Here is a 57,671-nt window from a genome sequence, read left to right as displayed (position 1 = left end):
ATGGCAATCACTTCCACTATATTCCTAAGAGTGATTTGTCTGCCAGTGAATTAGCTGCTGCTCAAGCCTTCTTATCTGGTAAAGGTAGTCAATTAAGTACCGTTGAATATCGTTCAAGCAGAGGAGAAACAAGATCTAGTGTGAGAACTAGTCCATCTGAAACTCCTCAAAATCCTGCAACAGCTCCGGAAAGCCAAAATGAGGATTTAGCTAGTCTCCTTCAAGAATTGTACGCTTTGCCACTTAGCCAACGTCATGTGGAGTCTGATGGATTAGTATTTGACCCAGCACAGATTACAAAACGTACTGCAAATGGTGTGGCAGTTCCTCACGGGGATCATTTCCATTTCATTCCGTATTCGCAAATGTCTGCTTTGGAAGAAAAATTGGCTCGAAATCTGCCAATTGGAGGTCAGCCAATTCAAAGTCATGCTGATAATCCGAAACCAAGCAGTTCTGAGAAACCAAGTTCAACCATTAAACCAAACTTTAATCTCAATACGCCGGCACCGAATCGAGGAACTGGAGGAGCCTATACAACGGATGATGGGTATGTCTTTAGTCCGACAGATGTGATTGAAGATACAGGAGACGCTTTTGTTGTACCGCACGGCAATCATTTCCACTATATCCCTAAGAGTGATTTGTCAGCAGGAGAATTGGCTGCTGCCCAAGCTTATTGGAATGGTAAACAAGGCGCACATTCCTCTACAAGTTCAAGTAAACCAAGTAGTAACAATGTTAAACCAGCTCAACCAAGTCTGACAGAGACTCCTAATCTGACTGTCACACCAACTTATCATCAAGACCAAGGGGAAGATATTCCAACACTTTTACGTGAATTGTATGCAAAATCTTTATCAGAACGCCATGTGGAATCGGATGGTTTGATTTTTGACCCTGCTCAAATCACGAAAAGAACAGCTAACGGTGTAGCAGTGCCTCACGGAGACCATTATCACTTTATTCCTTATTCACAAATGTCTGATTTAGAGCAGAAGATTGCAAGAATGATTCCGTTAAAAGGGCAAAATGGATTAAACGAAATTGTTACAGATATTAAACCTTTAGCATCAAAAGAAGTAGTTCATAAGTTCTTAGGACAACCAATCAAAGCTTATGGAAAAGGTTTAGATGGCAAACCTTATGATACGAGCGATGGATATATATTTACCAAAGATTCAATCGATTCTGTTGATAAATCAGGTGTTATTGCCAAACACGGAGATCATTTCCATTATATGGGATATGGTGAATTAGAACAATTCGAATTGGATGAAGTTGCTAAATGGATTCAAGAAACTGGTAAAAATCCAGATTCCATCTTTTCTTCAGTTCACTCAGATGAGAAGGAAAAACCAAAATTTGATTCAAAAAAAGTAACTAGCAAAGTTACCAAAGATGGTAAAGTTGGTTATGTTCTTAAAGAAGACGGGAAAGAATACTTCTATTCTCGAGACGAACTTGATCTTACTCAAATTGCTTTTTCTGAACAAGAACTCATGCTTAAGGATCGAGACCATTATCGTTATGATATAGTAGACACAGGGATTAAACCAAGATTAGCTGTAGATGTCTCAAGTTTGCCGATGCATGCAGCCAATACTACCTATGATACTGGAAGTTCATTCATTATTCCACACATTGATCATATTCACGTTGTGCCTTATTCTTGGTTAAATAGTGAGCAAATAGCAACTATAAAATATGTAATGCAACATCCTGATGTGCGTCCTGAAGTTTGGTCAAAACCAGGTCATGATGATGCTGGATCTGCTATTGCTAATGTGACTCCTCTTGAAAAACGCGCTGGAATGCAGAATTGGCAAATTATCCATTCTGCTGAAGAAGTTCAGAAAGCTCTTGCAGAAGGTCGATTTGCAACTCCAGATGGTTATATTTTTGATCCGAAAGATGTATTGGCAAAAGAAACTTTTGTATGGGAAGACAAATCATTTAGTATTCCAAGAGCGGGAGGTGGTTCATTGAGAAGTATCACTAAATCCGACTTATCAGAAGTAGAATGGAAACAAGCGCAAGACTTAATTGCCAAAAGAATGAAAGAAAAAGAATCCAAAACTGAAACGTCTACACATCCTAATAAAGAATTAAAAGCTGATTCAAACAATACTGAAAATAGTGATAAGAATAAGACTGCTGTAGATAAAACTGAGGAGCAACCGAAGAATAATAATATAGGCGTAAATGAGACTGGTACAACCAACGAAATTCCTTCAGAAAACAAGGTTGAAGATAAAGAAAACTCCAAAGAAGAAAGTGACGATGATTTACCAGACTACGGATTGGATAAAGTAACTTTAAATGAACATATAGAGAAGTTAGCAAAAATTGCCCAAATCGATCCTAAGTTTCTAATTTTTCAGCCAGAAGGGGTTCAGTTTTACAATAAAAACGGTGAATTAGTGATGTATGACATTAAGACACTAAAACAAATAAAACCTTAAAAGATATTTATTAGTTATAATCTATTCGAAAGGATATTGTTCGATTTTTGATTGAATAATGTCCTTTTCTTTGTTAAAAAACTGAAATTTGCTGTCTTAAAAAATGAATCAAGGAGTTCTAAAACAATTAAAAGTCAAATGTTAAAAATAAGCAGTGAGAACAGAGAATGAAATCTAGTTCTCACTTTTTTCATGAAAATGCAAAAAAATATTGACATTTTAAATTTTTAGGAGTAAAATGTTTACTAGTTAATTAAACGGTTAAATACTAGTTAAGGAGTTGTTATGAAAAAAAGAACTATCCTATGGCTCATGATTGCCTTCTTTGCTCTCGTTTTAGGAGCTTGTGGACAAAAGACCAGTCAAGACAAGAGTGATGAAACTAAGGGGATGAAGATTGTGACCAGTTTTTATCCTGTCTATGCTATGGTCAAAGAGGTTTCAGGTGATCTAAATGATGTTCGGATGATTCAGTCTAGTTCTGGTATCCATTCCTTCGAACCTTCTGCAAATGATATTGCAGCCATCTATGATGCAGATGTTTTTGTTTATCATTCTCATACATTAGAATCATGGGCGGGAAGTTTGGATCCAAGCCTACAAAAGTCCAAGGTAAAGGTGTTGGAAGCATCAGAAGGTATGACCTTAGAGCGCGTGCCTGGCTTAGAAGATATGCAGGCAGGAGATGGGATTGATGAGAAGACCTTGTACGATCCTCACACATGGTTAGATCCTGAAAAGGTTGCAGAAGAAGCACAAATAATTGCTGATAAGTTATCCGAACTGGACAGTGCCAACAAGGATACCTATCAGAAAAATGCACAGATCCTTAGTGCCAAGGCTCATGAATTAACTAAGAAATACCAACCCATCTTTGAAAAAGCAAATCAAAAGACATTTGTGACCCAACACACAGCCTTTTCATATTTGGCAAAACGATTTGGACTCAATCAGCTTGGGATTGCAGGAATATCTCCTGATCAAGAACCAAGTCCAAGACAATTGACTGAAATTCAGGAATTTGTAAAGACTTATAAGGTCAAAACCATCTTTACAGAGAGTAACGCTTCATCAAAGGTAGCTGATACACTTGTCAAATCAACAGGTGTGAGTCTGAAAACCCTCAATCCTTTAGAGGCAGACCCACAAAATGACAAGTCCTACTTAGAAAACCTAGAAGAAAATATGGCTATCTTAGCTGAAGAATTGAAATGAGGAGATTATGAAGATTAATAAAAAATATCTAGCAGGATCTGCAGTGGTCCTTGCTTTAAGTGTCTGCGCTTACGCTTTAAATCAACATCAAGCACCTGAGAAAAAAGATGATAATCGTGTATCCTATGTTGACGGTAAAGGATCTGAAGCTAAGAAGAATGAATCTCTGACACCAGACCAAGTTAGCAAGAAGGAAGGAATAGAAGCTGAACAGATTGTTACCAAGATCACTGATCAAGGTTATGTGACTTCCCACGGTGACCATTTCCATTACTATAATGGTAAGGTGCCTTATGATGCTATCTTTAGCGAAGAACTGGTCATGAAAGATCCGAACTATCAGTTGCGTGATCAAGATATTGTCAATGAGATTAAAGGTGGCTATATCATCAAAGTGGACGGTAAATACTATGTCTATCTAAAAGATGCGAGTCACGCTGATAATATTCGCACCAAAGAACAAATCGAGCAGCAAAAACAAGAACACATATCAGATAGTGGTAGTGCAAGTGAGGAAGTTCTTACTGCCAGAGCACAAGGTCGATATACAACGGATGATGGTTATGTCTTTAATGCTGCAGATATTATTGAAGATACAGGGGATGCTTATATCGTTCCTCACGGTGGGCATTATCACTACGTTCCAAAGAGTGCCCTATCTTCAAGTGAATTAGCAGCAGCTCAAGCCTATCTAGCTGGAAGAGGAAGTCAACCAAGCCTGACGGATTATAAACCAAATCCAAGTGTTACACCAAGTTCTCAAGCCGATAGCCCAGCAACAAGCATCCCAGTAGATCAGGAGGATAGCCTCCAAAGTCTTCTTGCTCAGTTATATGCTTTACCAGTTAGTCAACGCTATCAAGAATCTGATGGTTTGGTATTTGACCCAGCTAAAATTACCAGTCGAACACCATCAGGAGTTGCGATTCCACACGGCAATCACTACCATTTCATTCCTTATAGTAGTATGTCTGCTTTGGAGCAAAAAATTGCTCGTTTGATACCACTTGGCGGTGCCCTAACACTAACAAAGCCGTTAGAAAATCAAAATAAACCAACAGTTCAGCGTGATCATGAAAATGTAACTCATAAGAACCATCATGAGGATGAACATGATCATGGCTTTGCCGCTGGGTGTGTGATTAGAGAAGATGAGCAAGGTTTTGTAGTTTCACATGGGGACCATGCCCACTATTTCTTCAAAAAAGATTTGACAGCAGAACAGATTAAGGCGGCGCAAGAGCATTTGCATGGTCATGGCCGAACAGAAGTTCCAAAAGATAATCAAAACACTCCTAAAGAGAATGAAGTGAAACACGAGCATCATGAAGATGAACATGATCATGGCTTTTCAGCTGAGCGTGTGATTAGAGAAGATGAGCAAGGTTTTGTGGTTTCACATGGAGACCATGCACATTATTTCTTTAAAAAAGATTTGTCAGCAGAGCAGATAAAGGCAGCGCAAGAACATTTACATGGGCATAGCCAAACAGAAGTTCCAAAAGATAATCATAACACTCCTAAAGAGAATGAAGTGAAACACGAGCATCATGAAGATGAACATGATCATGGCTTTGCAGCTGAGCGAGTGATTAGTGAGGATGAGCAAGGTTTTGTGGTTTCACATGGAGATCATGCCCACTATTTCTTTAAAAAAGATTTGTCAGCAGAGCAGATAAAGGCAGCTCAAGAGCATTTGCATGGTCAACATCAGGCAGAACCTATTAAACCTCTTGCCAAGACTGTAGAAAGTTTCTCTCGAGATGCCAGCGATGAAGAAAAGATAGCTTATATCTCTAAAACCTATGGTGTTCCGCTTGAAGCTATCCGAATTTCAAATGGATTCTTTGTATTTGGAAATCCAGACCAGGCTTACGACCCAACTCACATTCACCCTTACGCAGTTCGAAAAGAACACGTTCGTATTCCGCTTCAAACAGGAGATGCAGAGCTTGATTTCCTAAACGAACTCTATACAACTGCACTTCGTGATGGTGTCTCTCCATATAGTTTGCAGGTGGAAAATGGTAGCTTTGTCATTCCTCACGGTGACCATAACCACTACATTAAAGTACAAACTAAAGGTTATGAAGTGGCTTTGAAACATAAGATTCCTGCCTTGCAATCTAACTACCAACCAGGAGCCTTTGATGAAGCTACTGTTCAAAATAAGGTTGATCAACTTCTAGCAGAAAGTCGTGAAGTTTACAAGGATAAACCAATTCAACAAAGACAAATTGAGCTTGCCTTGGGACAATTCTCTGAAAATATGAAGAAGCTCTCAACAAACTCTACAGCTGGTTATCTGGCTGCTTTAGATCTCTTTGACAAGCAGTATATCCACGTTGACTCTAGCGTAAAACCAACAGAAATCAGTCCTTTAGATAAGAAATATCAAGCTTTAGTAGATAAGATTAATACCTTGGATACGGATGCTTATGGACTTCCTAAAAAGAATCTCTTGGCTCAACTCCAAGAAAATAAATTGGCTCAAGATGAAGCTGGTTTAGATGCTGTTGAAGCTAAACTAGAAGCTCTTCAAGACTTTAATGATCGTACTGGAGTTACAACAGTCGAGTACATTAAGTATTTCTATCAACATCTGTCAGATGGTCGTTTAAATGACACTCTTAGAAATAAGGTTGCCAACTTAACTTGGACCCTTTATCAGTCGCAATCCTTCCTTAAGGCGACTGACTTGAACAAACTATTCCCAGAAATCTATCAAACAAAACTGGAAGTTGAAGAAGCTCTGAAGAATGAATCTGTTACAAGTAAGCCTTCTGAAACGATCCTAGATACTGAAAAAGTGGATGGTCACAGTGCTAAAACGGCAGTCTATGAATTTTTGAAAGGTTTGTATGATGATATTAAGCCTGAGGAACAAAGCAATCATGTTCGAAAAGGTCAAGTAGAAGAACTTTTAACAAAAGCTGAAGAGTTAGTGGCTCAAGTCAAAGAAGAGGGAGTTAAAGCTTCACTTGCTGACGAAGTTAAAAATCTGAAAGCTGCTCTAGATAAAGATGATGCAGACCTTGATGAATTAAACACGCAAGTCCAAGATCTTCTGAAGCGTATTTCACTAACCATTCAGAATGAACGTGAGAATGTCAAACAAGACCCAGAAGTTTTAGTTCTCTACCAAAAACTTTATAATGGTGTCATTGCCCTTCATACTTATTTAGAAATGAATAATGGTTCTGATGCTGATTTTGAAAAAGTGGACGCCTTATTTGATAAGCTTAGTGCAGCAAGCAAAGACAAGCAAGCTCTTTTAGCTCTTGCTCAAGAAATCGTTTTGTTAAACCAAGAATTTCACTCCAAAGTCAAGCCAGCTGAAGCTAGCACAGAAACAGCCAATACAGAAACAAACGATAAACAAGCTGAGTCAAACTTAACTCCTGCAACTAGCTCTCCAGAAACGAGAGAAAAAGTAGCAGAATAATAAAAAGTTCAGACAGCTACCGTGTTAAAAGTAGGTTTCTGATAAAAAAGAGGTCGGGAATTCTTTCCCGATCTCTTTAGTCTTTATAAGCCACAATCCCAATAATGGTGTCGACTGCACGTTCCATTGTTTGTAGGCTAACGTATTCAAAACGACCATGCATGTTTTCGCCACCAGCGAAGATATTTGGCGTTGGAATTCCCATAAAGGAAATTTTAGAACCGTCCGTTCCTCCACGGATAGGTTCGATAATTGGTGTAATATCAAGACTTTCCATTACTGATTTAGCGATGGTGATTGGAGTCATATCCTTTTCAATGACTACCTTCATGTTGTAATACTGGTCTGTCAAAGTCAAGGTTACCCGATCGCTACCAAGTTCTTGATTCATCTTATCAGCAATAGCTTGCATGGCAACTTTACGCGCTTCGAAGTTTTCTTTTTCGAAGTCACGAATGATGTAGCTAGCACGCGCTTCCTCAACAGTTCCTGTTACATCCATGAGATGGTAGAATCCTTGGTAACCCTCAGTCAACTCAGGTCGGTCACCTGCTGGGAGTTGATTGTGGAAGTCAATGGCTAATTGAAGGGCGTTAACCATTTGTCCTTTAGCTGTTCCTGGGTGGACATTACGGCCTTGGAAGTGAAGTTCAGCACCTGCAGCAGAGAAGGTTTCGTATTGCAATTCTCCAAGAGGTCCACCGTCGACTGTATAAGCAAAGTCAACATTGAAGTCCTCTGCATCAAATTTATTGGCACCAACACCGATTTCTTCATCAGGTCCAAAGCCAACACGAATTTCACAGTGTTTAATCTCAGGATGAGCGTTCAAGTATTCGATAGCTGTCATGATTTCAGCGATACCAGATTTGTCATCAGCCCCGAGCAAAGTAGTTCCATCAGTAGTGATCAAGGTTTGCCCTGGATATTTCTCTAAGCTCTTAAAATCTGCTGGATCAAGCTTGAAACCAGAATTGCCAAGCTCGATAACACCACCGTCGTAGTTTTCAATAACTTGTGGATTGACACCTTCAGCATTAAAATCAGCTGTATCCATGTGGGAGATAAAACCGATCTTACGAGTCAAACTTGGGTCGTTGGCTGGTAAGGTTCCGATAGCAAAACCGTTTGGTAGATAGTAGACATTTTGCAAACCAACACGTTTCATCTCAGGGATGAGGACATTGGTTGCGAAGTCTACTTGACTTTGGGTACTTGGTGTAGTGGTTGAATGTTCGTCAGAACGTGTATTGACTTTGACATAAGTCAAAAAACGCTCCAACAATGTTGGATATTTCATCGTAACTCCTTTTTTCCTTCTTTTAAAACCATTGTATCATAGAAAGAAGAGAAAAACAAAAGTCAGAAGGGAGGTAACATTCTTATGTTAGCGTTTACTTATGGCTGTTTTAGTGATACAATAAAAAAGATAAAAATATCACAAGGATGCAGAGATGAAAAAAGCAATTTTAATGATGACATTTGGTTCACCAGAAGAGATTACCTTTGAAGGAGTAGCTGACTTTTTTACTAACATTCGTCGTGGAGTTCGACCTCAAGATCACGAGATTCAAACACTTTATGATAATTATGTTCGAATTGGAGGAACTCCGCTACAAAAAATTACCCGTGAAGAAGTTGCCTTAGTAGCTGCTAGATTGGGAAATGAATATAGTGTTTATTTTGCCAATAAATTTTCAACCCCTTTTATTCCAGATGTGATTCGGCAAATGGAAGCAGATGGAATTAAAAAGTGTATTTGCTTGATTTTGGAGCCACACTATTCCTTTTACTCTGTCATGGGGTACGAAAAGTTTCTGGAAAGCAAACAAATTCAGTTTTTAGTTATTAAGGACTGGTATCAAGAAGAAGCACTATTAAACTATTGGACAGCTGAAATTGCTAAAATTTTAAAAGAAAAGGTGAAACAGGATAGCTTTAAAGTCATCTTTTCTGCCCACAGTGTACCCATTTTTGCTTTGGATTTTGGTGATCCCTATATCGACCAGATTTTCGAAAATAGCAAGTTAATTGCTGAGAAATTAGGCTTGAAACCAGAGCAATATACCAACACTTGGCAGAGCGAAAGTGATATTGGTATTCCTTGGATTAAACCAGATGTATTGGAGTATCTTAGAGAACAGGAAGAACATCCAGAGCATTATATTTTTGTGCCTATTAGTTTTATCAGTGAGCATATTGAAGTCTTGTTTGACAACGATGTGGAATGTTATGACTTATGTCAGGAATTTGGGGTCAACTACCATCGTCCACCAATGCCAAATACAGATTCTCGTTTGATTGATGCCTTGGTCAATATTGTCCGAGCTAACGAACATAAAGAATTTAGAGAATTCCTCCCAGAAGAAGAAACCTTTGATGAATTAGTCCCTTCGGATGAAACTAAGAATATTTTAGATGAATCAAAAGACTTACAAATGCCAGAATTTGTTAAAAAATTAATTGAGAAAAAAGGTCGTGAAAATGTCAAGATGCCTTATTTAATCAAAAAAATGCTTGAAAAAGCTGGCAAATTACCTAAAGACTAAGTGAAAATAGAAAAGAACTGGTAATACTCTTCGAAAATCAAATTCAAACTGCGTCAACGTCGCCTTGCCGTACTCAAGTACAGCCTGCGGCTAGTTTCCTAGTTTGCTCTTTGATTTTCATTGAGTATAAGGTTTGTTTCAGATTTCTGCTAAGGTAGGTTATAACTTAGAAGGTGAAAGAAAAGGCGGTGGGACAGAAATCGATAGACAAAGTCTTGATTTCGTAGTCCCAGCCCCGCGAGGATGATTAGGAGCTTTTTGAAGTCTAAAAGACGAACAAAAAGTTCAATCAGCTACCGCGTCAAATTATAATTGATAATAAAAAGTGAGGTCGGGATCTTTTTGTCCCAACCTCTTTTTAGGTGACTAGCATTTTTTGACCTAGTTTTTTCTTATTTACCCAGACAAAATTGGCTGAACAACTGTGTAATGAGTTCATCTGGAGCAGCATCTCCTGTAATTTCTCCAAGAATTTCCCAGGTTCGAGTTAAATCAACTTGAAGCAGATCAACTGGCATGCCCAGCTCAAGACCTTCGTTAACTGCTTGTAAGCTTTCAACTGCTTTCTCAATCAAAGAAATGTGGCGAGCATTGGACAAGTAAGTAGCATCTTGTTCGACCAAGCCAGCATTTTCAAAGAAGAGGTTGTTAATCCGTTCTTCAATCTTATCAATGTTTTGATTTTTTAGGACTGAAATACGGATGACATCTTCAGGAAGTTCCTGAGTTTCAATAGCCTCAGGTAGGTCAGTTTTGTTAAGAAGAATGATTCGATTAGTATCTTGACTAATTTCAAGAAGTTGTCGGTCTTGAGCAGTCAGAGGTTCGCTGGCGTTTAAGACAAGTAAAACCAAATCAGCTTCCTTGAGAGCTTTTTTGGACCGCTCGACACCGATTTGTTCGACGATGTCATCTGTTTCACGGATACCTGCAGTATCAATCAATTTCAGTGGAACACCGTTGATGTTGACGTATTCTTCGATGACATCTCGAGTAGTTCCTGCAATATCCGTTACAATGGCTTTATCTTCGCGCAGGAGGTTATTGAGAAGGCTAGACTTCCCAACGTTGGGACGACCAATGATAGCTGTTGAAATCCCTTCACGTAGGATTTTACCGCGACGTGCCGTTTTTAAGAGATTGGTTAAGAGTTGCTCAAACTCCAAGGTCTTTTCACGGACAACAGCAGTAGTGGCTTCTTCAACATCGTCGTATTCAGGATAGTCGATATTAACCTCTACTTGTGCTAGTGTATTGAGGATCTCCTGACGAGTATTATTAATCAAGTCTGATAGAGAACCGTCTAGTTGCTTGACTGCAATATTCATGGCCTTGTCTGTCTTGGCACGGATGATATCCATAACAGCCTCGGCCTGAGTCAAGTCTACACGACCGTTAAGGAAGGCACGCTTAGTAAATTCACCAGGCTCTGCCATACGAGCCCCTTCACGGATAGCCAGTTGAAGAATTTCATTGGTTACGGCGATTCCACCGTGGGTATTGATCTCGATGATATCCTCACGAGTGAAGGTCTTTGGAGACTTCATAGCTCCAACCATGACCTCATCCATGACCTTGCCTGACTGAGGATCAACAATGTGGCCGTAGTTAAGTGTATGGCTGTCAACCTTACTCAAGTCCTTGCCTTTAAAGATTTTCTGGGCGATAGCAAAGCTATCTGTTCCGCTTAAACGAACAATCCCAATAGCCCCTTCACCAAGTGGAGTGGAGATTGCTGCAATGGTATCAAATTCCCGTGTAATCATTTCAATTCCTTTATAGTTTATTTGTTTGTATTGACTAATATCTCTTAAAATTGTAACAAAATATAGTGTTTTATTCAACGAATGGCACTTATAAAGAAAAGCCTAAGCAGATTGCTTAAGCTTTACTTAGTGCGCATTTCGCCTTGTGGGAAATAGGTTCCTTCAGGCATATCGTTGATAATGACATGAACAGCAGATTGAGGTGCACCAGTGTTGCGAACCACAGCCTCCGTTACTTCCTTGGCTAGGGCTTTCTTTTGCTCTAACGTGCGTCCTTCAAATAAATCGATGCGTACAAATGGCATAATTGCGTCCTCCACTAGTTATTTGATTTCTTCTATTTTACCACAATTTGCCATTTAAAGCTTTGAGAAAATATGGTATACTAGAATGTAGCAAAAATTTAGAAATGGACGTGAAATAGAAGCATGGCACAGTTGTATTATCGTTATGGGACCATGAACTCAGGAAAAACGATTGAGATTCTCAAGGTAGCCTATAACTATGAGGAGCAAGGAAAGGGAGTTGTGATTATGACTTCGGCTCTGGATACGCGTGACGGTGTTGGCTATGTTTCAAGTCGAATTGGGATGAAAAGACCAGCAGTTGCTATTGAGGAAACGACGGATATCTTTGGGTTCATCCGAGATTTACCTGAAAAGCCCTATTGTGTACTTGTCGATGAAGCCCAGTTTTTAAAGCGTCACCATGTTTACGACCTAGCTCGTGTTGTGGATGAGTTAGACATACCTGTCATGGCATTTGGTTTAAAAAATGATTTTCGCAACGAACTATTCGAAGGTTCAAAATATCTTCTGCTCTTAGCAGATAAGATTGACGAAATCAAGACCATTTGCCAGTATTGCAAGAAAAAAGCGACCATGGTGTTGCGTACGCAGAATGGTCTGCCAGTCTATGATGGTGAGCAGATCCAGATAGGTGGCAATGAAACCTATATTTCGGTTTGCCGTAAACATTATTTTGCCCCTGAAATCAATAAGGAGAATGAAGAAAAATGAACATCTATGATCAACTACAAGCTGTAGAAGACCGTTATGAAGAGTTGGGAGAATTGTTGAGCGACCCAGATGTGGTCTCTGATACCAAGCGTTTCATGGAGCTTTCAAAAGAGGAAGCTTCTACTCGTGATACCGTAACTGCCTACCGCGAATACAAACAAGTCCTTCAAAACATTATCGATGCCGAAGAGATGATTAAAGAATCAGGCGGAGATGCTGACTTGGAAGAAATGGCCAAACAAGAATTGAAAGATGCTAAGGCTGAAAAAGAAGAGTACGAAGAAAAACTGAAGATCTTGCTCCTTCCTAAAGATCCAAACGATGACAAGAACATCATCCTTGAAATCCGAGGAGCAGCTGGTGGTGATGAAGCAGCACTTTTCGCTGGTGATTTGCTAACCATGTACCAAAAGTACGCTGAAGCCCAAGGCTGGCGCTTTGAAGTCATGGAAGCCTCAATGAACGGTGTTGGTGGTTTCAAGGAAGTGGTTGCTATGGTTTCTGGTCAATCTGTTTACTCTAAACTCAAGTATGAGTCTGGTGCTCACCGTGTACAGCGTGTCCCTGTGACAGAAAGCCAAGGGCGTGTCCATACATCGACTGCAACAGTTCTTGTCATGCCTGAAGTCGAAGAAGTAGAATACGATATTGATCCTAAAGACCTTCGTGTCGATATCTACCACGCTTCTGGTGCTGGTGGACAGAACGTCAACAAGGTTGCGACTGCCGTTCGTATCGTTCACTTGCCAACCAATATCAAGGTTGAAATGCAGGAAGAACGTACCCAGCAAAAGAACCGTGAGAAGGCTATGAAGATTATCCGTGCGCGTGTTGCTGACCACTTTGCACAGATTGCCCAAGATGAGCAGGACGCAGAGCGTAAGTCTACTATCGGTACTGGTGACCGTTCAGAACGTATCCGTACTTATAACTTCCCACAAAACCGTGTGACAGACCACCGTATCGGCTTGACTCTTCAAAAACTTGATACTATCTTGTCTGGTAAACTCGATGAAGTTGTGGATGCCTTGGTTCTTTACGACCAAACGCAAAAATTGGAAGAATTAAACAAATAATGAAATTAGCTCAAATTTTTAAGGATTTTGAGGAAAAGTTGATAGCACAGGGAGAGGAAGCAGAAAGCCTCTCCTTTGTCTATCGTAGCCTGAAAAATCTATCTTTTACAGACTTCGTCTTTGCTCTTCAGCAAGAAATTTCAGAGGAAGAAAGACAGTTTGTAGAGGACATTTACAGGAAATTGGCAAATCATATACCCGCCCAGTATATTATCGGTCATGCTGAATTCTTTGGGATGCAGTTGAAAGTAGATAAGCGGGTCTTGATTCCTCGACCGGAGACAGAAGAGTTGGTGGAACTCATTTTGGCTGAGAATCCAAAGGAAAACCTCAAAGTCCTGGATATCGGAACAGGGAGTGGTGCTATCGCTCTTGCCTTATCTAAAAATAGAGCAGATTGGTCAGTCACAGCTGCTGATATTTCTCAGGATGCTTTGGATTTGGCGATGGAAAACGCTAATAATCAAGGTCTAACATTATCCTTTATTAAATCTGACTGTTTCTCCGAAATTTCTTCAAAATATGATATAATTGTATCCAATCCACCATACATTTCTCGAGCAGATGAGGAAGAAGTTGGTTTGAATGTTCTCCATTCAGAGCCACATTTAGCCCTCTTTGCAGATGAGGATGGTCTAGCGATCTATCGCAGAATTGCGGAAGAATCAAAGGACTATCTAAATGATGGTGGTAAGATTTATCTTGAAATTGGCTACAAACAAGGACAAAGCGTTCCAGCTCTTTTCAAGGAGAATTTTTCCGAGAAGAGAGTTCGAACGCTCAAAGACCAATTTGGCCAAGATAGGATGGTTGTCATTGATGATGGAGAAAATTAAGAAAGAGCTTGAAAAAGGTGGAGCTGTTGTTCTGCCGACAGAAACAGTTTATGGTCTTTTTGCCAAGGCGCTAGACGAAAAAGCAGTTGATCATGTCTATCAACTTAAACGTCGTCCAAGAGACAAAGCACTTAATCTCAATGTCGCAAGTTTAGACGATATCTTGAACTTTTCTAAGAATCAGCCAGCTTATCTCCAAAAACTGGTTGAAAGTTTTTTACCAGGCCCTTTGACCATTATCTTAGAAGCTAATGACAAGGTTCCCTACTGGGTCAATTCAGATTTGACGACTGTTGGATTTCGCATGCCGAGTCATCCTGTAACTCTGGAGTTGATTCGTGAATTTGGCCCCTTAATCGGACCTTCTGCCAATATCTCAGGTCAATCAAGTGGAGTAAATTTTCACAAGATTCTTCATGATTTTGACCAAGAGGTCTTGGGACTTGAAGACGATGCATTTTTAACAGGTCAGGATTCGACTATTTTAGACTTATCTGGCGATAAGGTGAAGATTCTACGTCAAGGAGCGATTACACGAGAAGATATCCTTGCCAAGATACCAACAATTCCTTTTGAGGAGGTATGAAATGCTACGTGATTTGAAAACAACAGATGTTGCATCTATTTGTGAGATTAATAAAGAAGCTTTAGGCTATTCGTTTAGTTTAGAGGAAACGGCTAGTCAACTAGCTAAGTTATCTCAAGACTCACATCACTACCTACTGGGTTTCGAGGATTCGACCAGCCATGACTTACTTGGTTATGTCCATGCCGAGGTTTATGAATCCCTTTATTCAAAACCAGGTTTTAATATCCTAGCTTTAGCTGTTTTGCCTCAAACACAGGGTCAGGGTATCGGAAAAACTTTACTCCAAGGCTTGGAACATGAAGCAAAAAAAAGAGGCTATAACTTTATTCGCTTAAATTCTGCAGACCATCGTTTAGGTGCGCATGCTTTCTATGAAAAAGTTGGTTATACCTGCGATAAGACGCAGAAACGGTTTATTCGCATTTTTTAGTTTGGATTTTATATTCTTGTTGTAAAAACAAACTAAAGACCTGTCACACTATAAAGGAGAAGACCTATGATTTTTGACAAAGATGATTTTAAAGCATATGATGCAGATCTCTGGAATGCTATTGCCAAAGAAGAGGAACGCCAACAAAACAATATTGAGCTAATCGCGTCTGAAAACGTCGTTTCTAAGGCTGTTATGGCTGCTCAAGGGTCTATCTTGACCAATAAATACGCCGAAGGATACCCAGGACGTCGTTATTACGGTGGGACTGACGTAGTAGACGTGGTAGAAACTCTGGCCATTGAACGCGCAAAAGAAATCTTCGGGGCAAAGTTTGCCAATGTCCAACCTCACTCAGGAAGTCAAGCCAACTGTGCAGCATACATGGCCTTGATTGAGCCAGGTGATACGGTCATGGGGATGGATTTGGCAGCAGGTGGGCACTTGACTCACGGAGCTCCTGTCAGCTTCTCTGGTCAGACCTACAACTTTGTTTCTTATAGCGTAGATCCAGAATCAGAGCTCTTGGACTTTGATGCTATCTTAAAACAAGCCCAAGAAGTAAAACCTAAACTCATCGTAGCTGGTGCTTCAGCCTATTCTCAAATTATCGACTTCTCAAAATTCCGTGAAATTGCTGATGCTGTCGGTGCTAAACTCATGGTTGATATGGCCCACATCGCTGGTCTTGTAGCTGCTGGTCTTCACCCAAGCCCAGTTCCATACGCTCATATCACTACAACAACGACCCACAAAACCCTTCGTGGGCCACGTGGTGGTTTGATTTTGACCAATGATGAAGACCTAGCTAAGAAAATCAATTCAGCTATTTTCCCAGGTATTCAAGGTGGACCTTTAGAGCACGTTGTTGCTGCTAAGGCTGTTGCCTTCAAAGAAGTTTTGGATCCAGCTTTCAAGGAATATGCTGTTAATGTCATCAAGAATAGCAAGGCTATGGCAGATGTCTTCTTGCAAGACCCTGATTTCCGTATCATCTCTGGAGGGACTGAAAACCATCTCTTCCTTGTTGATGTAACCAAGGTTGTAGAAAATGGAAAAGTTGCACAAAACTTGCTGGATGAAGTCAACATTACCCTAAATAAAAACTCAATCCCTTACGAAACCTTGTCACCATTCAAGACAAGTGGTATTCGTATCGGTGCAGCAGCAACAACTGCACGTGGTTTTGGTGAAGCAGAGAGCCGTAAAGTGGCTGAACTTATCATTAAAACCCTTAAGAATGCAGAAAATGAGGCTGTTTTAGAAGAAGTGAGAAGCGAAGTCAAAGCCTTGACAGATGCTTTCCCATTATACGAGGACTAAAATTTTTATGGACATTTATATTAAGAAAGCTATTATCCATCAGTTCAGTCCGGATGATACGGACTTGTTTCTAGCGGATAAATTTCTCAATATCACTCCAAAAATCGAAGAATACCTACGCAAGAAAATCGAACGTGTGTATTCAGATGAAGCCAAGACTGGGATTTTCGAAGAAGAAAATCCCTTCTTCAATCACATTACAGACGATTTATTGGAGACATCGGTGACACTGGCTAACCTCTGGAAAGAGGAATTCAGCATTTCCGAAAATCTTAAGACCAATGACTTAGTTTTTGTGCAATTTTCAAAAGAAGGAGTAGAGCATTTCGCTTTCTTGCGAATTGCCCTGCGTGAGACCTTGACTCACCTTGGAGGAGAGGTTGATAATCCAATCAAGCTGACTCAAAACAATCTTCCTGGATTTGGTACAGGGGCTGACGAAGCCTTGGTGGTCAATCTTCAAAGCCGAAAATATCACTTGATTGAGAAACGAATCAAGTATAACGGGACTTTTTTGAACTATTTTTCTGAGAATTTGATTCAGGCTCAGCCAAAGATTTCACCTAAGAAGTCAATCAAGGAGCTGGAAAAAACAGCTCAGAGAATTGCAGAGACATTCAACACAGACGATTTCCAGTTTCAATCTAAGGTCAAGTCTGCTATTTTCAACAATCTTGAAGAAAGCAATGAATTGTCTCCAGAAAAATTGGCCAATGACCTTTTTGACAACAATCTCACTGCACGTCTTAGCTTTATTGACCAAGTCAAGGAAGCAGTGCCAGAGCCAGTTCAGTTTGATGAAATCGATGCTAGTCGCCAATTAAAGAAATTTGAAAACCAAAAACTTTCCCTATCAAATGGTATTGAGTTAATTGTACCCAATAATATTTATCAAGATGCTGAGTCGGTCGAATTTATCCAAAATGACAACGGAACCTACTCTATCTTAATCAAAAACATCGAGGATATACAAAGCAAATAATGTTTAAATTTATAAGAAGGGTCTTGCTACTTGTTCTTGTATTATTTACTGGCTATAAACTTTTTCACATGTATCAGGATGTTAAGCAGGTCATGACTTATCAATCCTTGGTACGAGAGGTTCTAAGTGAGCAAGATACGCCAGCAAATGAAGAACTAGTCCTGGCCATGATTTATACCGAAACCAAAGGTAAAGAAAGTGACGTGATGCAGTCAAGTGAGTCTGCTAGCGGAACTACAAATACAATTTCTGACAATAGGAGTAGTATTCGTCAGGGAATTCAAACCTTGACAGAGAATCTTTATTTAGCACAAGAAAAGGGTGTAGATGTTTGGACTGCCGTACAGGCCTATAACTTTGGGCCTGCATATATTGATTTTATCGCCCAAAACGGGAAAGAAAATACCCTTGCACTAGCCAAGAAATACTCAAGAGATACCGTTGCTCCAACTTTAGGAAATACAACTGGAAAAACCTATCGCTACGTCAATCCAATTTCCATCTTTCAAGGTGGAGAACTCTATGTGGATGGTGGAAACTATTATTACTCTAGACAGGTTCAACTAAATCTCTACATTATTAAATTTTTTAATCTATTTTAAGCACTTAGAAAATTCTAGGTGCTTTTATAAGCTTTCTTTAAGGCTAATCGACTATCCTAGATAGGAAAAGGAGGAACGTCTCATGCGAAAGAAATTCTTTCTGACTAGTGCTGCAGTTCTTTTAGCAGTTGCAACTTTGCAAAGCGCTCAAGCAGCCACTGATGTTCAAAAAGTAATTGATGAAACTTATGTTCAACCTGAGTACGTCTTGGGTTCTTCTCTTACTGAAGATCAAAAAAATCAAACATTAAAAAAACTCGGCTATAACGCCTCTACAGATACCAAAGAACTCAAGACTATGACGCCAGATGTCTACTCAAAGATTATGAATGTCGCCAATGACTCTAGTCTCCAGCTCTATTCGTCTGCCAAAATTCAAAAATTAGGTGAAAAATCTCCACTTGAAGTGAAGATTGAAACCCCTGAAAATATCACTAAAGTGACCCAAGACATGTACCGTAATGCGGCCGTTACCTTGGGTGTCGAGCACGCACGTATCACAGTTGCAGCTCCAATTCCAGTTACTGGGGAAAGTGCCCTAGCAGGTATTTACTATTCACTAGAAGCTAATGGTGTTCAACTTCCTCAAGAAAATAAAGACCTAGCTCAGGAAGAACTAAAAGCCTTGTCAGACATCAACGATGAAAACAAGGATAAATCAGGCTATGATGCCAATAAACTCAATGTAGCCCTTGCCGATATCAAATCTGCTATCGCTAAAGCTAAAGAGTCCAAGGGTGAGCTTACTGAGGATGATGTTCGTAAGATCGTTGAAGATACATTGAAAAATTATAAGCTGGATCAGGTTATAACAGGAAACCAGATCAATGTCATCATCAACTTTGCCTTCAATCTTTCTAAGAGCGATATTTTGAATAACGAAGATTTTACAAAGACTCTAAAGGATTTGAAACAAAGTATCGTAGCGCAAGCAGGAGATAGTTTTAGCAATATCGACCTTAACTTTGATGCTAATAAAGCTATTCAAGACGGTGGCAATATCCTCAGTGCTATTTGGCAAGCCATTGTAAACTTTTTCAAGAGTTTTGGTGCTTAGGCTAATTCATGGTATAATAGATGGTAACAGAACAGTTGCCGTCTTTTTTTGTAGGCTGATAGAAAGTGAAAAATATGTTAAAGAAAAATGATATTGTAGAAGTAGAGATTGTCGATTTGACACATGAAGGAGCAGGTGTTGCCAAGGTAGATGGCTTGGTATTTTTTGTTGAGAATGCTCTACCGACTGAGAAGATCCTTATGCGTGTCCTTAAAGTCAACAAGAAGATTGGTTTTGGTAAAGTCGAGGAATACCTTACGCAATCACCACATCGCAACCAAGACTTAGATTTGGCTTACTTGCGTTCTGGAATCGCCGACCTAGGTCATCTAGCTTATCCAGAGCAACTCAAGTTTAAAACCAAGCAAGTGAAAGACAGTCTTTATAAGATTGCTGGAATTTCAGATGTAGAGGTTGCTGATACTCTTGGTATGGAAAATCCTATCAAGTATCGTAACAAGGCTCAGGTTCCTGTTCGTCGCGTTAATGGTGTTTTAGAAACTGGTTTTTTCCGTAAAAATTCTCATGACCTTATGCCATTGGAAGATTTTTACATTCAGGATCCAGTTATTGACCAAGTGGTCTTGGCTCTTCGTGATTTGCTTCGTCGATATGATTTGAAGCCTTATGATGAGAAGGAACAGTCAGGCTTGATTCGTAACCTTGTTGTACGTCGTGGACACCATTCAGGACAAATCATGGTTATTTTGGTGACAACTCGTCCTAAAGTTTTCCGAGTTGAACAGGTAATTGAACAACTGATCAAGCAATTTCCAGAAATTGTGTCTGTTATGCAGAATATCAATGACCAGAATACTAATGCAATTTTTGGGAAAGAATGGCATACACTTTATGGTCAAGACTACATTACCGACCAAATGTTGGGCAATGATTTCCAAATCTCTGGACCAGCCTTTTATCAAGTTAATACTGAAATGGCAGAGAAGCTTTATCAAACAGCCATTGACTTTGCGGAGTTAAGAGCAGAGGATGTGGTCATTGATGCCTACTCAGGAATTGGGACCATTGGACTATCTGTCGCTAAACATGTCAAGGAAGTTTATGGCGTAGAGGTTATCTCAGAAGCAGTAGAGAATAGCCAGAAGAATGCTGCCTTAAACAGTATCACCAATGCTCACTATGTCTGTGATACTGCTGAAAATGCCATGAAGAATTGGCTCAAGGAGGGTATCCAACCAACTGCCATCCTAGTCGACCCACCACGCAAGGGCTTGACTGAAAGCTTTATCAAAGCAAGCGCTCAAACAGGAGCTGACCGTATCGCCTATATCTCATGCAATGTGGCTACTATGGCGCGTGATATCAAACTCTACCAAGAGCTAGGATACGAATTGAAGAAAGTCCAGCCAGTGGATCTTTTTCCGCAGACGCACCACGTGGAGTGTGTAGTGTTGCTACAACGACTAAAAGGGTGAAAATTCTTGATTTTAAGCACTTTTTCAAGCATTTTGTCTTTATTGAAAAGAGTGATTTTGACATAAAAAAGGTGCAAAAAAAAACATTGATGTGAACGTCTGTTTGAATGTCGACTGCGTAGACAAAAAATAGATACGTCAGTAATAAATGAATCCAGCGAGAACATTTTGATAAGTGTTCTCGCTTTTTTTATCTTTTGTAAGTCACTTTTTGTTATCAAAAAACTTGCATTTTATCATTTAAAATGATAAAATACGTACAAAATGATAAAAAGGAAAAACAATGAATGTTCAAAAGATAATTTCTATTTTTCAATCGTTTTATATTAATGTAAGTGTTGAAAAAATAGCTTTAACTTTACCAATTAGTTTTGAAAAAAGATTTCAATATGCTCAAATGAAGTTTCATAAGGAGTCATTTTTATTGATTAAAGAAAAGAGAAGAGGAAGTTTAGACTCATTTGTTACTCAAGCTCGTAATATGGGTGAAAAGGCTAGCATGGACGTTATTTTGGTATTTTCAAAGCTATCTGACATTGAAAAAAAACAACTCCTTCAAGCTAGAGTTCCTTTTGTAGACTTCAAGGGAAATCTCTTTTTTCCTCCATTGGGATTAGTATTGAATGCTAATGATGATGTTGTAGCATCTAAAGAATTAACACCTAGTGAACAATTAACTTGGATTGCCTTTTTATTGACAAAAGGTCAAAAAGAAGTAGATGTTGATATGCTTTCACAGGTAACTGGGCTTCCAAACTCAACGATTTATAGATGTTTGAGGACTTTTAAAACTTTAGATTGGTTAAATAAGCCAAATAAACTTTACACTTATACAGCATCAAAGAAAGAATTATTCTTAAAATCAGAGTCCTATTTATTTAATCCCATCAAAAAACGGCTCTTATTGCCCAATGTAGATCTAGAGAATATAAAATCTGCTTCTAGGCTTCTATACGGTGGTACTTATGCTTTATCTTATTTGACTTTTTTAGCTGAATCGTATGAAAATAGTAGCTATGTCATATCACAGAGACAATTCAATAAATTATCCTTGCCATTATCTCAGCATGTTTTAGAAGGCAAGGTATTAGAAATATGGCGATATCGCCCTTTTGTATCTGAATTTTGGAACGATTTTAAAGAAAATAAAGATAGACAGTTTGTAGATCCTATTTCTCTTTATTTGACCTTAAAAGATGATGATGATCCACGTGTGGAGGAAGAGATTGAAGCACTAAAAAATAATATATTACAGTATCTAGGAGAAGATGATGTCAGCTAATACGAAAGCTATTTTTCAAGAAATGTTTGAGAATTTTCAAGACTATTATGTTTTGATTGGAGGGACTGCAACATCTATTGTATTGGACTCGCAAGGATTTAAAAGTCGGACAACAAAAGATTATGATATGGTCATCATAGATGAATTAAAAAATAAGGAATTTTATGATACCTTGAATCACTTTTTAGAATTGGGAGAATATCAAGGAAGTCAGAAGGATGAAAAAGCACAGCTATTTCGATTTACAACAAATAAACCTGAGTTTCCTTCTATGATTGAACTATTTAGCATTTTACCAGAATACCCATTAAAGAAGGAGGGGAGAGAAACACCCTTACATTTTGATGAAGATGCTAGTTTGTCGGCCTTATTATTGGATAAGGATTATTATAATATATTGGTGCATGAAAAAGAATCCATTCAGGGATACTCGGTTTTAAGTAATCGTGGTTTAATTATTTTCAAGGCTAAAGCTTGGTTGGATACGAGAGAACGCTCTGCCACAGGTACTCAAGGTTTAAGTAAAGCCATTAAAAAACATTTGAACGACATTACTCGATTAACAGCTTTATTAGTAGGGAGTGAAAAGCTATCAAATATAACCTCTAGTGACACGGTGAAAGCAGATATGAACCGTTTTGTGATAGAACTTGAGTCTGTGATATCAACTATTCCTCAAAATGATGATATTTTATTGAATCGGAATGAAGTTTTTGAAATTTTGAAAGATTTTTTAGATAGTTAAAATAATTGTAGTAACATAGGTATATTGGAATGTGGCATACTTGTTTATGTCTGGGAGGACTGATGCGTCAGTTCTCCCGTTTTTTATATTCAAGTCTCTTGATTTTGTTCAGTGGCGATTGGAACACTGATGATCGCAGTTGTTGGTCTAGGTGGACAACTTGTTCATGCAGATGAGGTTGTGAGAACTGAAAATCCTGCCACCAATCTTATCCAAGCAAAGCCAGCTGATAGTGCTGAACACATAAACTAAGCCAAATTAAGTGGTCAGGCAAGTGGCGAATTGCCCTTTACCGTTCTAGACGAGGAATTAGATAAAGTAGAACAAGTAGCTAAGGCTGAAGGCGTTCAAGTTGTCACAGATAAGGAAGTCAATCTGGCTACAAAAACAGCAGTGGAAACAAGCATCGCTCTTTCCAAAGAACAGACTGACTCTGATAAGCAGGTCTCGGAAGTTAAGAAAGCGACAGCTGATTATGCATTGGGAAATTATGGCCTATCTCCTTTAAAATCAATCAAATTTAACAAGGCTAGATGGAAAGAAATGGTAAAACCTTATTTTGAAAAAAACGATGTTTTTACCATGCCTGAAAATGAAAATATAAGTTTTTAAAAGAAACAGAAGTAAATCTGTGTGTAACTGCAACAAGTAAGTTGCAGTTATTTGTTTTGAATAATGATATAATAGGTTAAAACAATAATGAAAACGCTATATATTTGAAAATTGATTAGGAAAGCAGGAAGTATGGAAACAATAGATATGATTATTAAATCATCAACTGAATTTTATAACGATTTAAAAGCTGATGAACATGACAGATATCGTTCATGGGAACATTGCTATTCACATTTTATGATAGCTCGAAAAGAGAATGATGTGAATCTTGATTACCTGAGTTTACAACTTGCATTTTATTTGGCAAGTTGGGGGATGTATCGAGGTTCTTCATTTCTATTACAAAAGGATTATAGAGTACACATCCCTGTTGTGAGTGAGATTTTAAGCAACAAATATGATACTCTAGCAGGAATAGAATGTAAAGATTTTAAAAATGAAACTAACCAAAAATTGCTAAAGGAAATAAATGAATTTATTGCTAATTATTATGATGAAATCAGGCGTGAAGTGAGAGGTTCAGCACTAAAAAACAACTTATCAGAAACACTAATCACAAAGATACTGATGGGCACACTCGGTTGTGTTCCGGCATATGATAGATATTTTGTTTCTGGGATAAGATCACGAAAGATTGCAAGTGGAACCTATAACATTAAATCTATTTTACAACTAGTAGATTTTTATGAAAAAAACATAGAACAGTTAGATTCAGTTCAAAAGAATTTTATTGTTGCTGATATGCTATATCCTCAAATGAAAATACTTGATATGGGATTTTGGCAGATTGGTTTTGACCTAGATAGTAAATAACTATTTACGACTATATCTGGAATTGATAAATGGATTTACTTTTAAATGGTGTGTTTAACCTTACAGAAAAAGTAAAGAACAATAGTAAAAGGTAATTTACCGAAAAAGATTTATGGAATTCATAGAAAACATCGTAACTATGAATTTGAAGAGATTGTTTTTGATTGAGAATCATTTTTCAATGAATAGCTTTTAGATAATTAGCTTTTAGAGTATGGTATGCTACATATTAATTTTATTATTAGGGAAAGTGACTAGATAGCATCGTATTAATCTATTTTTACATAGATGATATTGCATTTTGTATTATAACAAAGGAGTACTAACATGCCGAAATATACCGACGAAGATATTAGAAAATTAAATAAAATCACATTAAAAATTGCTGGTGATTATTTAGGTATAAGTTCACAGGCAGTTGCTATAGGTCTTAGAAATAATCTTCTTCCAATTGGTTTTGCTATTCATAACGAAGAAAGAGACAGACGTTTCACTGAGAGTTGGTCATATCATATTATCGCTGAAAGAATGATATCTTACAACCACGGAAAACTATCAGAGATTCGTGTTGAGAATATTGAAACTAGTTTAGATAAAATTATAGAGGAATTTAACGGTTTAAAACAAGATTTACTTTTTATATTAAGCGAAAATGCAGAAGTGAAGAATTAGAAGTCTTTGAATTTGCATTTTCGCTTGGTAAATATAAAAACGGTGATGTAAAATATAAGGATAAAGGTGTTTCAAATGAAGATGATAAAGACCTTTTCTAGAGAAGAACTCTATGAAGAAATCTGGGAGATAAGTGCAAAACAAGTTGCATTGAAATATGATTTAAGCTATTCAGACTTACTCAAGAAATGCAAAGAATTTGAAATTCCAATTCCAAATGGTAGTTATTGGTATCGTAAGAATACTGGACAAGATTTAAGTGAACTTATTATTTCATTACCACAAAATGACGTAAATGAAGTACATATTGATAGAAAAAGTCTAAAGAACAATAGAATAAAACCTAGTAAACATAAAGAAGAGAGTTCGGAAGATAAAAATAAAGATATTTTTAAGCTTGATACAACTAGTATAAGAAGTTCATTATCATTTTTAGAGGACGATAAAATAGAGCTTATTATCGAAGCCGTTTCAAACCTAAACCAGTCTTCAAATAAGAGATTACATAAATCTGTAGCTAATCTAAGAGATAAAATCGCAGAGTGGAATAAGAGGGAAAAAGCTGCTTCCTATCCTTACTTTGATTCTAGACACAGATATAATAATTTGAAAGAACCTAAATTTGTAAAAAGTATTTCACTAAATTCTCTTCCACGTTTATATCGCTTTTTAGATTCACTAGTTACTGTTATTGAAAAAATCGGTGATAATGTAACTTCAAATTGGGATATTCAAATTGAAAAGGATATTGTTCGTTTTGAAGTTATAGAATCAACAGACAAAGTAAGTCATGAATTAACAAAAGAAGAAGCTAAAGAACTAGCAGAGTACAATGATAGCGTTAAGTTTAATAGATATGCTTTTAAACCAAGAATAAAGAGGTATGACTATATTCCAAATGGAAAATTTCGATTTAAGATAATAGATGGTAAATACATTAAAGATACTAAAGAATTCACACTTGAACAATCAATCCCAGAAATAATCGTTTTAATTTACCAAGAGTATTATAAAGTTAAGAACTTACGACTTGAACGTGAAGAGAGAGCAAGACAATACGAAGAGGAGCAGGAGCGAAAAAGAAAATTACAAAATAGAATCGAAGAAGAGAAGAAGCGGACAATGTCTCTTCTGAATATGCTAGAAGATTTTCAAACAGCAAATGATTTAAGACTGATGGCTGATAAACTGGAGATAGTAGGGAAACTTAGTAAAGAGGAAATTGATTGGATTAGATCCAAAGCTGACTGGATCGACCCAATAGTTTCTTCAACAGACGAATTATTAGGAATCAGAAATCATGAAAATTCTAGAGAACAAAAAGAACAATATCTAAGTGAGAAAAGGTACTACTGGTAACTTTATTTTTCTTATGTTTTATAAAGACAATTGTAAATAAAGGAGTTTTAATTATGACAACTAGTCTAGAAAATAATGAGTTTATAGATAAAACAAAAGTTGGTTTAGATTTAGATGAAGATGATCCAAGACTTGGAGTTAGAGGCTTTGAATTTGATAACTCAACATCTGAAAAAGATTGTGTTTTGGTTATTGGTCTAAATCCTGCAGGAAATGATGACGATGCAAACAATGAGAAAAATAACAGGACATATCTGTATAGTTTGAAAAACAGCATTAAAAGTAATTATGTTTATAATAAATACTATAAACCTATTTATGATTTAATGAATGATATTTTTGATAATAAAGCTAAATGGCATTGGTGTAATAAATCATGGGATATTTTGAGTAAAGAAATAGAACATTCTGAGGACAAAGATTTTTTAGATATGATACATGAAGAGTATTTAAATCACCAAAATAGTAAAGTAACAATCTATATTGGAGATATGTTCTACTATCATCAAACAAGTTCTAAAAAACTTCCACTAATAAAATCAAAATCTTACCCTGAATACTGCAAAAAAATGTTGGAACTTCACATTGAGTCTCTTATAGAAGCTGATAAAAGTATAAAATTTGTATACATAAATAATTCACAAGTTTCTCAATGGTTGTGTGATGGTGCTATAAAGACATTTACAGTTTTCGGAGATAGGAAAATTCCTGTTTTCTTTGGTGGAATGCTTTCAGGTGGTAGAATGGATTTATTTTCAAAGAAAAGATTAGTTCATGAGATAAAAAATTATTTAAAAAGGATTGAATCGAAAATAGAAAAATAATTAAAATTCAGTGACAGGGGCAAGTAGCATGAAAGAATATATTTTAAATTTAGAAAAAGAATTTTCTGTAATTGAAAATGGATTTAAAGAAGAAGAGAAAAGAGCTCTTGCTGACTATCAATCAAACGATAATGCGTATACCAAAGAATTAGCATTTTTAGCCTTCAAATCCAATGTATATCAAGTTAGAATGTACAGTGTATTTCTCTTTGGATATTTGTCATCGTATGAAGAAATTTTGATCTTCATGAGGGATGAGGTTTCAAAGGATGACAATTAGAGAGTTCAAGAAGTATTAGCAAAAGCATTTGATGAATTTTGTAAGCAAACAGGTTATGAAAAATCACTTCCGGTTATTGACGAATGGTTACAAAACACTAATCCAAACGTTAGAAGAGCTGTTACAGAAGGTTTGAGAATATGGACGAGTAGACCATATTTCAAGGATAATCCAGATGAAGCTATTAAACGAATTGCAGCATTAAAAGATGATTCCAGTGAATATGTTAGAAAATCAGTTGGTAATTCTTTGAGGGATATTAGCAAAAAATTTCCAGAGTTGATTAAAAAAGAACTTGGTAGTTGGGACGTTAGGAGTAAAGAGACTCAACAAGTTTACAAGTTAGCAAGTAAATTTATTAAATGATAGTTATTAACTATAAAGTTGAGAAAATGGTAACTATAAAATATTTTCATTCTATAGTATAATTTTAAACAACAACTCAGTCACTTTCGTTCTATAATATAGAAGTTTGCTATCACGACATGTTGAGTGTGTAGCTTTGCTGGTAAAAGCCTAGAAACCTTGTAACGAAAGGGGTTAAGAAAAGCCTTGATTATAAGGCTTTTTTTGCATTTTCCAATAAAGAACTTGACATTATTAGTTTCTTTCACTACAATGGAAGTACATACCGTCGGTATGATAGAAAGGGACTTAAATGGCAAGGAATAGAAACTCACATGAAACTAGAAAAAAAATACTAGAGGTCTCTAAAAACTTATTTTTAGAAAAAGGATTTGATAATACGTCAATACAAGATATCATAGATGGCTTAGGTGGATTAACGAAAGGTGTCATTTATCATCATTTTGAGTCCAAATATGATATACTGCAAACGATCATTAGCGAAAATAATCAAGAAATTTTAAATTATAATTGGAGAGGAAATACTGGATTAGAAAAGATACAAAATTCTTTGATGGACTCTTTCTCTAATTTTGAACACCAAAGGCTCGTATACTCTGCCTCAATCATGCTAAGAAGTCCACGTTTGTTAGGGGAGCAGTATCTAGGTCTATTTTCTGATTTTTTACCCGAAATTACAGAAAAAGTTTACGAAGGAGTTGAAGATGGGTCTATTAAAACAGAATATCCAGAAGAGCTAGCAGATTTAATTGTTTTAACTCTAAATATTTGGATCGGTTTTCAAATTTCTGTTTTTTCATTAGTAGAATTAAAGCGAAAAATGAATTTCATTAAACTTACTTTTGAAGGTCTAGGGGTACAGTTAATTTCTGATGAAATGATGGAGGTGATTTTCAACTTATTCGATCACTTAAAAAAATAGTAAATAAGTCATCGCATGACATTTTTGTTAATACTCATTTCTATTTATGTATTATCAATTGAATGAATTATCTTACATAATTTATAATTAAAAAATAACATACTTTAAGTGTGTTATTAAAAATCTATTTTACATACCGTAGGTATGTTTGTTTTTAGTGTATACATACCGATAGTATGTATAGTGGCATTGTCTGAAGAATAAGCTTATTTTTAAATATTTGTCGAGATTAGTCTGAATAGTTTATTCTTTATTTACGCTTTGGAGGAAAGAATCTATGTTGTCGCTTATTAAAATTGAATTAAATAAAGTTTCTAAATCTAAATTATTTTTAGCCTGGTTGTGTACTATATTTATAGTGTTAGGTATTACAGCAATTATTATTATGGGATTAGGTACTGACAATAAACTAGGAGAATTCACTGGACAGGATTCTAATGTTATTAGAGTTACTGGTAAATGGGAAGGTTGGGCAATTGTAGCTTCATTGTTTTCATCTTTATTTACAAAAGCAGCATTTTTGATTTTCGAATCTTATTTATTGTCTACGATTATTATTGATGAATTTAAACGAAGAACAATTTTTCAGTTGTTTTCTTACCCTATTTCTAAAATAAAGTTACTATGGGGGAAAATTCTTTCAGTCATTCTAATAGCATTTATTGCCCATTTTTCTGCACATTTAGTGATTCAATTATTCATTAGATTCATGGCTGTTGTAACTGAATCTAGTTATATCCCTGTAGCTAGTCAATTAATTAACTTAGCTGGAATAACGTTTGCAACAGTACTAATAGGGTTACTACCATTTGTTTTAGGTATGATTAAGCATTCAACAGCTATAACAATGCTTTCAGGACTTGGTTTAGCAGCATTACTTTCAAATGTAAGTCCAGGAAGTTTATCTAATAATATTGCTGATATTTTATTCTTTTTGATATTTACAAGTTTCATAAGTTTAATGATTACTTCATTTTCAATTTTTAATATTTCAAGACAAGATATTAGTATCAAGTAGCATACCTGAGTTTTTTTGAAGGAAAGTGATAATTCCTTGATGATTTCTATAAAAAAAGAGACTGTATAAGTTAGTATTTATGCTCCGGGAGAAAAATTCTTGCATTTAAAGCTGGATATAGAAAGAGAGATAGAAATGAGAAATATTGTTGAAATAAAAGAAGTTTTTAAAACAATTGATAAAGAAGAAATTTTAAGTGGTATTAACCTTCAAATTGCTGAAGGAGAAATCTATGGTTTTTTAGGACCGAATGGTGCTGGAAAAACAACGTTAATGAAATGTATGTTATCCTTATCAACAATTACATCAGGTAGTATTGAAATTTTTGGGAAAAATCTACAAGAAAACAGAGAAGAAATCCTAAGTCAGATTGGAAGTATTATTGAATCACCAATTTTTTATGATAATTGCACTGCAAAAGAAATTTTGGAAATTCACGCACAGTATATGGGGAAAAATATTACTGAATCAGATATAATAAGATCTTTAAGAATGGTCGGATTAAAGAATACGACTAAAAAAGTAAAAGATTTTTCTTTAGGAATGAGGCAAAGGCTTGGTTTAGCTCGTGCTTTTCTAACAAAACCTAAATTGTTGATTTTAGATGAGCCAATCAATGGTCTAGATCCAATAGGAATTCAAGAAATTCGAAATCTTTTGTTGTCGCTTTCTAAGGAGCATGGAATTACAATACTAATATCGAGTCATATATTATCGGAAATTTCACAGATAGCAGATAAAATTGGTTTTATCAAAAATGGAGAAATTGTAGAACAGGTCTCTATGAAAGAGATTAGGAGAGAGAATATTAACTTAGAAGAATATTTTATGTCTCATTTTCTAAATGAAATTAAGAATTATGAGGTAGATTAAGGATGAAACAATTGATAAAGAATCATCAGAAGGCTTTTTATGCTTTCATGATATTTAATATACTGGTCCCTTTAACTAATATTGCTTTTGCTTATTCTATTAAAGGTATTATTGATAGTGGTATGTCCCAAAATGAAGATGCCTTAACTCAAGCGGTACTAGTAGGAGCTAGTGTTATTTTCATATATGCAGGACTTAACTTTATATCTCTTCGATTGAGAAATAAACTTGTTAGGCAAATCATGTCAAGATACAAAAACAAGGTGTTCCAATCTATTTTAGATAGGGATTATAGAGACTTTTCTAAAGAAAAATCAGGGAAGTTTATTTCTGTATTAACCGAAAATATGAAGAAAATCGAGCAAGATTATCTACACCAGTATTTTAATATTTCAAAAAACCTTTCCTTAATGATTTTTTCACTCCTAGCTATGTTTATAGGTAATTGGTTTTTAACCTTATTAGTAATCATTGCTAGCATTATTCCAATGATGATATCAGGATTTATTGGACAAAAATCAGCTTCACTTCAAAAAAGAGCTATGATTGCCGATCAGAAGTATTTAGCTAAGGTTAAAGATATTTTAGCAGGATTTCTGGTTATTAAAAGTTTTAATGTAAAAGATGCTATCTGTGAGGATTATAGTCATGAAAGTGAAAAATTTGATGAAATAAATTTTATAAAAGGGAAATTTGATGTTTTAGCTAATGTTATTTCACAGCTTTCAGGGATGATTGTTTTTTTGGTAGCTTTTGGTGGAGGGATGTATCTCGTATTTAATGGCTATACCACAATTGGGAGTGTAACAGCTATTGTTCAACTAGTCAATTTTGTAGTAATGCCACTAAATGAAATTGGTATGGGAATGAGTAAATTCCGTGAAGGTCAGGCAACACTAGATGCATTTGAGGTAAAAGATGTAACCGAACTTCAGACTGGTGAAACGAAAGAATATTTCGATGATGTTATTTCTTTTTCAAATATAGACTTTTCTTACCCTAATGCTGAAGAAAAAATTTTTAATCATTTATCTTTGAAGATTAAAAAAGGAGAAAAAATTGCAATTGTAGGAATGTCAGGGAGTGGGAAATCAACTTTGCTCAATCTATTACTACGTTTTTACGATGTAACAAGTGGGCACATCTCCATTGATAATATAGATTTGCAAGCTATTTCAGCAGGGAGCCTTTATAACTTAATGACGATTGTTCAACAAGACGTTTATATCTTTGATGATACTTTAAGAGCAAATATTACTCTTAATCAATTCTTCACTGATGAGGAAATTAAGAAAGCTGTACAGCAGTCAGGTTTAGAAAGTTATGTTTTAGAAAATGAATCTGGTCTACAAGCTTTATGTGGAGAGAATGGATCAAATTTATCTGGCGGACAAAAACAAAGAGTTAGTATTGCGCGTGCTTTGATTCGAAAAACACCAATCTTATTATTGGACGAGGCAACCTCATCTTTGGATAATCAAGTAACTACTGAAATTGAAAGTTCAATCTTGGATATTCAAAATTTGACTGCACTTGTAGTAACCCACAAGTTGAATGAAAACATTTTGAAAAGATACGATAGAATTCTCTTTATGAAAGCAGGCGTCATTGTTGAAGATGGTTCTTTTTGTGACTTGATGGATAGGAGAGGTGAGTTTTATAAGTTGTTTGAGTTGAGTGTGTAATTCTCTTTCATTTTATAGTATAATTTTATAAAACACACTATCCCTTTCGTTCTATAATATAGAAGTTTGCTAACACCACATGTTGAGGCAGTATCACGGCTTGTACGAGCTGAGGCATCAGCGAAGTAGAAGCAGATGTTCTGCCCATGGGATAGCTGTCGTAGAGTAAGGAGTTTACGACGAAACGATACGGTAACAGCGAACCGCCGAGTGTGTAAGTTTGTTAGTGAAATGTGAATAATCGTTCAAAAATCAGAAGGACTAGAGATGTATATGTTGGAATTATATCAAAATCCTTCTTATAAAGATCTAGTGGCATTTGGGTCCTTAAAAGAAGGAAAAGAATTCGTATCCAAAATAACTGGATATACTCTAGAAAATGAAGATGATTTTATTCAAGGTAATAAAATAGAAATAACGAACATTTATATGAAAGGTTTAGAGTTAACATGAGTATCTTATTTAAAGAATTTAAAACCATTTGTTTCCATTTAAATCGAGTCGGAATTACACCGACACTGATGGGTTCTTTGGGATTGGAGTTTAGAACGAAAGAAAATTGGGGGCCGTCTGACATTGACATTCATGTGCCTGGTGACCCTAGAGGTTGGGAAGCACCTGATCATCTCAGAATTTATGACTGGGACAAGATAATGAAAGTGATGAAAGACTTAGGCTACGTCTTAATAGATATTCATGAGCATGAATTCCAAAAGGATAGAGTGAGTGTTGAATTTGGAAGTATCGATACCTTATCTGATTTTGCAGGAGTTTCGGAATCGGATATAGAGCTTATTCAGATTGAAGGCATCACTTTTCGTCTTCCAAGTCTGGAGCAGTATCTAAGTATTTACAAAGCTTCTTCTCAAGACTCCTATCGAAATGATCACAATAACAATAAGGATTTTAAAAAGATCGAGTGGCTGGAAAGACATTTGTAAATTATCATATGAAAAGTAGTAAGTTGTAAGACTGGTTGCTTTTTTATTTTTATTGGTTATTTAATTTATACTATATTGGCGAGTAATAGAATTAGTAAAGAAAAGGAATTTAAATTATAGAATGGATGTCGTTTCTTTTGGAAGTGGTGATAATCTTTCCATTCTACAGTATCATTTTAAAATGATTTTCATTGCCTTTTGTTTATTAGTATAAAAGCAGAATATTACCACACGTTGAGTGTGTGGCATTGCTTGTGAGAGCTGAGGCATCAGCGAAGTAGAAATAGATGTTCGGCCCATGAATTGTACACCCAAGAAAACGAGTAAGGTGAAGTGTGATTAGCTGCGTGCTAGTGCAAAAGGAATGCCCAACATATTAATCTAATATAAGTATTAAAACGGTGTAGACAAATGCAAATTTTGGAGGTATAGATTATGGCTTCAAGTAAAGAGTATTTAGATTTCATTTTAGAACAACTATCTGAGTTGGAAGAAATAACATATAAAGCAATGATGGGTGAATATATTATTTATTATCGCGGGAAAATTGTTGGTGGGATTTATGATGATAGGTTTTTAGTGAAGCCTGTTAAATCTGCAATAGCATATATGCCAAATGCAAAATATGAGTTGCCGTATGATGGAGCAAAGGAAATGCTATTGGTAGATGATGTTGACAACAAAGAATTTTTAACCGGCTTATTCAATTCAATTTATGATGAGTTACCTGCACCAAAACCGAAGAAAAAGAAATAATCAAATTCGAATTTGTGGAGAGGATTTGAATGAAAAATGCCGTTATATATGTTCATGGTAAGGGTGGTAATGCAGAAGAAGCTAATCACTATAAACAATTTTTGATGACAGCTTTGAAATCATTGGATTTGATTACAAATCATTGAACCCGTGGGATGCTAAAATCGAGTTTATAAATTATTTGCGAAACAATAATAACAATAAATATTTTAAGAAGTGGGTTGTTGATGGAAATACTAGAGGTTATGGAAAACAGGAAAAATTATATTGAGTTGCTATTATTGGCAGATGAGCAGGAGGATATGATAGACCGTTATATTGATAAGGGTAAAATGTATGTACTTGATGATAATGGTATTAAATGTGAGTGTGTTGTAATCGATGTGGGAAATGGCGTACTTGAAATTAAGAATATTGCGACAGTGCCGGAATATCAAGGCAAAGGTTACGCGAAAGCCATGATTGATTTTATTATCACGAAATACAGAGAAGAGTATTCTACTCTGCAGGTAGGAACGGGCGATAGTCCAATGACGATTCCGTTTTATGAAAAGTGTGGGTTTGTGCGATCACATATCGCCCCGAACTTCTTTACAGACAATTATGACCATCCAATATATGAAGGTGGCATTCAGTTGGTAGACATGGTTTATTTGCGGAGATCTTTCTAAATCCCAGTTTGTCTAACTGAATATTAAACTGTTTAAGACACTTACTTATTTCGAAGACGGGAAATGCTAAGGATGTGGATATGTTTCCAATGACTGCGCACGTGGAGTGCGTAGTGTTGCTACAACGAAGAAAAGGGTAAAAATCCTTTATTTTAAGCACTCTTTCAAGCATTTTGTCTTTATTGAAAAGAGTGATTTTGACATAAAAAAGGTGCAAAAAAAGTATATTGATGTGAACGTATGTTTGGATGTCGACTGCGTAGACAAAAAAGAGATACGTCAGTAATAAATTAACTCAACGAGAACATTTTAATAAGTGTTCTCGCTTTTTTATTTTCAGGAGGAAAAGCATGCAAAAGGAAGAACAGTCATCACGGCAAATCGTGATGTGCCATCTCATGGCTATCATGGGAATAAATATTGAGAAAGCAACTCAGTTAATTGCTGAAATGGAAGAGTCAGGGCTAATTCAATTTGATGAGTTAGGAAATGTTGGTTTATTAGTGTTGGAGGGACAATCATGAAACGTATCACCGCAAATCATTACCAAACATCAGAGCGTTATTATAAGCTCCCAAAACTCTTATTTGAAAGTGACCGATATAAGGACATGAAACTTGAAGTTAAAGTAGCTTATGCTGTCTTAAAAGACCGTTTGGAGTTATCTTTGAGTAGAGGTTGGATAGATGAGGATGGGGCCATCTATTTGGTTTATTCCAACTCAAAACTTATGACACTTCTTGGTTGTTCCAAGTCAAAATTGCTGACGATAAAGAAAACATTACGTGAGTATGGCTTGATAGATGAAGTCCAACAGTCTTCCAGTGAAAAAGGACGCTTGGCCAATAAGATTTACTTAGGGGAGCTAGAACATGAACCTACCCCCGTCTTAAATTCAGACGGGGGTAGTGTTCAAAAAACACTAGGGGGGTGTCAAAATCAGCCGGGGCTGGTCTTAAATTCAGCCACTAGTGAGACTGAAGTTAGTGAGACTAATAATAGTGAAACTAAAGGGAGTGAGTCTGTCATTGAGGACGAGGAGGAGACAGAAAATCTAACAAGTAAGAAAAGCGAAAATGAACATTTTCATCGTAAGGTGGAGCAAGTCACAAGATATGACAGAGATTACATTTGGGGACTGGTTCATGAGCAGTTGAGACAAGTTGGATTATCACAAGCAGCTAGTGACTATGCCATGATTCATTTTAACCACCGATACAAATATGCTTTGGAACACATGAGGTTTGCGGCTAGGGCAGAAACGATAGCGGAATACGTTTTTAATGGCATATTAGCCGAATGGACCAAGGGACAACGCTTAAACGAACTAAAAGGAGGTGAGTAGATGTTTTGGTGAATTTTATTAGGGATTTTGAGACTAGGAATGATTTGGCTCATTATTGAGGTCATCACTGCCCCAGAAATGGAAGATCATTATTAAGCAAGGGCGTTACAGAAGAAGTAATGTCCTTTTATTTTTGCCAGAAAGGAATGAGAGAAATGAAGTTTTTAGATTTGTTTGCAGGAATTGGAGGCTTTCGATTGGGTTTAACTAATCAGGGCCATGAGTGTATTGGCTTTTGTGAAATTGACAAGTTTGCGAGGAAATCTTACAAGGCCATCTATAAGACCGAAGGAGAAATAGAATTTCATGATATTAGACAAGTTACAGACCAAGACTTTAGACAACTTAGAGGGCAAGTGGACATCATCTGTGGGGGCTTCCCTTGCCAAGCATTTTCACTCGCAGGCAGACGATTGGGATTTGAGGATACTAGAGGAACTCTGTTCTTTGAGATTGCTCGAGCGGCCAAACAGATCCAACCACGTTTTCTATTTTTGGAAAACGTCAAAGGCTTACTCAGTCACGACAAGGGAGAGACATTTCGAACAATCCTCACCACATTGGATGAGTTGGGGTATGATGTCGAATGGCAGGTGCTTAACAGTAAAGATTTCCAAGTGCCACAAAACCGTGAAAGAGTTTTTATTATCGGACATTCTAGAAGATACTGTTCCCGATTCTTATTTCCTCTCAGAAGAGAAAGTAGCTCAACTGGTCTTGAGCGATTAGGTAATATCAATCCGTCAGGAAAAGGCATGAATGGGGAGGTTTATCTAACCAGCGGTTTAGCACCAACCCTAACAAGAGGAAAAGGAGAAGGGACTAAAATTGCCATTCCAGTATTAACCCCAGATAGGTTAGAAAAACGCCAACATGGCAGACGCTTTAAGGACAATCAAGAGCCTATGTTTACCTTAACTAGCCAAGATAGACATGGAGTGGTCGTCGCAGGAACCTTACCAACGTCTTTTGTGCAAACTGGACGAGTCTATGACCTTTCAGGGATTTCTCCAACACTGACTACCATGCAGGGAGGTGATAAAGTTCCTAAGATTCTTTATCGTGAAGAAGCACCGCATTTAAAAATTAGGGAAGCCACCAAACTAGGCTATGCCAAGGCAACCATTGGAGATTCTGTCAACCTTGCTTACCCAGAGTCTACCAAACGTAGAGGGCGAGTAGGAAAGGGAATATCAAATACCTTGACCACCTCTGATAACATGGGAGTGGTCGTAGCTGCTTTAGAGTACCGTAAGGACAAGTGGTATGAAGTGACTGGGCTTGTCTTAGACGGAAAACTTTATCGTTTGAGAATCAGACGCCTAACACCTAGAGAGTGTTTTAGGCTTCAAGGATTTCCTGATTGGGCTTATGAAAGGGCAGAGACTGTATCCAGTAAAAGTCAGTTATACAAACAGGCCGGAAATAGCGTGACCGTCACCGTTATTGAAGCTATTGCTAGAGAATTTAGAAAGATTGAAGAGGAAGAAGAACATGAAATTATTACACACGAAGAGTATTAGGGAGTGCACAGAACTGGAAGAAGCCATTCATCGATGGTAGGATTAGAGATTGTAATGAATATAGACACGTTAGAAATCTTTGACGTTATCGATCATGATAAGAAGGGAAACAGCGAACAAGAGCCTACAACAATCCAATTAAGCTTATTTGACTCAATGACGTGCATTTGACAGAAGGAGATAAATTAGGATGGACAGAGAAGCGCTATACAATGAATTAATTCAAAGTGAACCATTAGGTTTCATTGATCCTTTTTCTGACCTTGGCGAATTTGATCCTCTTCAGCTGAAATTTAAACAGCCTGTCAAAGAGCTAGTGAATCGATATTCAGGAAAACCTTACAGCTTGGCATGGCAACATAAAATTCTGGAAATGCGGAAGTTGTTTATTGATTATCAGATAGCATTAAATGAAGAAGATAAGCAGATTAACTTTCAGCGAAGAACAAGAAGCGAAGAGTCCAAAGAACATGCTACTACTATTGTAACAACATATTTGAAGTTGGGATTTAGTTTTAAAGAAATTGAGAAGCGTGTTTCTTTATCTTACAAACAACTTCGTCGAGGGTGGAAAAGAAGTGATCACATAATGACAAATAGTCCTGAATTTTATAGAAAAGGGGACTTATCAGAAGGTTACTGTTTACCGAGTAAAAAGCTACCTAAAAGTATGAGAATCAATGAGGGATAGAAAATGGAAACTGGAATTTGTAGACGATGTGCTTGCAACTGGGTTACACCTTGCATCAATGAAAAGTATGGTCCTTGTTGGTGGATAGATAAAAACAGAACGCTGTGTAGCCATTGTTACTACAGCTGGAATGGTGATACTGAAATGTCCTTGTACAACTTACCAGAGGAGAGATAAATGCGCTAGTATCGTTTTATGTAATCTTTAATTATTGGGTTTTGCTGAAGAAATAGGAGGAACTATGGTATATACTAGACTGTCTTATTCAAGCTGGAAAGGACGTTCTGAAACTAAGGAAGAGAAGAAAGAATGTCATAAAATTCAGCAGAAAAAAAGAGAACAAGAGGAACAAATTAGAAAAAGACAGATAGAAAATGATTTGACATTTGCTAAGGAACGCTATGGAACAATAGGAGTCTGTAACTACATTATTCCAGATAAGGATTTGCCGAAGGATTTTAAAACTTCTGGAGCTATTATTAGAGTTAACCTAACTGATGTTATTCAATGCGAACATGCGAATAATGATTTTAAACTATTTTATAGAACGTCTAAACTAAGAGGTTTACCTAATTACTTGGCAAATATTCTCGATATTACTTATGACATCGCTATTGAAGTATCTTCACAATTATTGATTGATGAGCTTAATTTTAGCAATATCCGCAATAGCTATTTGGAATTATACGAGTTTGAAGTCGATAATCAATTACTCATTGCAAAGCATGGTTTAAGAGATCCGTTTTATAAAAAGGCAAGACGCTTGATTTTAGAAGAGATACAGCGAGTAGAAGCTCATAATAGGTTTAAGAAATGCTGGAAGAATAATAGGCATTGGAAGAAAAAAGGGCTATCGAAGGAAAGTATTTTAAGATTATATGCTTTTGCTGATGATTTCTATCTTAGACCTGATTGGGATAAGTATATCTATCTGAAGTTGTTTAAAAAATGAAGGGAGGAGACAGGATGATATGGCTATTACAGAAAGAAAAGTATTCTTACAAACGTTAAGAAATGCGAGAAGCAGAGTTATCCTATTGGAGCGACTAAAGTCATCTATACTTAACAATACAGCAGTCGATCTAGAAACAGTGCCATTTTCAGGATCTAATTCTAGTAATTTATATGAAGCTATCCAATGCTATATTGACTACGGGGAATTGCCGCTAAATGGGAAAATAGAAGATTTTTGGAAAACCTATGAACAAACTCTACAAATAAATAATTCAGAGGAAAGAAATATGAAACATACAGACTGGAAAAAAATTACACAAAGCCCCCTTACTATCGAAGAAAAAAAAGAATACGGAGATAAAATTGAATTCATGTAGGATGGGAAAACTCCTGAATTAGATGAAGAGGTTCTTGTTTACACAAGTGAAAGCGAAGAAGTGTATACAGATATCTGGGTTGATTTTAATGATGGCATTGGTTTTGAAAATACAAGTAGTAATGTTATTTATTGGATGAGTTTCCCAAAAACGCCTGAAATCAAGGAGTAATTATCATGGAATAAGCAGTATTAAAGGGGCGTGTTTGTACTTGGGAACGTCTTCTAGATGAACTATTACAAAACGAAACAAAAGTGGAGAAGGATGAAATTGATTTAATTCCAATTAAAACATCTTGTAGAAAAGAGTATTTCTGGATAGCAGAAGCAAGTGTTGAAAATCAGCACAATACAAGTACTACTGAATATGGGTATTGCTCATTTTGTGGATTAAAAAAACAAGAGATTCTTATAGTTGATTTGTAGAAATTAAAAAACATGAAAAAGATTGATTTATTAAAATGCTTATCTATCATTACAAAGGACGGATTAAGAACACAAAAATTTAATAATAGCCATCTACAGTTCATCTCTTCAGCTGAAGAAGGAAGATGAGGCTCTGTATTTGCTTATCGTTTAAAAGCGAATATGGTTAAAGCACGTGGTGTTGTTTTAACCTCTGTCGAATCATTGCTGGAGAACCAGGATCAGTTTACGCACTGGACTCCTTACGTATATTGCTACGGAAGCTATAATGATGCTGGTCGACGGATTACACGTGGCCACTCTGAAGATAATCTTAGACAGATTAACACATTCTACATTGACTTCGATATTACCTCTGTAGCTGAAGAAATGACGACAGGAGATATTTTAACTGCTTCCCTGGAGCTAGGTTTTATGCCGACGTTGATTCTAAAATCTGATAAGGGATTTCAAGCCTATTTTGTCTTGTCAGAATCGACCTACGTCACAGCACATTCCCAATTTAGAGTGGTAAAGGTGGCCAAAGCAATCTCTCAAAATTTGAGAAATTACTTTGCTCAAACTTTACCAGTAGATATGACCTGTAACCATTTTAGAATTGCTCGGATTCCTAGAACTGATAATGTTGAATTTTTTGATGCTGACTATACCTATTCGTTCCAGGAGTGGTTAGATTGGTCGATGAAGCAATCAGAACTTCCTTTCCCAAGTAAAAAGCCCAATTTGACGGTTATTTCAGGCTCTGAAGGGGTGAAATAGATTGATGAACCTTGGTATCATTGCTGATGAGAGAGGGGAAAATCAAAGGTGGAAAATCCTTGATGGGAAGAAACAACGTTCTTTTCACGCTGGCTTTAGCGAACTTCTCTTCAGGAATCGATCAGAAGGAGTGTGAGGAGGTTCTTTCTAGCTTTAATGAAAATCTAGACGAAGCACTCTCTTCAGCTGAATATCATAAGATTATCACAAGTGCCTACTCAGGAAAATATGAAGCTGCTAGTCGTGACTATGTAATGACTTTATGTAAAGCATGGGTTAACCAGGAACTAAAGGCTTCAGATCTCTTTGTGAAGCAACGTTGGTACAAGTTTAAGAAGAAACGTGCTGACAGAAAGAATAGTCATCTTCATGAATGGAAAACAGACGTAATGGCCTATTTAGAAGGCTTCTATCAATCTGAGGATCCATTTATCCAGACGACAAAAAAAGAGATACGAGAGAAGTTGAACATTCCTGAGCGTTCATTAGACAAAGTATTGAAGGTTCTCAAAACAGAACAAAAGATCTTCTTCACAGTCAAACATGGCCGTGGAGGAGGCATCAGGTTAGCCTCTATCAAAGAAATCTTACTTTCCCTTATCCAGGTAAAGAAAGAACGTCAGGAAGCTTATATGGACAACATTGCCACTTTCTTTGAAGAAAGTATAGAGTTCACTCAGAGAGTGATAGAAAGGGTTAAAGATGGGTTCAAACAAACACAACAACTATCTCTATTTGAACTTGATATTGGATAATTTTAAAAACCCGTAAACTGCCTTACATTTATATCTACGATTATTACAAGCATATACAGTTATAAAATAACTTATGGAGGAATGATATGATTTTGATTTTAGTTGGATTATTTAGTCTTATATTTGTAGGAGGATTTTTCTTAGTTTTAGTTCTCTCACTTATAGGGATTCGTCAACAAGTTCGTTTTGAAAACGGATATGATTCTGAATTAGAGACAGATCGATTGGCAATGATTGGCCAAAATAGAAAGTGAGAAGAAGAATGAAGTACGTAATTTTCAGTTTTGAATTAGGAGATTATATTTGTAATGGGGAGAATAAAGTTTTAGTTTTTGATACCTTGGGACTAGCTTTTCAGTATCTTCAAAAGCATTACCGAAAACCACTTCCTGAACAAAGAAAAAAGAGCTTGATTCACTATCCAGATGTGTATCAAGCTCCGTTTAGACTTCTAAAAGTTTGTTAGGAAGGAGACAGGTCAATGTCAGAGTTATTCAAAATTATTCGTGGATACTACCTAACAGGAGTTGGACAGGAACCATTGGCTTATTATTTCAAACTTTCATCGGATAACTTAAAATTTGAGTCGGTTTCTGCAGGGGATGTAGCTTTAACTTTTTATCAAAACGAGGAGAGTATTACTAGCATTCCAGCGATTGTTAGAGTAGATAGTGTTATCTCAAATGATAAAATGATTTCAGATTATCTGCAGGAGGAGTTAAGAGATCACTATCCAATGTTGCCAATTGTCCGTGTATTAGATTCTGAGGAATTTGATCCTTTACTCTTTCAAGAAGTGATGACAACGTTCACTAACTTAAAATCAGAAATAAAAGAATTAGCCAAGATTGATTATGTTCAAGGTTCCATATTTGATTTTATGGATGAGGAGGAAATAGGATGAGAGAACTTTTTACACACGTTAAGTTAGTTCTAGGGATTATTCTTGTCATTGTACTTGTGACTCTCGCAGTTTTAGGAGGATATAGGCTGCATAAAGATTATTTTATCTTAGATTATGATCCTCACCTTACTCAGAAGGAATACCAGAATACTGTACTAGATCAAAATGTAAATTTGGTATTTTATAAAAAAAATTGTCCTTACTGTCAGGTTGGGAAAAGTGTAGTTGAAGATGCAGCCAATAAAGGTTCCTACCCAACATTTTACATTGATACTCAGACAGAAGAAGGTCAAAAGTTGGTAGAAAAATACCAGGTTGAAAAAGCTGCAACTATCATCAAGATTCGTAAGGGAAAAATAAAGAAATATCTATATGCTTCAAGAGATTCCGAGGAAAAGATTGTAGCAGATGAGAAAGGGATCCAGGAGGCCATAAATGACTAAAAGGGTAAAGCTAAGTAAATGGGCCGAGACAGCTTTTCAAAATGATTGGGAACTGTGGCGTACTAGGACAAATGAAGGAATGGTTGTTTTAGGAAAATTATCAGATGGAACGTTTACCCTACATCGTTTTAATGATGAGGGGGGACAACTAACACATATTTCGCATGATGAAGCTCTTTGGCTAACATTGGATTTGGTACCTGAAAAGTTAGGCTGTATTTAAGGAGGTAGTATGTGTCAAATTTTAAATGCTATTGCGCATGGCGTGGTTGGAACTTTCTTGATTGCAATCTGGTTCGTACCACTCTTTAAGATAACTATATGTGATAACTTTGGAAATGAAATCAAAACGAAAAGGTTGCCATTAGCGTTCTTAATGTTACTAAAAAGTGTTTGGCCGAAAAGTAAGGTTTCATTTATTTGGAAAGGATATAAGAAGCATGAGGATCAGAGATAAGCCATTGGTATAAAAATATAAGTAGGTACTATGAATAATTAGAAAGGTGAAAATAAGAATATGGAACAAAAATATTACGCTGTTCTTATGCAAATAAATATTGGGAAAAGTGTCTGGTTAGTCCCACAAAAAAGTGGGAAACTAGCTTGGTCAGATGAAATTAGTGGGACAAGGGTTTTTAATAGTTATGAGGGAGCTAAGCAAATCGTTGAAAATCATTTCCTAGAAAATTTTGACTTTATTGGTTCATACAAAATTATAGAGTTCACTCATCAAGAACTATTGGATTTTGAAATATTAACTGATGACTAAATAGTCCAAAATAGCTTCCTGGCTCACATCTGGATTGATGTATTTATTGGAGCTATGTCTAACAAATTTGCCAAAGTAAAATAATTTAAGGGGTTGTTTATCTTTTGCTGCTTTTTCCAATATTTTTAGCTTTCCCTTGACTCCGTGATGGCTAGCAGTGTTTTTGTTAATTAAGATAGATGGACAATTAGAGACGTCACCAATTGTGCATCTACTGTCGAATCTAACTAAAAAATAACTTTTTTCAGGTTTCTCTTCATTGTCAATAGACATTACTGTTGCAGTATCATAATAGATGTTAACCTCTTCTAAGTTTATTCCTCTTTGATTAGCTTCTTTTAGATTGACAAAGTGTTTTTCGAGTTGGATTTCTATTTTATGTTTATCATAGAATGTATATTTCTCTCCGGACTGGTATTCTAAAAAATAATTGACTAAATCTCTGAGTTGTTTCACATGGCTACGGAAAGTCTTATTATCCTTATCAGTACAAGAGGAATGAGAGCTTTGATGATGTAGTTCTGCTCTATTTGGCTCAGAAGAAAGATTGGCTTCGTCTTTCTGTCTAGGTTTAGTTACAGTAGCCAATACTCCTTTAATAAGGTCTAAGTCAATAATCAGTTTGTTTTTCTCACGGTAAAAAGAGATATGATTTTCAGACGTTACTTCTTGTTCTCTTTGTTGATAATGTTCAATCATGCGTTGACAATAATTAGGGTCATGTCTTTGATTTCTTGCTCCAGGAGTAAAATAAGGAGTTTTATTAAAGCCCGGATTGTTGAAGTTTGCTAAGGTTAATTTGAATGAACATTTTTCTCCACATTGAAACATTTTTGCATCGGTTAGATGATTAGGAGTTCCAATTGGGGAGCAAGAAAAATCAAAGGCTTCTTTTGGAGTTACATATTGTTTTAATTCTAAACTATAAGCAGATTGAAAAGACATAAATAATTACCTCGCTATAACTTTTATTTTATTTTATCATTATTTCCAATAAAATAGAAAGGATATATCCACTATGATAGAGATAATCAAACGCTGGATTGAAAAGATAAAATCTAGCCCAATTTTGAAGCCATTCATTAAGACTAAAGTTTGGTTTCAAGAGAATATTATTAAGAGAAAACTAGTTATTTTCTCAATGTTATTTTTGACCTGGTTAAGCCTTTTGATGGGAGCGATTTTCTCACCACAAAGACAAACATATACCTCAGAACAACTCAAAACAAAGCAGTTTTTTGCGAATGGCAGTGGTGAGATGAAACTAGTCAGTCAGGAATATTCACCAGATACTGGAATTATTGTTTTACAATTTGAGACGAAAGATGCTACGACTTCGATAGATCGGGGCATCGATGCCAAACGATTGAAATGGAAACTCTATGCGCAGCATAAAGACTCAAAAATAGAGATGGATGTTGTGCCAATCATTGATAATAAAGTATCAGTTATTATTAAAGGAGTTCCGAAAAATTTTGGTGCATTTGCGATCGATGTGACGAATCAGACAGTCTCTTCTAGCTCAATTGATGTGAATATTTCATCACCATCCAGTGATTCTAAAAAGGTTTCTCAGAAGAAATCGGGAGAAGAGGACACTGTACAATTCTTTGTAACTCCTCAAAATCCTCAGCTTGAAATCAAAGCCATTGATGTTTTCTCCAGAGAAGAATTTACTCTTCAGGAAATCGAAAAAGAGATCAATTTCCAGAATGAACAGTCTCAAAAATTGACAACATCAATTTCTCAATTGAAGGAATCTATTGAAGATGATAACTCACGAAAAGCGAGTCTTCAAGCAGAAGCAAAATATCTAACAGGTGATGATCTCGAAGCCAATCAAAAGAATATTACTACGCTGGATACAAATATCGAAACGAAGAATAGAACCATTGAAACAACCTATAAAAACATTGAAAAGTTGAAGGCTAAATTGGAGTCTTTGGATAAGAAAAAACAAGCAGTCAAAGATGGAACATTTGAATTTTCAAATCCTATTGAAACTGTAGAAATGAATTAAAAAAGTGAAACAAAGAGCTCATTTTCGATGATAAGCGAGTTTGTGTTTACCAATAAATAGTAGTCAAAAATCTCCTTAATTTTTGAATTAAGGGGATTTATTTTTTATGATTGTCCCTTTAAAAAATTTTTTTTAGTTATCTTTTATACTAGAATCAATCAAAAAAAGAAAGGCAGAAAAATAAAAGAACAGCTTAAATTAGCACCGAAGGAAAATCAGCCAGTTAGAAAGCATCGTACTGTATTCACAAGTACAAAAGGGGTGTTTAAAAAACAAAAATGGGTTGTGCTGGATATTGATGAATATGGAATAACCTATCATAGTAATCCAGGATATAAAGGAGAAATGTTTTCTTCAATGTACCTCGTTCTACAGGAAATTAAAATTGATGAACGTTCTTTCACACTAACCATCAAGAAAAATGATCATGAAGTTTATGTGATTGATTTGAAAAAACTAGATGGTGATTTGTGGAGCAACTTCCAAATTGTAAAAGAAAAAATTAACAGCTTTGCAGGAAATAAATTAAAGGATTAAGAAATACGAAATTAGAAAAAGGAGAAAGAATATGGCCAAAAATAATTTAACAAAAATTGATAATCAACTAGAAGAAGCAAGGAAAAAAGTTGTCCTTTTGGAAAAGGAACGTAAAGAAGCAGAAGAGAATCTTCAAAAACAAATTGGTAAAATCTATGTTCAAATTCAATTGAAGAAAAATAAAAATCAGTCGTATGAATCGATTTTTGAAGAGTTAAAAATGGAACTAGGTCTCATCAAAGAAGAGGAAAAAGAACAACGTTTAGCAGCGAAGAAAAATCGTGAAGAAGGTTCTCTTCCAGCTGAAAATCAGTCTTAATTTTTGAGTTTTGAACTTCTAAATGAAGTCAAAAACGGTGTAAGCAAAAGTGTGTAAAAAGGAAAAACAGTGTAAGTATAACACCTATAAAGTGTGTAAAGGTAAGTATGGCATGTGTGTGTAAGTAGGTGAAACCGAGAAAATTGATATCATTGGAAACGTTGATACTATCAACTCCACACGTTACGTGGGGACAGTTTCCCTTATGCTCTTTTCTACCACAACACACCTAAAAAGGACCTTAGTCCCTCTGTGTGTGTTAGTGTGTTGAAAAACCGCAAAAATAGAACCGTATCGGTTCGTGATGTTGCGAGGTTGAAGTTTTCTTTTTTGCTTCTTTTTGCTTTTGCTTCGACAAAAGAAAAAAGAAGTCCTGTTTTTGGGGACCATAAATAATAAGATGGAGGATACAGATGGACATTCTCATTAGAGGATTAACACAGGAAGAGGTTAGCTATCTAAAAGCTCTTGCTAAAAAAAATAAAGCTAAGTCATTTAATGATTTTCTGCTCTCAATTTGTCGTGAAAAAATTGAGCACGGAAAATTTAATCGTGCTCAAGATTTGTATGTGGCTCATTTAGAAAATATGAAATTAGCTTCTGACCATGTTTTGAACCAAATGAAAAAACAGACCAGAATACTATCTGAATTTGAAGAAAAAATGGATTGTTATGGCGATCATATTTCACGTTGGTTAGAGTATGAAGGAGAGGTAGAAAGTGATGACTAAAGAAATCAAAATCAGAAATATACCTGATGATATGTTTGAACAACTTCGAGATATTTCAAAAAAATATAACTATCCAAGTTTCAATGAGTTTATGTTATCGCAAGTTCAAAATATCGTAATGAATGACGGATTGAATTTGTACAATAACCAATTTGCGGAAACATTATCTGATATCAAAGAACAACAGAGTCAGATTTTACAATTGATGTTGAAGAATGAAATTTCTCTTTCAGCTTTAAATGTTAAACAAGATATTGTAAATGATCTAACTACAAAATGGTTACATTTTATGGATGATGTATCTGCACTTGAAGCTGAACGACGGTCAGGTGGTGTTTAGAAATGAAGAAGAATAAATCTCTGTTCATCATTCTCATTTTTCTTGCGATCTTTATCGTACAACCTAACAATTTTAATGCTATCAAATCTGGCTTGACACAAAATGATATCCCGACTCAACTGAACATAGCCGATTCAGCTGAAGAAAAAAATTCCGACTCTAATTTGAATCCTACTCTGAAAAATGATGATTTGAAATCAAAGGAGTATGACGGAAAAAATCAAGTGATTGTCGTCAATGAAAAATCACAATTTACAAAAAGCGAATTGAGTTTAGAAAGTGGCAGCTGGGAAAAATATTCTGATCTAGATTTTTTAAATCGTGTAGGAATTGCTGAAGCGATGTTGGGAAAAGAATTGATGCCAACTGAAGATAGAGAATCTATTTCCTCTATCACACCAACAGGATGGAAAAATAAAAAAATAATTTTCAACGAGAAAGAAGATTATTTATATAATCGTTCTCACTTAATCGGTTTTCAATTAAGTGGAGAGAATGCGAATGCTAAAAATTTATTTACAGGTACACGTGCTTTAAATGCAAATTTTGAAGATGAACAATCATCGATGGTTTACTATGAAAATAAAATTGCTAACTACATAAAAAATACGAACCACCATGTTCGCTATCGAGTAACTCCCATTTTTAGAAATGTGGAATTAGTTGCTAGAGGAGTTCGTATGGAAGCACAGAGTATTGAAGATGATGAGATCTCATTTGATGTATATATCTTTAATATTCAACCAGGATATAAAATCAATTATTTGACAGGATCATCTCAGAAAAATTGAGGAGGGAAAAATGAATCCAAGACTTAGCTTATACTTTAGCGAAGAAACACATGAAAAATTTAAGGAAATAAAATCCTACTTGAAAGAATCGTCTGCTTTGCAGAAACAGTATCGAAATAATTCAGCAACGCTTGTCACTTTGATTGAAGTTTTTTATAAACTCTTTATTGAATTAGGAGAAGGAAAAAATTTTTATGAGCGACTGACTCAGCTGGAAAAAAATTTGGGAGGTAGCTTTGATTCTGGAAATGACAACAAGGCAATTCATCGTCAACTTGATCAAATTCTCTATTTAACACTAACCAACTTTCATGCTATTACGAAAGATGATTTTGATGTTCAAGATTTAGAATCTATTCATTCACGACTGGATCCTACACAGCATGAATTAATGGCAAGAATCAACGATGTCATTCAAGAAGATGTTGCACGTGGTCAAACAATTAAACATTCTCATTAATTGAAAGGAGACCTTACTCGTGAGTGAGTCTAGTCCAAGTATTACCTTCATGCTGCAATACACTGAAGCAAATAGTGGCTTTGTAGACTACACTAATAGAGACGAAGCTGTTGAGGTTGATAACGAATTAAATTTAGAAACACATAGACAAAATATCGAGTCTCTAACTGAAGATGAACTACAAAAAATCCAAGCTGAAGTCCCAGAAACAAAACTTAATTTCCAGGAGTACATCGATTATATGAATCGTTCTTATGCTACTGAAAATCAAAATGAAGAAATGACAGCGATTTTTACAAAAGAAGCCAATTACTTGCAGCGTAGCAAAGTAACTGAATTGAAAAGTAAGTTAGAACAGGCTTATCAAAATGGCTCTCTTCTATGGCAGGGTGTTATCTCTTTTGATAATGATTTCTTGGCCAAAGAAGGATTATATGATCTGGAAACTGGGAAAGTCGATCAGCAAGCTATCAAGTCGGTCATACGTGAAGCATTGCCAAGATTGATTGAAAAAGAAGGCTTATCCGACTCATCATTTTGGTGGGCTAACATTCACTTGAATACGGATAATATTCATGTGCATTTTGGCTTATCAGAAGTCGAGTCTGCAAGAGAAAAAATTTTCTATCGGCCTCGTGGACGAATGGAATATAGAGGTAATTTTTCTCAGAAAACCATTGAGCGTTTTAAAAGTGATGTTTTTCATGGCTTGTTAAATGAACAGACTAGAGGAATGATTGTTCGACGAGAACAAATATTGGCCAATATCAGAAGTGAGTTGATCAATTCTGTATTTAGAAATCAGAAGGTTCGTTCTTCGGCTGAAAAAAATTTTTTGGAACAGGCTTACAACCATTTACCAATGGATAAAAAATGGCGCTATGGCTCAAATGCAAGAGATTTTGCAGTCAGTAAATTCTTCCTTGATCGCTATCTGGATTCCTATTTAGAAAATGATGGGAAAGAACTCTATCAAGAATTTCTGAAAGAAACGAAGGACTTCCTAGAAACCTATAGAGGAGCTTATTCAGCTGGGGGAAAATCAACCTACGAGAAGATTCGGAAACTTGATGGTCGTGTTGAGAAAAAACAACAGGAGGCTGCAGGCTATCATCTGCAGCAATTAATAGCGAATCGAGAGAAGGAGTTGAGAGAACGATTAGCAAATAAAATCTTGCACCTATTTCGTGAGAATGCTCCTGAAATAGGTGACGTTCGGCTGGAAAAAAATTTGGCCAATTTCTCAGTAAAGAATCAAAAATTAATTTTAGCCCAGGATCCTAACGCAAGTGTTATCAAAACACTAGATGCCTGGAAAAAACTGGGTTATGATCTAAAAGATGGGGCAAAACCTATTGAAATCACAAAACCAGTCTATGCTGCTTATGACAAACATGGAACAGGTTTGGGACGTCCTGAATATGTTACGGAATTAGTTTATGATGTGAGTCAGATGAAAGAAGACTTACTACAGAAGCAACTTAGTTTAAGGGACTTATCACTATTTTCTTCAGCTGATTTGAAAGAACTTGTAGAAGCGGCCAAAAAGAAAAGCGATCGATCATTGAAAGAACGCCAAGAGTTAGGAACATTTCGCTATGCATTAAAATTGAGTCTATTGGAAGAAAAACAAAGTAGTTTATTAGTTCGTAAAACTCTTTTTGATCAAATTCAACCACTTGAAACTGATAAGCCATTTGTTGAATTAAAAAAGAAGGAGATTCTTCAAAGACTGAAGCTGACTGAATTGCAGCTGACCCCAAATTATAAACTAGGTGAAGCAGACCAATCTCTAAAACAATCTCTTGCTAACCAGTTTGAAGATAGTGTTTCATTTTCAGTAGAAAAGGCTGATTCATTAGCAATTCAAGCACCTATCAAACGTTTGAAGGGAGAATTAGAGACAGTTCAACCTCTTCAAGATGAAGGAGTCCTGACTATTCTAAAGGGCTATCCTGTGACGAAAGCTAGCTATATAGAAGAGCTACAGACCCATATCTCAATTTTTCAGCTGAAACATCAGATTTTCAGTCGAAACAAGGAAATTTCACAAACGACTGATCAAGCGATTATTCAAAAATTAAAACAGGAGAATGCGAAAGGATTTTCTGAACTCAAATCACTCTATCAAAAAATATTGCCAGAGGAAGAAAGTAATCAGAAAAGTCAGTTAGCTCAAGCTGTTTCACATAAAATGCAAGAAAGAAAGAACTTGCAAAGAAAAAACGTCCAACAATCCCAAGGTAAAGCAATCATCAATACAGATTTCATGAGAAATTTGACGAATTCTCTTCAAAGGGCCCAACGTGCAAATAAAAAAGCTCTCATGGAACGTGAGAGAAGTGATGAGAGACAAGAATTTGAGGAGAAAGGACACAGTATGTAAGAGTCATTGTAAAATCAATGGCTTTTTTTGTTGAAAATGGAAATCTATTGTCCCTTTAACTGTGATTCCTCAGTTATTACGTAGAATAAAAGGATAAAAGAGAAAGGAGTAGAAAAATGGAGCTAGTATTTCCAGATGTTGCAGTTGAAGACTTTGACTTTTCAGCCGAATGGTTAATTACGGCAATGAATGCCGATAACAAGCAAGTGTATTTTGAGGGTCAAGGAAGAAATTCTGATTTAGAAATGGTTCTAGATTTTAAGGGAAATTCTGAGCTATTTGAATCTTTTTCAGTAGGGGAATTGGTTCACTTAGATCCAGAAACGTTTCTACAAGCAGAGAAAGAGCCGTATAAAACACAGTATGAAGGATTTTAAGGAGATTTTATATGACAGAACAAGAATCAAGACGTGGGAAAAGTCGTAGAGAGCGTGTTGAATTTGCACGTTCTAGAGATATTTTGGATGTTGCAAACGAGCTTCAGATGGAGCTGGTTCGTTCTGGACGAGACTATCGATGGAAAGAACATGATAGCCTAGTTATTTCACCTGTTAAAAATTTATGGAAATGGTTCTCTAGAAATACAGGTGGAGATTCGATTTCTTTAGTTGAAACGATAAAGGAAGTAGATTTTAATCAATCTGTAGATTTTTTAAATGATGGAAATTTTAAAGAGTTTCAAATGGTTGAAAGGCCTCAAGAAGATTTTAAATACTATCTTGAGAAATACGAGCAGCCGTTTTCAGCTGGACGAGATTACTTGCGGAATCAACGTGGACTATCAGATGAAACAATTGATTATTTTTTGGAACAGGGTGTTTTAGCCCAAGCTAACGCCAAACTTGACTACTTTGCGGAAGGCACTGGTGGAGTCACAATAAATGCGATTGAGCCAGTTATTGTCTTCAAGTCCCTTTCTTCTTCAGGTGAAGTTGTTGGAGCCTCTTTACAGGGAATCCATGAGAATTGGGAGAAGTGGCCAAAACATGGATATGCTAAAGTGATTATGAAAAACTCCGATCCTATGACTGGTATTCATGTTGATATTGGCAGTCCAAAACGATTGATTTTTACTGAGAGTCCAATTGATTTAATGTCCTACTATGAATTGCATAAGGATAGTCTTCAGGATGTCAGATTAGTTTCTATGGATGGTTTGAAAGAATCTACTATTGGCCGTCATCTATCTCAAATTAAGGCTGAAATGTCAGGAAAAGCGCTAATATGGACACCTGAACAATTGGCAGATGGACTTCAAGTAGCTATTGATCATCACTTTTTTGAAAATGAGGAAAATGCGGATTTAATCACTCTAGCTTTAGATAATGATAACGCAGGTAGAACATTCATTCAAGAATTGGAAGCCAAAGGAGCTGTTATCAATTCGGATCTACCAGAACTAAGACCAGGGCAAGATAAAACGGACTGGAATGATGTTTTAAAGAATCGACAGGAAGATAAAACTGACAACAGTCGTCTTGCCCAAGCGCGTAGAAAACTGGAACGACTAAAAGGTGAACAAGACGATGCTATTTCAAGAGCGTATTCCCACCAAGCGCTAACAAATGGACAACCCATGAATGATAAGCGAGGCGGTGCTAGCTTTATGCGTAAGCAAGAACAAATAGAAGGTCAAGTCTTCTCAAAGATGGATGAGATTAGGCAACAGGAAGAGCGAGTAGAGCGCCTGGAGCATCAACAACATTTGAAAGAAATGGGGTTGAATCGTCAGGGAAGTGGTCTGGAGATGAGTGTTCAAAATATACCTCGAATTCGTGAAGAACTAGAAAAAGCTGAACGTGGGGAGTCGTTCTTTACCAAAGCTACTCTTAAACGCTATCAAGAAGAGTTGACTAGACTTGAGGGCATATCTGAACAAATGGGTAAAACTAGTATTCAACCAGCAACTCAAGCCTTAATTGATGAGGGCTTAGTGAATCAGTGGCAAAAACAACCAAATACTTATTTTGTAAAAGGGTTACGAAGAGTTGCCCTGGAGTTGACTGAAGAAGGAGAGTTTCAATTATCTTCACAAATCAAGTATCATCCGAAAAGAGATGAGGAAAGATTGAAGGTGGATGAATTGCTTGCCAAACAAGCGCAAGGAAATGCTGGAGTAAAACAGATGATAGAGGAAGAGCGAAGCTCAGTACCTCCAGAGTTATCTGTAGCCTTTGATTTTACAGAAAATCCAAATCTGTCTCAGAAATTCTCATCAGGAGATGTGATTCCATATAAGGATTTTATAGCTCAATTGTATGAAGAGAATAATTTGAGAATGCTTAGTCTGGGATATGATAAAACTTATTTTGCATTGCAAGATGAGGAGGGGAATCGTCTGACAGATGATTTACGATATGACATTGGTAGTGAAAAAAATGATCTTTCAACACAATTGGGAGAAGTTCTTCCAAGTCCTTACTTAGAACAGGCACAAATGGCAGATTATGAATATCAGTCTCAGATTTCAGCTGAGGAAAATATTCAATTAGAGTTAGTTGAATCAGAAGCAAAACATACTCCAGGCGATCAAGAATCTATTGCCAATACAGAGGAGAATGCTGTGAGATTGATGAGCTATGAAGAGGTAAAACGGGAAAACGAAGTATTAACTAAGAAATTAAATAATCGGATTCAATCTGGAGAATTATCAATCGAATTTGCACCAGATTTCTATCTGTATGATGTCTTTGCAAAGTTAGGAAATAGCCATCCTACAAAATATCTCAGCGATAAAAAAATGGAAGTGTTGTCTCCCATTCATTCACTTTTGACCTCTATTGATGATCAAACGATTGATTTATACAAGAAAAAAGGTACTCCTGAGCAAGATTCCTTGTATCAAGCATTGAAACCTCATCAGAGAACTTTGGGAGTAGATATTTCAACCCGATTTATTGGTGAACTTGCAATAGCAGCCTACAGTACCAACAAGCAGATAGAAAGCCTCTCAAGTGACAGTTTTGGCGTCTATTTTGGTGAAAGAACCCTTGATAATCTATCACAATCGGTTGAGCGAATGCTGGAGTATCCATTGATTGAATCGGGAACAAGAGACTTTCCCTATGGTTTTGTGACAACACCAAATACATTGTTCCACTATCTGGAAGAACAAGAGGGAGAAGTGATTTTAAATCGAGAATTATTGGATAACTTGATATCACGTCTTGATACTCACCCCATTAAGATAATTGAAGTCCCAGAAGAAAAAGAAAAGTCCCTTGATAATTATCAAGAGACTAACACTGGGGGCGAACTATTGAATCGCAATTCCAGTTCTTTAGGAGTAGAAACTCCAGGGACAGCACCGCAGCCCGTTGAGAAAAATTCTCAACCTGATTTTCCTACCAATGTTCATCTTCATTTTACCATCGATGAGGATCGAATGTCAAATAAAAAATTCAGGAAAAACATGCGTACGTTAAATTTATATGCAAACGCAATGAGGGACTCGGCTCAATGGTATCTAAAAGAAATGTCAGGGACAAGTATCCATTATGTTTATAAGAATCCAGAAGAAAAGCAATTCCAAATTCTAAATGTTAAATTTGACAAGAAAAATTGGATGCACTTAACTGGAGTAACACCTGTATATAATGAGTGGGTAGAACATTTGTCTGAGTCATTCGTTGAAGATGTTGCAGCTGGAAAAGGGCATTTCAAAGATTTAAAATTTACGAATGGAATGTCGGATAAACTAAAAGTTTTGAACTTATTACCTGAGGTGATAGAGTCAGACTCCTTTGTGTTTAACGATCTTTCATCTGTAAAGAAATTTAATAATCTGGATCTTTCAAAAGCAATTAGACCTGAAGATACTGATTTGTTATTGTTATTCAAAGAAAAGGAATTTACTCATGTCCCTGCATCTTTAATGAGAGTGAAGGGGGATTTAAGTAAACAACTGGAAGATATAGATACTGGCACAATTCTCGGTGTCTATAGAGAAAGAGATGGCCAGCTTGAACAGCTATCGATTAATGATGAATATGTTAAAGATGGTGGCGAGGAAATGCTATCTGTCTTAAAAAATAGGCAGTTTGAAGAGATTAAACCGACAATGAACGTAGATCATCAGGTTAAGATTAGCTCTTATAACTTTAATAATCAAGAATACTCTGATTTAGAATCTATGTTACAGGCAGGAGCAAGCTATTTGCAGACTCCAGAAGGGAAAGCATGGTTGTTGGAAGACAAAGAGTATCATCAAGATATTTTGTTGAAGAGTTTTGAAAGCAAGGTAAGCACACCAAAACAAAAACTTGCTGTTATGAGTGAGTTAGGCTCAGTGAGGGTAAATGGTTATGAATTATTACCAGGTATGGATTATTATGATGCTCTAAGAGATGATGGTAAATATTTGGATAATGAAGTGATTAAAAGAATTGATGATGAACTGCTAAACTTATCTTCAGGAGTTTCAGCAGAAGAAGAACTTCACTATGAGGAACAGCTCATTGATCTTGCAGAATCAAGGGGAATTGCAGAGCAAGAAAATCATTTAAATCAAACTTCACTTGATTCGGCTACGTTCACTCAAGTCTTAGATACTGTCTATAATTTAGGTGTGCCAGATGACATCTCGAAAACTCCAGAAGAATTTCATCAGGCCTGGAATCAGTATCTTGACTATGCGAAACAGCACAATGATAAATTTGATCAGATTGTTGCTGTAGCTGGAGAAGATCATCTCCTAGATACAAATTCAGATTTTTATAAGGAATGGAAACAAGATTATATCTATAAGGAACACTACCATGTACGCCTTCAATGGTCTGAGGAGCGCCCAAATGGGCCTAGATTGCCCTTTAAAGAGACAGAGCTGATATCTTATCAAGATTTCGCTAGGGAGCTATATAAGGCCAATCAGGACTTTTATCCAATTCATCAAGAAGGAATGAAACAAGTAACAGCAGGCAATACTGAAGGTTATATCCCTCCTACCAAAATTAAGTTTGATATCTATGCTCCAGGGGGTGAAATGATCAAAGAGGGAATTCGTTATGATATTGGAGATGAGACTACACCAATTTCACAAATGCTAGGATTAGGATATCGTCGACTCAACGGTCAATCTGAACTAGCATCGATGGATGAAGAAATTCTTTCTCAACTGGAAAATAGAGTAGTGAACAAGGAAATTTCCCAGGAAGCAAATGAATCGTCTCGATTGATGGAAGAAGGAGAAGGTCAAACTCCTGATACAAGAGAAACGGTAGCTTTTCAATCTTCTAAACAAGAAATTAAAACTAATTTTCTTCAGCGTGTAGAGGAGATTCTGAAAGAGGAACCTATTTTGGATTTGGAGACTCCTGAAGTAAACCCAAGTAGTATTGATTATGCGACTTTAACACCTCACGAATTGAGTGAAGTTGCTTTTCAAAAAGTGAGAGAGTACACAGAAACACCAGAACGGTTAGAAGAGTATCTGAATTTTATGAGTAAGTTTCCAGAACTTTCTCCTAGAAATGTCGCTTTGATTCAGGAACAGTGGCCAGGAGCAAGTGCAGTCGCAACCTATAATCAATGGCAATCGATGCGGGAAGTTCTTGGGATTACTTCAGATCAGGTATTTGAAACTAGAAATACCTATACAAATAAAAAAACAGGTCGAACAAGAGAAGTTGTCCATAATAATCTTTCGGTCAAGACAGGAGAAAAATCACATATTATCTTGTTTAGACCTATGATGGTTGAAATGATTCCTGTATTGGATGAAAATGGAAACCAGGTAAAAAATGGAAAAGGCAATCCAAAATATAAAAGACTTTCTGAAGCGACACCTGAAGAAAAGGCGTTAAAGAAAGAAGGAAAATTGAAATCTCGCTTCTTCCAGGAAAGAGATTCAAATACAGGCTTAGCTAAATTCGCTACGTATAAAGTATTTGAGTTGTCTCAAACAACCTTGAAGCCTGAATTTTATCCAAAAGCGATGCCAAATCGTCACTATGATTTTAATATGGATCATATTCGTACGAAAGAGGTGCTTGAAGGACTTTCAGACTATGCTAAGAATATTGGGGTAACAATCTATCAAGACGATGCAAAAGAGTTGAGGAGTGCGAAGGGAGCTTTTTATTCAGATGAACAAAAAATACTTTTGAATCCAGATAATACTCCTGGAGAAGTTGTTGCAACCACTATTCACGAGTTAGCGCATGCTACTTTACATAATCCTAAATTTGCTAACTCGTATAAGGAGGATGTCTCAAAAGATCGTAGAGAACTTGAAGCTGAGATGACAAGTTATCTCGTTTCTAAGCATTTTGGCTTAGATACCTCTGAGAAAGCTATTCGCTATATGGCAATTTGGACTGATAATTTGACATCTCTTGATGATCAACAACTAGCGCAATCTATGAAACGGATTCATGGAACAGTATCTAAGATTGTAAAAAGTGTTGAACAACATACAAAACCTTACCAGTTAAACAGACAGGTGGTACAGAATCAAAATTTTATCCAAAGCCCAAAGAAGGGGCTTAAAGTCTAGAAAGAGTGCTCTTTTTGAGCCTCTTTTTTGTGTAAAA

General features: G+C 36.2%; 56 protein-coding genes and 5 pseudogenes (1 of these 61 only partly in view). 57 read left to right on the top strand and 4 right to left on the bottom strand.

The genetic code is table 11. The annotated features are described in order from the left end of the window. From ACESOD_RS01215 to ACESOD_RS01205, 3 genes are all read left to right on the top strand, one after another. Positions 1-2,465, top strand: partial view of a pneumococcal-type histidine triad protein gene (locus ACESOD_RS01215; protein ID WP_373093522.1) — the 3' portion only. It extends 619 nt beyond the left edge of the window; 2,465 of the gene's 3,084 nt are visible here — the last part of the coding sequence; the start codon falls outside the window, past its left edge; it ends in the stop codon at positions 2,463-2,465. A 285-nt stretch (positions 2,466-2,750) separates the two neighbouring features. Beyond that, positions 2,751-3,680, top strand: a complete 930-nt coding sequence (locus tag ACESOD_RS01210) for a metal ABC transporter solute-binding protein, Zn/Mn family (RefSeq protein ID WP_373093521.1) — start codon at positions 2,751-2,753, stop codon at positions 3,678-3,680. A gap of 7 nt (positions 3,681-3,687) precedes the next feature. Continuing rightward, the gene (locus ACESOD_RS01205) at positions 3,688-7,125 is read left to right on the top strand and encodes a pneumococcal-type histidine triad protein (protein ID WP_373093519.1); all 3,438 of its coding nucleotides are present in this window, start codon (positions 3,688-3,690) and stop codon (positions 7,123-7,125) included. Between the two features lie 76 nt (positions 7,126-7,201). On the opposite strand, the gene pepT is transcribed toward ACESOD_RS01205, so the two are convergent. Continuing rightward, positions 7,202-8,425, bottom strand: coding sequence for a peptidase T (pepT, locus tag ACESOD_RS01200; RefSeq protein ID WP_373093517.1), 1,224 nt, complete (start codon positions 8,423-8,425; stop codon positions 7,202-7,204). Positions 8,426-8,579: 154 nt separating this feature from the next. On the opposite strand from pepT, the gene hemH reads away from it, so the two are divergent. Further along, positions 8,580-9,674 carry a ferrochelatase gene (gene hemH, locus ACESOD_RS01195; RefSeq protein WP_373093515.1) on the top strand — a complete coding sequence of 365 codons (1,095 nt, stop codon included), beginning with the start codon at positions 8,580-8,582 and terminating at the stop codon, positions 9,672-9,674. Between the two features lie 392 nt (positions 9,675-10,066). On the opposite strand, the gene mnmE is transcribed toward hemH, so the two are convergent. Beyond that, a complete protein-coding gene (gene mnmE / locus ACESOD_RS01190; RefSeq protein ID WP_373093514.1) occupies positions 10,067-11,440 on the bottom strand; it encodes a tRNA uridine-5-carboxymethylaminomethyl(34) synthesis GTPase MnmE in 1,374 nt (457 codons plus the stop codon). A gap of 122 nt (positions 11,441-11,562) precedes the next feature. Beyond that, positions 11,563-11,745 (bottom strand): 4-oxalocrotonate tautomerase, encoded by a 183-nt coding sequence (locus ACESOD_RS01185; RefSeq protein ID WP_001117401.1) that lies wholly within the window; start codon positions 11,743-11,745, stop codon positions 11,563-11,565. Between the two features lie 123 nt (positions 11,746-11,868). Here ACESOD_RS01185 and ACESOD_RS01180 point away from each other — a divergent pair, with 123 nt between their 5' ends. The 43 genes and pseudogenes from ACESOD_RS01180 to ACESOD_RS00970 all read left to right on the top strand — a co-directional run bounded on the left by ACESOD_RS01180 (position 11,869) and on the right by ACESOD_RS00970 (position 43,557). Further along, the gene (locus tag ACESOD_RS01180) at positions 11,869-12,459 is read left to right on the top strand and encodes a thymidine kinase (protein ID WP_373093512.1); all 591 of its coding nucleotides are present in this window, start codon (positions 11,869-11,871) and stop codon (positions 12,457-12,459) included. Further along, a complete protein-coding gene (gene prfA, locus ACESOD_RS01175; RefSeq protein WP_001028810.1) occupies positions 12,456-13,535 on the top strand; it encodes a peptide chain release factor 1 in 1,080 nt (359 codons plus the stop codon). The genes ACESOD_RS01180 and prfA overlap by 4 nt, the downstream gene beginning before the upstream one ends. Beyond that, positions 13,535-14,371 carry a peptide chain release factor N(5)-glutamine methyltransferase gene (gene prmC, locus ACESOD_RS01170; RefSeq protein ID WP_373093510.1) on the top strand — a complete coding sequence of 279 codons (837 nt, stop codon included), beginning with the start codon at positions 13,535-13,537 and terminating at the stop codon, positions 14,369-14,371. Before prfA ends, prmC begins: the two co-directional genes overlap by 1 nt. Continuing rightward, positions 14,355-14,957 (top strand): L-threonylcarbamoyladenylate synthase, encoded by a 603-nt coding sequence (locus ACESOD_RS01165; RefSeq protein ID WP_373093508.1) that lies wholly within the window; start codon positions 14,355-14,357, stop codon positions 14,955-14,957. The genes prmC and ACESOD_RS01165 overlap by 17 nt, the downstream gene beginning before the upstream one ends. A gap of 1 nt (position 14,958) precedes the next feature. Beyond that, a complete protein-coding gene (locus ACESOD_RS01160) occupies positions 14,959-15,390 on the top strand; it encodes a GNAT family N-acetyltransferase (RefSeq protein ID WP_373093506.1) in 432 nt (143 codons plus the stop codon). Positions 15,391-15,456: 66 nt separating this feature from the next. Beyond that, positions 15,457-16,713 carry a serine hydroxymethyltransferase gene (gene glyA / locus ACESOD_RS01155; protein WP_373093505.1) on the top strand — a complete coding sequence of 419 codons (1,257 nt, stop codon included), beginning with the start codon at positions 15,457-15,459 and terminating at the stop codon, positions 16,711-16,713. Positions 16,714-16,720: 7 nt separating this feature from the next. Next, entirely contained in the window at positions 16,721-17,695 is a 975-nt protein-coding gene (locus ACESOD_RS01150) for a nucleoid-associated protein (RefSeq protein ID WP_373093504.1), read from the top strand. Continuing rightward, on the top strand, positions 17,695-18,297 hold the full coding sequence (locus ACESOD_RS01145; RefSeq protein ID WP_373093502.1) for a lysozyme family protein: 603 nt from the start codon (positions 17,695-17,697) through the stop codon (positions 18,295-18,297). The genes ACESOD_RS01150 and ACESOD_RS01145 overlap by 1 nt, the downstream gene beginning before the upstream one ends. An 82-nt stretch (positions 18,298-18,379) precedes the next feature. After that, positions 18,380-19,354, top strand: a complete 975-nt coding sequence (locus tag ACESOD_RS01140; RefSeq protein ID WP_001227374.1) for a DUF1002 domain-containing protein — start codon at positions 18,380-18,382, stop codon at positions 19,352-19,354. A 74-nt stretch (positions 19,355-19,428) separates the two neighbouring features. Next, positions 19,429-20,790 (top strand): 23S rRNA (uracil(1939)-C(5))-methyltransferase RlmD, encoded by a 1,362-nt coding sequence (gene rlmD, locus ACESOD_RS01135; protein WP_373093501.1) that lies wholly within the window; start codon positions 19,429-19,431, stop codon positions 20,788-20,790. Positions 20,791-21,073: 283 nt separating this feature from the next. Continuing rightward, complete coding sequence (locus tag ACESOD_RS01130; RefSeq protein WP_373093499.1) at positions 21,074-22,072, top strand: hypothetical protein; 999 nt, start codon at positions 21,074-21,076, stop codon at positions 22,070-22,072. Then, positions 22,062-22,526, top strand: a pseudogene (locus ACESOD_RS01125) (hypothetical protein); the annotation flags it as partial. The gene ACESOD_RS01130 and the pseudogene ACESOD_RS01125, both read left to right, overlap by 11 nt. 24 nt (positions 22,527-22,550) lie before the next feature. Beyond that, on the top strand, positions 22,551-22,817 hold the full coding sequence (locus tag ACESOD_RS01120) for a hypothetical protein (RefSeq protein ID WP_373094061.1): 267 nt from the start codon (positions 22,551-22,553) through the stop codon (positions 22,815-22,817). A 111-nt stretch (positions 22,818-22,928) separates the two neighbouring features. Next, a complete protein-coding gene (locus ACESOD_RS01115) occupies positions 22,929-23,069 on the top strand; it encodes a hypothetical protein (RefSeq protein WP_373093497.1) in 141 nt (46 codons plus the stop codon). Between the two features lie 27 nt (positions 23,070-23,096). Next, positions 23,097-23,285 (top strand): annotated as a pseudogene (locus ACESOD_RS01110) (hypothetical protein); the annotation flags it as partial. Positions 23,286-23,291: 6 nt separating this feature from the next. Further along, positions 23,292-23,429 (top strand): annotated as a pseudogene (locus ACESOD_RS01105) (ATP-grasp domain-containing protein); the annotation flags it as partial. A gap of 132 nt (positions 23,430-23,561) precedes the next feature. Further along, positions 23,562-24,245 (top strand): hypothetical protein, encoded by a 684-nt coding sequence (locus ACESOD_RS01100; protein ID WP_373093495.1) that lies wholly within the window; start codon positions 23,562-23,564, stop codon positions 24,243-24,245. 327 nt (positions 24,246-24,572) lie between these two features. Then, the gene (locus ACESOD_RS01095; protein WP_001127479.1) at positions 24,573-24,917 is read left to right on the top strand and encodes a hypothetical protein; all 345 of its coding nucleotides are present in this window, start codon (positions 24,573-24,575) and stop codon (positions 24,915-24,917) included. A gap of 75 nt (positions 24,918-24,992) precedes the next feature. Next, positions 24,993-26,276 (top strand): cellulose synthase, encoded by a 1,284-nt coding sequence (locus ACESOD_RS01090; RefSeq protein WP_373093493.1) that lies wholly within the window; start codon positions 24,993-24,995, stop codon positions 26,274-26,276. A gap of 53 nt (positions 26,277-26,329) precedes the next feature. After that, the gene (locus tag ACESOD_RS01085) at positions 26,330-27,100 is read left to right on the top strand and encodes a hypothetical protein (protein ID WP_373093491.1); all 771 of its coding nucleotides are present in this window, start codon (positions 26,330-26,332) and stop codon (positions 27,098-27,100) included. A gap of 28 nt (positions 27,101-27,128) precedes the next feature. Continuing rightward, positions 27,129-27,746, top strand: a pseudogene (locus tag ACESOD_RS01080) (DNA alkylation repair protein). A gap of 292 nt (positions 27,747-28,038) precedes the next feature. Continuing rightward, positions 28,039-28,668, top strand: a complete 630-nt coding sequence (locus tag ACESOD_RS01075; protein ID WP_373093489.1) for a TetR/AcrR family transcriptional regulator — start codon at positions 28,039-28,041, stop codon at positions 28,666-28,668. A 277-nt stretch (positions 28,669-28,945) separates the two neighbouring features. Continuing rightward, positions 28,946-29,686 (top strand): hypothetical protein, encoded by a 741-nt coding sequence (locus tag ACESOD_RS01070; RefSeq protein WP_373093487.1) that lies wholly within the window; start codon positions 28,946-28,948, stop codon positions 29,684-29,686. Positions 29,687-29,821: 135 nt separating this feature from the next. Next, positions 29,822-30,559: an ABC transporter ATP-binding protein gene (locus ACESOD_RS01065; RefSeq protein WP_301559569.1), complete on the top strand. Its 738-nt coding sequence runs from the start codon at positions 29,822-29,824 to the stop codon at positions 30,557-30,559. A gap of 2 nt (positions 30,560-30,561) precedes the next feature. Then, the gene (locus ACESOD_RS01060) at positions 30,562-32,244 is read left to right on the top strand and encodes an ABC transporter ATP-binding protein (RefSeq protein ID WP_373093485.1); all 1,683 of its coding nucleotides are present in this window, start codon (positions 30,562-30,564) and stop codon (positions 32,242-32,244) included. A 273-nt stretch (positions 32,245-32,517) separates the two neighbouring features. Next, complete coding sequence (locus ACESOD_RS01055) at positions 32,518-32,697, top strand: hypothetical protein (protein ID WP_373093483.1); 180 nt, start codon at positions 32,518-32,520, stop codon at positions 32,695-32,697. Further along, complete coding sequence (locus ACESOD_RS01050) at positions 32,694-33,185, top strand: nucleotidyltransferase (protein WP_070439261.1); 492 nt, start codon at positions 32,694-32,696, stop codon at positions 33,183-33,185. The genes ACESOD_RS01055 and ACESOD_RS01050 overlap by 4 nt, the downstream gene beginning before the upstream one ends. A 435-nt stretch (positions 33,186-33,620) precedes the next feature. Next, positions 33,621-33,941, top strand: coding sequence for a TfoX/Sxy family protein (locus tag ACESOD_RS01045; protein WP_070439264.1), 321 nt, complete (start codon positions 33,621-33,623; stop codon positions 33,939-33,941). Positions 33,942-34,168: 227 nt separating this feature from the next. Then, positions 34,169-34,612 (top strand): GNAT family N-acetyltransferase, encoded by a 444-nt coding sequence (locus tag ACESOD_RS01040; RefSeq protein WP_049514508.1) that lies wholly within the window; start codon positions 34,169-34,171, stop codon positions 34,610-34,612. Positions 34,613-34,962: 350 nt separating this feature from the next. Beyond that, entirely contained in the window at positions 34,963-35,136 is a 174-nt protein-coding gene (locus tag ACESOD_RS01035) for a hypothetical protein (protein WP_003052100.1), read from the top strand. Beyond that, the gene (locus ACESOD_RS01030; protein ID WP_049504073.1) at positions 35,133-35,957 is read left to right on the top strand and encodes a replication initiator protein A; all 825 of its coding nucleotides are present in this window, start codon (positions 35,133-35,135) and stop codon (positions 35,955-35,957) included. Before ACESOD_RS01035 ends, ACESOD_RS01030 begins: the two co-directional genes overlap by 4 nt. Positions 35,958-36,112: 155 nt before the next feature. Further along, the gene (dcm, locus tag ACESOD_RS01025; RefSeq protein WP_049504071.1) at positions 36,113-37,480 is read left to right on the top strand and encodes a DNA (cytosine-5-)-methyltransferase; all 1,368 of its coding nucleotides are present in this window, start codon (positions 36,113-36,115) and stop codon (positions 37,478-37,480) included. Positions 37,481-37,670: 190 nt separating this feature from the next. Next, positions 37,671-38,171, top strand: a complete 501-nt coding sequence (locus ACESOD_RS01020) for a hypothetical protein (RefSeq protein ID WP_049504070.1) — start codon at positions 37,671-37,673, stop codon at positions 38,169-38,171. 241 nt (positions 38,172-38,412) lie between these two features. Next, complete coding sequence (locus ACESOD_RS01015) at positions 38,413-39,123, top strand: hypothetical protein (protein ID WP_373093480.1); 711 nt, start codon at positions 38,413-38,415, stop codon at positions 39,121-39,123. A 19-nt stretch (positions 39,124-39,142) separates the two neighbouring features. Further along, positions 39,143-39,502: a hypothetical protein gene (locus tag ACESOD_RS01010; protein WP_373093479.1), complete on the top strand. Its 360-nt coding sequence runs from the start codon at positions 39,143-39,145 to the stop codon at positions 39,500-39,502. A 254-nt stretch (positions 39,503-39,756) separates the two neighbouring features. Beyond that, positions 39,757-39,927: a hypothetical protein gene (locus ACESOD_RS01005; RefSeq protein WP_373093477.1), complete on the top strand. Its 171-nt coding sequence runs from the start codon at positions 39,757-39,759 to the stop codon at positions 39,925-39,927. Positions 39,928-39,939: 12 nt separating this feature from the next. Then, positions 39,940-41,441: pseudogene (locus ACESOD_RS01000) on the top strand (primase C-terminal domain-containing protein). Positions 41,442-41,527: 86 nt separating this feature from the next. Continuing rightward, the gene (locus tag ACESOD_RS00995) at positions 41,528-41,695 is read left to right on the top strand and encodes a hypothetical protein (protein WP_162837516.1); all 168 of its coding nucleotides are present in this window, start codon (positions 41,528-41,530) and stop codon (positions 41,693-41,695) included. 8 nt (positions 41,696-41,703) lie between these two features. Next, on the top strand, positions 41,704-41,907 hold the full coding sequence (locus ACESOD_RS00990) for a hypothetical protein (RefSeq protein ID WP_049504065.1): 204 nt from the start codon (positions 41,704-41,706) through the stop codon (positions 41,905-41,907). Positions 41,908-41,922: 15 nt separating this feature from the next. Then, entirely contained in the window at positions 41,923-42,345 is a 423-nt protein-coding gene (locus tag ACESOD_RS00985; RefSeq protein ID WP_049504063.1) for a hypothetical protein, read from the top strand. Further along, positions 42,342-42,788, top strand: a complete 447-nt coding sequence (locus tag ACESOD_RS00980; protein ID WP_373093475.1) for a thioredoxin domain-containing protein — start codon at positions 42,342-42,344, stop codon at positions 42,786-42,788. The genes ACESOD_RS00985 and ACESOD_RS00980 overlap by 4 nt, the downstream gene beginning before the upstream one ends. After that, positions 42,781-43,011 carry a hypothetical protein gene (locus tag ACESOD_RS00975; RefSeq protein WP_373093473.1) on the top strand — a complete coding sequence of 77 codons (231 nt, stop codon included), beginning with the start codon at positions 42,781-42,783 and terminating at the stop codon, positions 43,009-43,011. Before ACESOD_RS00980 ends, ACESOD_RS00975 begins: the two co-directional genes overlap by 8 nt. A gap of 294 nt (positions 43,012-43,305) precedes the next feature. Further along, positions 43,306-43,557 (top strand): hypothetical protein, encoded by a 252-nt coding sequence (locus ACESOD_RS00970; RefSeq protein WP_049504058.1) that lies wholly within the window; start codon positions 43,306-43,308, stop codon positions 43,555-43,557. Here ACESOD_RS00970 and ACESOD_RS00965 read toward each other — a convergent pair. Next, positions 43,543-44,502, bottom strand: a complete 960-nt coding sequence (locus ACESOD_RS00965; protein WP_373093471.1) for a hypothetical protein — start codon at positions 44,500-44,502, stop codon at positions 43,543-43,545. The genes ACESOD_RS00970 and ACESOD_RS00965 overlap by 15 nt on opposite strands. Positions 44,503-44,575: 73 nt before the next feature. Here ACESOD_RS00965 and ACESOD_RS00960 point away from each other — a divergent pair, with 73 nt between their 5' ends. From ACESOD_RS00960 to ACESOD_RS00915, 10 genes are all read left to right on the top strand, one after another. Then, complete coding sequence (locus tag ACESOD_RS00960) at positions 44,576-45,577, top strand: hypothetical protein (protein WP_049504055.1); 1,002 nt, start codon at positions 44,576-44,578, stop codon at positions 45,575-45,577. 261 nt (positions 45,578-45,838) lie between these two features. Further along, positions 45,839-46,114, top strand: coding sequence for a hypothetical protein (locus tag ACESOD_RS00955; RefSeq protein ID WP_239684820.1), 276 nt, complete (start codon positions 45,839-45,841; stop codon positions 46,112-46,114). Between the two features lie 31 nt (positions 46,115-46,145). Continuing rightward, positions 46,146-46,433, top strand: coding sequence for a hypothetical protein (locus ACESOD_RS00950; RefSeq protein WP_049504051.1), 288 nt, complete (start codon positions 46,146-46,148; stop codon positions 46,431-46,433). Positions 46,434-46,846: 413 nt separating this feature from the next. Beyond that, positions 46,847-47,164, top strand: coding sequence for a hypothetical protein (locus tag ACESOD_RS00945; RefSeq protein ID WP_049504049.1), 318 nt, complete (start codon positions 46,847-46,849; stop codon positions 47,162-47,164). After that, positions 47,157-47,504, top strand: coding sequence for a hypothetical protein (locus tag ACESOD_RS00940; protein WP_049504047.1), 348 nt, complete (start codon positions 47,157-47,159; stop codon positions 47,502-47,504). Before ACESOD_RS00945 ends, ACESOD_RS00940 begins: the two co-directional genes overlap by 8 nt. A 2-nt stretch (positions 47,505-47,506) precedes the next feature. Then, on the top strand, positions 47,507-48,295 hold the full coding sequence (locus ACESOD_RS00935; RefSeq protein ID WP_373093468.1) for a DNA/RNA non-specific endonuclease: 789 nt from the start codon (positions 47,507-47,509) through the stop codon (positions 48,293-48,295). A 10-nt stretch (positions 48,296-48,305) separates the two neighbouring features. Then, complete coding sequence (locus ACESOD_RS00930) at positions 48,306-48,755, top strand: hypothetical protein (protein ID WP_049504044.1); 450 nt, start codon at positions 48,306-48,308, stop codon at positions 48,753-48,755. 49 nt (positions 48,756-48,804) lie between these two features. Continuing rightward, complete coding sequence (gene mobP2 / locus ACESOD_RS00925; RefSeq protein WP_373094060.1) at positions 48,805-51,141, top strand: MobP2 family relaxase; 2,337 nt, start codon at positions 48,805-48,807, stop codon at positions 51,139-51,141. A gap of 116 nt (positions 51,142-51,257) precedes the next feature. Then, on the top strand, positions 51,258-51,518 hold the full coding sequence (locus tag ACESOD_RS00920; RefSeq protein WP_049504042.1) for a hypothetical protein: 261 nt from the start codon (positions 51,258-51,260) through the stop codon (positions 51,516-51,518). Between the two features lie 11 nt (positions 51,519-51,529). Next, positions 51,530-57,634, top strand: a complete 6,105-nt coding sequence (locus ACESOD_RS00915) for a PBECR4 domain-containing protein (protein WP_373093467.1) — start codon at positions 51,530-51,532, stop codon at positions 57,632-57,634. Positions 57,635-57,671: the final 37 nt, after the last annotated feature.

This window comes from Streptococcus oralis, assembly GCF_964238205.1.
GTDB classification, from domain to species: Bacteria; Bacillota; Bacilli; order Lactobacillales; family Streptococcaceae; genus Streptococcus; species Streptococcus oralis_CZ.
This window is presented reverse-complemented; position numbering and strand designations above follow the sequence as displayed.

Coding starts and splice junctions, on each gene's coding strand:
- ACESOD_RS01050 (WP_070439261.1), top strand. CDS start 32,694: ATGAGTATCTTATTTAAAGAATTTAAAACCATTTGTTTCCATTTAAAT.
- ACESOD_RS01150 (WP_373093504.1), top strand. CDS start 16,721: ATGGACATTTATATTAAGAAAGCTATTATCCATCAGTTCAGTCCGGAT.
- ACESOD_RS01210 (WP_373093521.1), top strand. CDS start 2,751: ATGAAAAAAAGAACTATCCTATGGCTCATGATTGCCTTCTTTGCTCTC.
- ACESOD_RS00980 (WP_373093475.1), top strand. CDS start 42,342: ATGAGAGAACTTTTTACACACGTTAAGTTAGTTCTAGGGATTATTCTT.
- ACESOD_RS01085 (WP_373093491.1), top strand. CDS start 26,330: ATGACAACTAGTCTAGAAAATAATGAGTTTATAGATAAAACAAAAGTT.
- ACESOD_RS01205 (WP_373093519.1), top strand. CDS start 3,688: ATGAAGATTAATAAAAAATATCTAGCAGGATCTGCAGTGGTCCTTGCT.
- ACESOD_RS00920 (WP_049504042.1), top strand. CDS start 51,258: ATGGAGCTAGTATTTCCAGATGTTGCAGTTGAAGACTTTGACTTTTCA.
- rlmD (WP_373093501.1), top strand. CDS start 19,429: ATGTTAAAGAAAAATGATATTGTAGAAGTAGAGATTGTCGATTTGACA.
- prfA (WP_001028810.1), top strand. CDS start 12,456: ATGAACATCTATGATCAACTACAAGCTGTAGAAGACCGTTATGAAGAG.
- ACESOD_RS00960 (WP_049504055.1), top strand. CDS start 44,576: ATGATAGAGATAATCAAACGCTGGATTGAAAAGATAAAATCTAGCCCA.
- ACESOD_RS00975 (WP_373093473.1), top strand. CDS start 42,781: ATGACTAAAAGGGTAAAGCTAAGTAAATGGGCCGAGACAGCTTTTCAA.
- pepT (WP_373093517.1), bottom strand. CDS start 8,425: ATGAAATATCCAACATTGTTGGAGCGTTTTTTGACTTATGTCAAAGTC.
- ACESOD_RS00950 (WP_049504051.1), top strand. CDS start 46,146: ATGGCCAAAAATAATTTAACAAAAATTGATAATCAACTAGAAGAAGCA.
- ACESOD_RS01060 (WP_373093485.1), top strand. CDS start 30,562: ATGAAACAATTGATAAAGAATCATCAGAAGGCTTTTTATGCTTTCATG.
- ACESOD_RS00915 (WP_373093467.1), top strand. CDS start 51,530: ATGACAGAACAAGAATCAAGACGTGGGAAAAGTCGTAGAGAGCGTGTT.
- ACESOD_RS01100 (WP_373093495.1), top strand. CDS start 23,562: ATGGAAACAATAGATATGATTATTAAATCATCAACTGAATTTTATAAC.
- ACESOD_RS01160 (WP_373093506.1), top strand. CDS start 14,959: ATGCTACGTGATTTGAAAACAACAGATGTTGCATCTATTTGTGAGATT.
- ACESOD_RS01095 (WP_001127479.1), top strand. CDS start 24,573: ATGCCGAAATATACCGACGAAGATATTAGAAAATTAAATAAAATCACA.
- dcm (WP_049504071.1), top strand. CDS start 36,113: ATGAAGTTTTTAGATTTGTTTGCAGGAATTGGAGGCTTTCGATTGGGT.
- ACESOD_RS01185 (WP_001117401.1), bottom strand. CDS start 11,745: ATGCCATTTGTACGCATCGATTTATTTGAAGGACGCACGTTAGAGCAA.
- ACESOD_RS01030 (WP_049504073.1), top strand. CDS start 35,133: ATGAAACGTATCACCGCAAATCATTACCAAACATCAGAGCGTTATTAT.
- ACESOD_RS01010 (WP_373093479.1), top strand. CDS start 39,143: ATGGCTATTACAGAAAGAAAAGTATTCTTACAAACGTTAAGAAATGCG.
- ACESOD_RS01055 (WP_373093483.1), top strand. CDS start 32,518: ATGTTGGAATTATATCAAAATCCTTCTTATAAAGATCTAGTGGCATTT.
- ACESOD_RS00935 (WP_373093468.1), top strand. CDS start 47,507: ATGAAGAAGAATAAATCTCTGTTCATCATTCTCATTTTTCTTGCGATC.
- glyA (WP_373093505.1), top strand. CDS start 15,457: ATGATTTTTGACAAAGATGATTTTAAAGCATATGATGCAGATCTCTGG.
- ACESOD_RS01140 (WP_001227374.1), top strand. CDS start 18,380: ATGCGAAAGAAATTCTTTCTGACTAGTGCTGCAGTTCTTTTAGCAGTT.
- ACESOD_RS01065 (WP_301559569.1), top strand. CDS start 29,822: ATGAGAAATATTGTTGAAATAAAAGAAGTTTTTAAAACAATTGATAAA.
- ACESOD_RS01020 (WP_049504070.1), top strand. CDS start 37,671: ATGGACAGAGAAGCGCTATACAATGAATTAATTCAAAGTGAACCATTA.
- ACESOD_RS01075 (WP_373093489.1), top strand. CDS start 28,039: ATGGCAAGGAATAGAAACTCACATGAAACTAGAAAAAAAATACTAGAG.
- ACESOD_RS01165 (WP_373093508.1), top strand. CDS start 14,355: ATGATGGAGAAAATTAAGAAAGAGCTTGAAAAAGGTGGAGCTGTTGTT.
- ACESOD_RS01040 (WP_049514508.1), top strand. CDS start 34,169: ATGGAAATACTAGAGGTTATGGAAAACAGGAAAAATTATATTGAGTTG.
- ACESOD_RS01090 (WP_373093493.1), top strand. CDS start 24,993: ATGAAGATGATAAAGACCTTTTCTAGAGAAGAACTCTATGAAGAAATC.
- ACESOD_RS00930 (WP_049504044.1), top strand. CDS start 48,306: ATGAATCCAAGACTTAGCTTATACTTTAGCGAAGAAACACATGAAAAA.
- ACESOD_RS00995 (WP_162837516.1), top strand. CDS start 41,528: ATGATTTTGATTTTAGTTGGATTATTTAGTCTTATATTTGTAGGAGGA.
- ACESOD_RS01045 (WP_070439264.1), top strand. CDS start 33,621: ATGGCTTCAAGTAAAGAGTATTTAGATTTCATTTTAGAACAACTATCT.
- ACESOD_RS01015 (WP_373093480.1), top strand. CDS start 38,413: ATGGTATATACTAGACTGTCTTATTCAAGCTGGAAAGGACGTTCTGAA.
- ACESOD_RS01130 (WP_373093499.1), top strand. CDS start 21,074: ATGAATGTTCAAAAGATAATTTCTATTTTTCAATCGTTTTATATTAAT.
- ACESOD_RS00970 (WP_049504058.1), top strand. CDS start 43,306: ATGGAACAAAAATATTACGCTGTTCTTATGCAAATAAATATTGGGAAA.
- mnmE (WP_373093514.1), bottom strand. CDS start 11,440: ATGATTACACGGGAATTTGATACCATTGCAGCAATCTCCACTCCACTT.
- ACESOD_RS01070 (WP_373093487.1), top strand. CDS start 28,946: ATGTTGTCGCTTATTAAAATTGAATTAAATAAAGTTTCTAAATCTAAA.
- mobP2 (WP_373094060.1), top strand. CDS start 48,805: ATGCTGCAATACACTGAAGCAAATAGTGGCTTTGTAGACTACACTAAT.
- ACESOD_RS00965 (WP_373093471.1), bottom strand. CDS start 44,502: ATGTCTTTTCAATCTGCTTATAGTTTAGAATTAAAACAATATGTAACT.
- prmC (WP_373093510.1), top strand. CDS start 13,535: ATGAAATTAGCTCAAATTTTTAAGGATTTTGAGGAAAAGTTGATAGCA.
- ACESOD_RS00990 (WP_049504065.1), top strand. CDS start 41,704: ATGAAGTACGTAATTTTCAGTTTTGAATTAGGAGATTATATTTGTAAT.
- ACESOD_RS00945 (WP_049504049.1), top strand. CDS start 46,847: ATGGACATTCTCATTAGAGGATTAACACAGGAAGAGGTTAGCTATCTA.
- ACESOD_RS01180 (WP_373093512.1), top strand. CDS start 11,869: ATGGCACAGTTGTATTATCGTTATGGGACCATGAACTCAGGAAAAACG.
- ACESOD_RS00940 (WP_049504047.1), top strand. CDS start 47,157: ATGACTAAAGAAATCAAAATCAGAAATATACCTGATGATATGTTTGAA.
- ACESOD_RS00985 (WP_049504063.1), top strand. CDS start 41,923: ATGTCAGAGTTATTCAAAATTATTCGTGGATACTACCTAACAGGAGTT.
- ACESOD_RS01035 (WP_003052100.1), top strand. CDS start 34,963: ATGCAAAAGGAAGAACAGTCATCACGGCAAATCGTGATGTGCCATCTC.
- hemH (WP_373093515.1), top strand. CDS start 8,580: ATGAAAAAAGCAATTTTAATGATGACATTTGGTTCACCAGAAGAGATT.
- ACESOD_RS01145 (WP_373093502.1), top strand. CDS start 17,695: ATGTTTAAATTTATAAGAAGGGTCTTGCTACTTGTTCTTGTATTATTT.